This window comes from Pseudomonas sp. NPDC089396, assembly GCF_044749545.1.
In the GTDB taxonomy this organism is placed as follows: domain Bacteria; phylum Pseudomonadota; class Gammaproteobacteria; order Pseudomonadales; family Pseudomonadaceae; genus Aquipseudomonas.
Genome location: NZ_JBIVIC010000005.1, coordinates 1 through 55966 on the forward strand (window position 1 = coordinate 1; position 55966 = coordinate 55966).

At 63.1% G+C, this 55966-nt stretch carries 51 protein-coding genes (1 of these 51 cut by a window edge); 41 read left to right on the plus strand and 10 right to left on the minus strand.

Annotation, left to right across the window (positions count from 1 at the left end; genetic code table 11):
* Positions 1 to 277: 277 nt before the first annotated feature.
* Complete coding sequence (locus tag ACIPZB_RS10340) at positions 278 to 1654, minus strand: glutamine synthetase family protein (protein WP_008099349.1); 1377 nt, start codon at positions 1652 to 1654, stop codon at positions 278 to 280.
* A 574-nt stretch (positions 1655 to 2228) separates the two neighbouring features.
* Between ACIPZB_RS10340 and ACIPZB_RS10345 the strand changes: the two genes are divergently transcribed.
* From ACIPZB_RS10345 to ACIPZB_RS10445, 21 genes are all read left to right on the plus strand, one after another.
* The gene (locus ACIPZB_RS10345; protein ID WP_008099348.1) at positions 2229 to 3587 is read left to right on the plus strand and encodes a glutamine synthetase family protein; all 1359 of its coding nucleotides are present in this window, start codon (positions 2229 to 2231) and stop codon (positions 3585 to 3587) included.
* 50 nt (positions 3588 to 3637) lie between these two features.
* A complete protein-coding gene (locus ACIPZB_RS10350; RefSeq protein WP_400640141.1) occupies positions 3638 to 4999 on the plus strand; it encodes an aspartate aminotransferase family protein in 1362 nt (453 codons plus the stop codon).
* Positions 5000 to 5168: 169 nt separating this feature from the next.
* Complete coding sequence (locus tag ACIPZB_RS10355; RefSeq protein ID WP_008099346.1) at positions 5169 to 6266, plus strand: polyamine ABC transporter substrate-binding protein; 1098 nt, start codon at positions 5169 to 5171, stop codon at positions 6264 to 6266.
* 160 nt (positions 6267 to 6426) lie between these two features.
* A complete protein-coding gene (locus tag ACIPZB_RS10360; protein WP_008099344.1) occupies positions 6427 to 7521 on the plus strand; it encodes a polyamine ABC transporter substrate-binding protein in 1095 nt (364 codons plus the stop codon).
* Positions 7522 to 7580: 59 nt separating this feature from the next.
* Positions 7581 to 8723: a polyamine ABC transporter ATP-binding protein gene (gene potA, locus ACIPZB_RS10365; protein WP_400640142.1), complete on the plus strand. Its 1143-nt coding sequence runs from the start codon at positions 7581 to 7583 to the stop codon at positions 8721 to 8723.
* Complete coding sequence (locus tag ACIPZB_RS10370) at positions 8720 to 9640, plus strand: ABC transporter permease subunit (protein ID WP_008099341.1); 921 nt, start codon at positions 8720 to 8722, stop codon at positions 9638 to 9640. The genes potA and ACIPZB_RS10370 overlap by 4 nt, the downstream gene beginning before the upstream one ends.
* Positions 9637 to 10530 (plus strand): ABC transporter permease subunit, encoded by an 894-nt coding sequence (locus ACIPZB_RS10375; protein ID WP_008099340.1) that lies wholly within the window; start codon positions 9637 to 9639, stop codon positions 10528 to 10530. Before ACIPZB_RS10370 ends, ACIPZB_RS10375 begins: the two co-directional genes overlap by 4 nt.
* 268 nt (positions 10531 to 10798) lie before the next feature.
* A complete protein-coding gene (locus ACIPZB_RS10380) occupies positions 10799 to 11887 on the plus strand; it encodes an efflux RND transporter periplasmic adaptor subunit (RefSeq protein WP_400640143.1) in 1089 nt (362 codons plus the stop codon).
* Positions 11884 to 12951 carry an efflux RND transporter periplasmic adaptor subunit gene (locus tag ACIPZB_RS10385; RefSeq protein WP_400640144.1) on the plus strand — a complete coding sequence of 356 codons (1068 nt, stop codon included), beginning with the start codon at positions 11884 to 11886 and terminating at the stop codon, positions 12949 to 12951. Before ACIPZB_RS10380 ends, ACIPZB_RS10385 begins: the two co-directional genes overlap by 4 nt.
* A complete protein-coding gene (locus ACIPZB_RS10390; protein WP_400640145.1) occupies positions 12948 to 16013 on the plus strand; it encodes an efflux RND transporter permease subunit in 3066 nt (1021 codons plus the stop codon). Before ACIPZB_RS10385 ends, ACIPZB_RS10390 begins: the two co-directional genes overlap by 4 nt.
* Before the next feature lie 184 nt (positions 16014 to 16197).
* Positions 16198 to 16380 (plus strand): sulfur starvation response protein OscA, encoded by a 183-nt coding sequence (gene oscA / locus ACIPZB_RS10395; RefSeq protein WP_003248957.1) that lies wholly within the window; start codon positions 16198 to 16200, stop codon positions 16378 to 16380.
* Positions 16381 to 16429: 49 nt separating this feature from the next.
* Entirely contained in the window at positions 16430 to 17437 is a 1008-nt protein-coding gene (locus ACIPZB_RS10400; RefSeq protein WP_400640146.1) for a sulfate ABC transporter substrate-binding protein, read from the plus strand.
* 178 nt (positions 17438 to 17615) lie between these two features.
* Positions 17616 to 18434 carry a sulfate ABC transporter permease subunit CysT gene (cysT, locus tag ACIPZB_RS10405; RefSeq protein ID WP_008093191.1) on the plus strand — a complete coding sequence of 273 codons (819 nt, stop codon included), beginning with the start codon at positions 17616 to 17618 and terminating at the stop codon, positions 18432 to 18434.
* A gap of 13 nt (positions 18435 to 18447) precedes the next feature.
* Positions 18448 to 19320 (plus strand): sulfate ABC transporter permease subunit CysW, encoded by an 873-nt coding sequence (gene cysW / locus ACIPZB_RS10410; protein ID WP_008093193.1) that lies wholly within the window; start codon positions 18448 to 18450, stop codon positions 19318 to 19320.
* A gap of 3 nt (positions 19321 to 19323) precedes the next feature.
* Positions 19324 to 20313 (plus strand): sulfate/molybdate ABC transporter ATP-binding protein, encoded by a 990-nt coding sequence (locus ACIPZB_RS10415; protein WP_008093195.1) that lies wholly within the window; start codon positions 19324 to 19326, stop codon positions 20311 to 20313.
* A gap of 384 nt (positions 20314 to 20697) precedes the next feature.
* Complete coding sequence (locus tag ACIPZB_RS10420; RefSeq protein WP_400640147.1) at positions 20698 to 21492, plus strand: energy transducer TonB; 795 nt, start codon at positions 20698 to 20700, stop codon at positions 21490 to 21492.
* 30 nt (positions 21493 to 21522) lie between these two features.
* Positions 21523 to 22242 (plus strand): MotA/TolQ/ExbB proton channel family protein, encoded by a 720-nt coding sequence (locus tag ACIPZB_RS10425; RefSeq protein WP_400640148.1) that lies wholly within the window; start codon positions 21523 to 21525, stop codon positions 22240 to 22242.
* A gap of 1 nt (position 22243) precedes the next feature.
* Positions 22244 to 22645: an ExbD/TolR family protein gene (locus ACIPZB_RS10430; RefSeq protein WP_400640149.1), complete on the plus strand. Its 402-nt coding sequence runs from the start codon at positions 22244 to 22246 to the stop codon at positions 22643 to 22645.
* Positions 22646 to 22831: 186 nt separating this feature from the next.
* On the plus strand, positions 22832 to 23413 hold the full coding sequence (locus ACIPZB_RS10435; protein WP_400640150.1) for an alpha/beta hydrolase: 582 nt from the start codon (positions 22832 to 22834) through the stop codon (positions 23411 to 23413).
* A 63-nt stretch (positions 23414 to 23476) separates the two neighbouring features.
* Entirely contained in the window at positions 23477 to 24307 is an 831-nt protein-coding gene (locus tag ACIPZB_RS10440; protein WP_008093205.1) for a sigma 54-interacting transcriptional regulator, read from the plus strand.
* Positions 24308 to 24482: 175 nt separating this feature from the next.
* Positions 24483 to 25268 carry a MetQ/NlpA family ABC transporter substrate-binding protein gene (locus ACIPZB_RS10445; protein WP_400640151.1) on the plus strand — a complete coding sequence of 262 codons (786 nt, stop codon included), beginning with the start codon at positions 24483 to 24485 and terminating at the stop codon, positions 25266 to 25268.
* A gap of 177 nt (positions 25269 to 25445) precedes the next feature.
* On the opposite strand, the gene ACIPZB_RS10450 is transcribed toward ACIPZB_RS10445, so the two are convergent.
* Together ACIPZB_RS10450 and ACIPZB_RS10455 are read right to left on the minus strand one after the other, a co-directional pair.
* Positions 25446 to 27809 (minus strand): penicillin acylase family protein, encoded by a 2364-nt coding sequence (locus tag ACIPZB_RS10450; RefSeq protein WP_400640152.1) that lies wholly within the window; start codon positions 27807 to 27809, stop codon positions 25446 to 25448.
* Positions 27810 to 27888: 79 nt separating this feature from the next.
* The gene (locus tag ACIPZB_RS10455) at positions 27889 to 28458 is read right to left on the minus strand and encodes a DUF6436 domain-containing protein (RefSeq protein ID WP_400640153.1); all 570 of its coding nucleotides are present in this window, start codon (positions 28456 to 28458) and stop codon (positions 27889 to 27891) included.
* Between the two features lie 217 nt (positions 28459 to 28675).
* Between ACIPZB_RS10455 and ACIPZB_RS10460 the strand changes: the two genes are divergently transcribed.
* Positions 28676 to 29602: an alpha/beta hydrolase gene (locus ACIPZB_RS10460; protein WP_400640154.1), complete on the plus strand. Its 927-nt coding sequence runs from the start codon at positions 28676 to 28678 to the stop codon at positions 29600 to 29602.
* On the opposite strand, the gene ACIPZB_RS10465 is transcribed toward ACIPZB_RS10460, so the two are convergent.
* Positions 29603 to 30355, minus strand: coding sequence for a DUF2059 domain-containing protein (locus tag ACIPZB_RS10465; protein ID WP_400640155.1), 753 nt, complete (start codon positions 30353 to 30355; stop codon positions 29603 to 29605).
* A gap of 113 nt (positions 30356 to 30468) precedes the next feature.
* On the opposite strand from ACIPZB_RS10465, the gene ACIPZB_RS10470 reads away from it, so the two are divergent.
* On the plus strand, positions 30469 to 31101 hold the full coding sequence (locus ACIPZB_RS10470) for a 2OG-Fe(II) oxygenase (RefSeq protein ID WP_400640414.1): 633 nt from the start codon (positions 30469 to 30471) through the stop codon (positions 31099 to 31101).
* Positions 31088 to 31585 carry a DUF523 domain-containing protein gene (locus ACIPZB_RS10475; RefSeq protein WP_400640156.1) on the plus strand — a complete coding sequence of 166 codons (498 nt, stop codon included), beginning with the start codon at positions 31088 to 31090 and terminating at the stop codon, positions 31583 to 31585. Before ACIPZB_RS10470 ends, ACIPZB_RS10475 begins: the two co-directional genes overlap by 14 nt.
* A 111-nt stretch (positions 31586 to 31696) precedes the next feature.
* Here ACIPZB_RS10475 and ACIPZB_RS10480 read toward each other — a convergent pair whose 3' ends face one another.
* Complete coding sequence (locus ACIPZB_RS10480; protein ID WP_400640157.1) at positions 31697 to 32185, minus strand: transporter substrate-binding domain-containing protein; 489 nt, start codon at positions 32183 to 32185, stop codon at positions 31697 to 31699.
* Positions 32186 to 32382: 197 nt separating this feature from the next.
* Between ACIPZB_RS10480 and ACIPZB_RS10485 the strand changes: the two genes are divergently transcribed.
* Positions 32383 to 32862 carry a DUF4399 domain-containing protein gene (locus ACIPZB_RS10485; protein ID WP_008093219.1) on the plus strand — a complete coding sequence of 160 codons (480 nt, stop codon included), beginning with the start codon at positions 32383 to 32385 and terminating at the stop codon, positions 32860 to 32862.
* Between the two features lie 55 nt (positions 32863 to 32917).
* On the opposite strand, the gene serA is transcribed toward ACIPZB_RS10485, so the two are convergent.
* Positions 32918 to 34147, minus strand: coding sequence for a phosphoglycerate dehydrogenase (gene serA, locus ACIPZB_RS10490; protein WP_008093221.1), 1230 nt, complete (start codon positions 34145 to 34147; stop codon positions 32918 to 32920).
* A 171-nt stretch (positions 34148 to 34318) separates the two neighbouring features.
* Here serA and ACIPZB_RS10495 point away from each other — a divergent pair, with 171 nt between their 5' ends.
* From ACIPZB_RS10495 to ACIPZB_RS10510, 4 genes are all read left to right on the plus strand, one after another.
* On the plus strand, positions 34319 to 35716 hold the full coding sequence (locus tag ACIPZB_RS10495; RefSeq protein ID WP_400640158.1) for an FAD-binding oxidoreductase: 1398 nt from the start codon (positions 34319 to 34321) through the stop codon (positions 35714 to 35716).
* A 25-nt stretch (positions 35717 to 35741) separates the two neighbouring features.
* Entirely contained in the window at positions 35742 to 36407 is a 666-nt protein-coding gene (locus ACIPZB_RS10500; RefSeq protein ID WP_400640159.1) for a fumarylacetoacetate hydrolase family protein, read from the plus strand.
* A gap of 222 nt (positions 36408 to 36629) precedes the next feature.
* Positions 36630 to 37556, plus strand: a complete 927-nt coding sequence (locus ACIPZB_RS10505) for an SdiA-regulated domain-containing protein (protein WP_400640160.1) — start codon at positions 36630 to 36632, stop codon at positions 37554 to 37556.
* Positions 37557 to 37647: 91 nt separating this feature from the next.
* The gene (locus tag ACIPZB_RS10510; RefSeq protein WP_400640161.1) at positions 37648 to 38550 is read left to right on the plus strand and encodes an SdiA-regulated domain-containing protein; all 903 of its coding nucleotides are present in this window, start codon (positions 37648 to 37650) and stop codon (positions 38548 to 38550) included.
* 86 nt (positions 38551 to 38636) lie between these two features.
* Here ACIPZB_RS10510 and rpiA read toward each other — a convergent pair whose 3' ends face one another.
* Positions 38637 to 39311: a ribose-5-phosphate isomerase RpiA gene (gene rpiA / locus ACIPZB_RS10515; protein WP_008093229.1), complete on the minus strand. Its 675-nt coding sequence runs from the start codon at positions 39309 to 39311 to the stop codon at positions 38637 to 38639.
* A gap of 132 nt (positions 39312 to 39443) precedes the next feature.
* Between rpiA and ilvA the strand changes: the two genes are divergently transcribed.
* Both ilvA and ACIPZB_RS10525 read left to right on the plus strand, forming a co-directional pair.
* The gene (gene ilvA, locus ACIPZB_RS10520; protein ID WP_008093230.1) at positions 39444 to 40958 is read left to right on the plus strand and encodes a threonine ammonia-lyase, biosynthetic; all 1515 of its coding nucleotides are present in this window, start codon (positions 39444 to 39446) and stop codon (positions 40956 to 40958) included.
* 39 nt (positions 40959 to 40997) lie between these two features.
* Complete coding sequence (locus ACIPZB_RS10525; protein WP_008093232.1) at positions 40998 to 41423, plus strand: DUF2269 domain-containing protein; 426 nt, start codon at positions 40998 to 41000, stop codon at positions 41421 to 41423.
* Positions 41424 to 41537: 114 nt separating this feature from the next.
* Here the strand turns inward: ACIPZB_RS10525 and ACIPZB_RS10530 are convergent, their stop codons facing one another.
* The gene (locus ACIPZB_RS10530) at positions 41538 to 42194 is read right to left on the minus strand and encodes an HAD family hydrolase (RefSeq protein WP_400640162.1); all 657 of its coding nucleotides are present in this window, start codon (positions 42192 to 42194) and stop codon (positions 41538 to 41540) included.
* A 141-nt stretch (positions 42195 to 42335) separates the two neighbouring features.
* On the opposite strand from ACIPZB_RS10530, the gene ACIPZB_RS10535 reads away from it, so the two are divergent.
* Entirely contained in the window at positions 42336 to 42815 is a 480-nt protein-coding gene (locus tag ACIPZB_RS10535; RefSeq protein ID WP_110747162.1) for an RNA pyrophosphohydrolase, read from the plus strand.
* A gap of 22 nt (positions 42816 to 42837) precedes the next feature.
* Positions 42838 to 45117 (plus strand): phosphoenolpyruvate--protein phosphotransferase, encoded by a 2280-nt coding sequence (gene ptsP / locus ACIPZB_RS10540; RefSeq protein ID WP_400640163.1) that lies wholly within the window; start codon positions 42838 to 42840, stop codon positions 45115 to 45117.
* 96 nt (positions 45118 to 45213) lie between these two features.
* On the opposite strand, the gene ACIPZB_RS10545 is transcribed toward ptsP, so the two are convergent.
* Positions 45214 to 45960, minus strand: a complete 747-nt coding sequence (locus tag ACIPZB_RS10545; RefSeq protein WP_400640164.1) for an NRDE family protein — start codon at positions 45958 to 45960, stop codon at positions 45214 to 45216.
* A 130-nt stretch (positions 45961 to 46090) separates the two neighbouring features.
* Here ACIPZB_RS10545 and ACIPZB_RS10550 point away from each other — a divergent pair, with 130 nt between their 5' ends.
* From ACIPZB_RS10550 to ACIPZB_RS10560, 3 genes are read left to right on the plus strand one after another with little or no spacing between them, the layout of a single operon-like run.
* A complete protein-coding gene (locus ACIPZB_RS10550; protein WP_400640165.1) occupies positions 46091 to 46873 on the plus strand; it encodes a sulfite exporter TauE/SafE family protein in 783 nt (260 codons plus the stop codon).
* Between the two features lie 16 nt (positions 46874 to 46889).
* Entirely contained in the window at positions 46890 to 47699 is an 810-nt protein-coding gene (gene lgt, locus ACIPZB_RS10555; RefSeq protein WP_400640166.1) for a prolipoprotein diacylglyceryl transferase, read from the plus strand.
* 48 nt (positions 47700 to 47747) lie between these two features.
* On the plus strand, positions 47748 to 48719 hold the full coding sequence (locus ACIPZB_RS10560) for a thymidylate synthase (RefSeq protein ID WP_400640167.1): 972 nt from the start codon (positions 47748 to 47750) through the stop codon (positions 48717 to 48719).
* Between the two features lie 90 nt (positions 48720 to 48809).
* Here ACIPZB_RS10560 and cadR read toward each other — a convergent pair whose 3' ends face one another.
* Entirely contained in the window at positions 48810 to 49253 is a 444-nt protein-coding gene (gene cadR / locus ACIPZB_RS10565; RefSeq protein ID WP_008093256.1) for a cadmium resistance transcriptional regulator CadR, read from the minus strand.
* Between the two features lie 83 nt (positions 49254 to 49336).
* Between cadR and ACIPZB_RS10570 the strand changes: the two genes are divergently transcribed.
* The 5 genes from ACIPZB_RS10570 to ACIPZB_RS10590 all read left to right on the plus strand — a co-directional run.
* A complete protein-coding gene (locus ACIPZB_RS10570; protein ID WP_400640168.1) occupies positions 49337 to 51547 on the plus strand; it encodes a heavy metal translocating P-type ATPase in 2211 nt (736 codons plus the stop codon).
* Positions 51548 to 51576: 29 nt separating this feature from the next.
* Positions 51577 to 52446: a LysR substrate-binding domain-containing protein gene (locus tag ACIPZB_RS10575; protein ID WP_400640169.1), complete on the plus strand. Its 870-nt coding sequence runs from the start codon at positions 51577 to 51579 to the stop codon at positions 52444 to 52446.
* A gap of 198 nt (positions 52447 to 52644) precedes the next feature.
* Positions 52645 to 53703, plus strand: a complete 1059-nt coding sequence (locus ACIPZB_RS10580) for a putative 2-aminoethylphosphonate ABC transporter ATP-binding protein (RefSeq protein WP_400640170.1) — start codon at positions 52645 to 52647, stop codon at positions 53701 to 53703.
* A 1-nt stretch (position 53704) separates the two neighbouring features.
* Complete coding sequence (locus ACIPZB_RS10585; protein ID WP_400640171.1) at positions 53705 to 55429, plus strand: putative 2-aminoethylphosphonate ABC transporter permease subunit; 1725 nt, start codon at positions 53705 to 53707, stop codon at positions 55427 to 55429.
* A 30-nt stretch (positions 55430 to 55459) separates the two neighbouring features.
* Positions 55460 to 55966: the start of a putative 2-aminoethylphosphonate ABC transporter substrate-binding protein gene (locus ACIPZB_RS10590; RefSeq protein WP_400640172.1), read on the plus strand. Its footprint extends 519 nt past the window's final position; the window shows 507 of its 1026 coding nt (coding positions 1-507); the start codon lies at positions 55460 to 55462; the stop codon falls past the right edge of the window.

Genomic DNA, 55966 nt, shown 5'->3' on the forward strand with positions numbered 1-55966 from the left:
GCGGCGATTGAAGAAGCTAGGCAGGATATGACCAGCTTCTTCATGCGATACAACCGAATCAGGCTCCACAGCTATAACAACTACCTGTCGCCAATAGCTATGGAGCAACAGGCAGCGTGATCACCGTAATCGGTGTCCGGCAAAACTTGACCAGAACAAGGCCGCTCCTACAGGTTGATTGCGGACTTCTGTAGGAGCGGCCTTGTGTCGCGAAAGGGCTGCAAAGCAGCCCCAAGATCCCAATGAAAAACGCCGCCCTGATGGGCGGCGTTTTCATTTACACAGTGTGCAGATACCAGTTGTACTCGAGGTCGGAGATCGAGTGCTCGAACTCCTCCAGCTCGCTTTCCTTGCACGCGACGAAAATGTCGATGTACTTCGGATCGATGTACTTGTTGAGAATCTCGCTGTCGTCCAACTCGCGCAGGGCATCGCGCAGGTTGTTCGGCAGGCTCTGCTCCAGCTGCTCGTACGAGTTGCCTTCGATCGGCTCACCGGGCTCGACCTTGTTGGTCAGGCCATGGTGCACGCCGGCCAGCACGGCCGCCATCATCAGGTACGGGTTGGCGTCGGCGCCGGCCACGCGGTGTTCAAGGCGCACGGCATCCGGCGAACCGGTCGGCACGCGCAGGGCCACGGTGCGGTTGTCCAGGCCCCAGCTCGGCGCGTTCGGTACGTAGAACTGCGCGCCGAAACGGCGGTACGAGTTGACGTTCGGGCAAAGGAACGCCATGGACGCGGGCAGGGTCTCGAGCACACCGCCGACAGCGTGACGTAGCGCGGCGTTCTGCTCGGGATCCTCGCTGGTGAAGATGTTGTTGCCATCTTTGTCCAGCACGGAAATGTGTACATGCAGGCCGTTGCCTGCCTGGCCCGGGTAGGGCTTGGCCATGAAGGTGGTGTCCATTTCATGGTCGTAGGCGATGTTCTTGATCAACCGCTTGAGCAGCACCGCGTAGTCACAGGCCTTGAGCGGGTCGGCAACGTGGTGCAGGTTGACTTCGAACTGCGCCGGGGCGCTTTCCTTGACGATGGCATCGGCCGGAATGCCTTGCTCCTTGGCACCTTCGAGGATGTCCTGGAGGCAGTCGGCGTATTCGTCGAGGTCGTCGATCAGGTACACCTGGGTCGACTGCGGGCGCTTGCCCGAGATCGGCGAGCGTGGCGGCTGCGGGCGGCCATTCACGTTCTCCTGGTCGATCAGGTAGAACTCCAGCTCGAACGCGGCGCAGATGGTCAGGCCCATGTCGGTGAACTTGCTCACCACCTGGCGCAACACTTCACGCGGGTCGGCGAAGAACGGCTCGCCTTCGATTTCGTGCATGGTCATCAGCAGCTGCGCGGTAGGGCGCTTCTGCCAGGGTTCGTTGGAGAGGGTGCCGGGAATCGGGTAGCAGATGCGGTCGGCATCACCGATGTCCAGACCAAGCCCGGTGCTTTCGACGGTAGAACCGTTGATGTCCAGGGCGAAGAGGGAGGCAGGCAGGTTGATGCCTTTCTCGTAAACCTTGTGGAGGCTGGTGCGCTCTATGCGCTTGCCACGCACCACACCATTCATATCTGCAATCAGAAGGTCAACGTAGAGAACCTCAGGATGTTCCTTAAGGAACGCGTTCGCTTCGTTAAGCTGAACGGCACGCGGGGGTACCGACATGATGCAACACCTTTGTTGTTAAAAATATCAATCAAGGGGGGCTTGCAAGACCAGTCAATCGAAAAGCCCTACTGATGTCAAGCCAACCCCATGATGCCCTGAAATGGCACATCGACGGCAGATTTGCTGCATATCGGGGCGTGCCATTATCCGCTATTTCCGCCGCCAAGGGCTATCTCCGACACGCCGTGTTTTATTTTTTACGGAGGTGTTGTGTAAAAAAATGAACAAGGCTAAGCTCGGCCTCAACCCAGAACACAATAATACGAGGGTCACATGGTCCGCTTGTCGCGACCTGAAAGCGCTGCCTATGCAGTGCGCTCGGGTATCCCTGTCGTTCCTGCAAGCATCAACTGCGTTGTGGTCGCCCTGGCCGCAATAATTGACGGTTTGCGCGCCCGGACCTCACCTCGTAGCGTTATTTCGCTGCGCTTCTTGTCTTCGTGCCTTTCAAACTCATTACGGACACGCTCGTTTCCAGTGTATCCACTGTGCTTCTGCGTGAGTGTTTTTGCTTTAGCAATCCACTCCATCCAGAATCAATGCGCGGACCACATTACCTCCTGAGGTATCTATGAGTAACAACCTCGACCAGCTCACCGATTGGTTGAAAGAGCACAAGATCACCGAAGTCGAATGCCTGATCAGTGACCTGACCGGCATCACCCGCGGCAAGATCTCGCCGACCAACAAGTTCATCGCCGAAAAAGGCATGCGCCTGCCCGAGAGCGTGCTGCTGCAGACCGTGACCGGCGACTATGTCGACGACGACATCTACTACGAACTGCTCGATCCGGCCGACATCGACATGATCTGCCGGCCCGACGAAGACGCGGTGTTCCTCGTGCCCTGGGCCATCGAGCCGACCGCGCAAGTCATCCACGACACCTACGACAAGAAGGGCAACCCGGTCGAACTGTCGCCGCGCAACGTCCTCAAGAAAGTCCTCAAGCTCTATGCCGACAAGGGCTGGCAGCCGATCGTCGCGCCAGAGATGGAGTTCTACCTGACCAAGCGCAGCGAAGACCCGGACTTCCCGCTGCAACCACCGGTAGGCCGCTCGGGCCGCCCGGAAACAGGCCGCCAGTCGTTCTCCATCGAAGCGGCCAACGAATTCGACCCGCTGTTCGAAGATGTCTACGACTGGTGCGAACTGCAGCAGTTGGACCTCGACACGCTGATCCACGAAGACGGCACGGCGCAGATGGAGATCAACTTCCGTCACGGCAACGCCCTGCACCTGGCCGACCAGATCCTGGTGTTCAAGCGCACCATGCGCGAGGCGGCGCTCAAACACAACGTGGCCGCCACCTTCATGGCCAAGCCGATGACCGGCGAGCCGGGCAGTGCCATGCACCTGCACCAGAGCGTGGTCGACGCGACCACCGGCAAGAACATCTTCAGCAACGAAGACGGCAGCATGAGTGAACTGTTCCTGCACCACATCGGTGGCCTGCAGAAATTCATTCCCGAGGCGCTGCCGCTGTTCGCCCCCAACGTCAACTCGTTCCGCCGCTTCCTGCCCGACACGTCGGCGCCGGTGAACGTCGAGTGGGGCGAGGAGAACCGTACCGTCGGCCTGCGCGTACCGGATGCCGGCCCGCAGAACCGCCGTGTCGAGAACCGCCTGCCGGGCGCCGACGCCAACCCTTACCTGGCCATTGCCGCCAGCCTGCTGTGTGGCTACATCGGCATGGTCGAAGGCATTGCAGCCAGCGCTCCGGTCGTGGGGCGTGGCTACGAGCGGCGCAACCTGCGCCTGCCACTGACTATCGAAGATGCCCTGGAGCGCATGGAGATCAGCCGTGCGCTGACCCAGTACCTGGGCAAGAAATTCATCACCGGCTACGTCGCCACCAAGCGCGCCGAGCATGAGAACTTCAAGCGTGTCATCAGCTCCTGGGAGCGTGAGTTCCTGCTGTTTGCTGTGTGATCAACCCCCTGAGGCCGCCCTCCGGCGGCCTGCGGACCCTGGAGAAGCACATGAGCGTCAAAAACCCGCAAACCCGTGAATGGCAAACCCTGAGCGGCGAGCACCACCTTGCACCCTTCAGTGACTACAAGCAGCTGAAGGAGAAGGGGCCGCGCATCATTACCAAGGCCCAGGGTGTGCATTTGTGGGACAGCGAGGGGAACAAGATCCTCGATGGCATGGCCGGCCTGTGGTGCGTGGCAGTCGGCTATGGCCGCGAAGAACTGGTGCAGGCTGCCGAGAAGCAGATGCGCGAGCTGCCTTACTACAACCTGTTCTTCCAGACCGCGCACCCGCCGGCACTGGAGTTGGCCAAGGCCATCTCCGACGTCGCCCCCGAGGGCATGACCCACGTGTTCTTCACCGGTTCCGGGTCCGAAGGCAACGACACCGTGCTGCGCATGGTCCGTCATTACTGGGCGCTCAAGGGCAAGCCGCAGAAACAGACCATCATCGGCCGCATCAACGGCTATCACGGCTCCACCGTCGCCGGCGCGAGCCTGGGCGGCATGAGCGGCATGCATGAGCAGGGCGGCTTGCCGATCCCGGGCATCGTGCACATCCCGCAGCCGTACTGGTTCGGCGAAGGCGGCGACATGACCCCGGACGAATTCGGGGTGTGGGCAGCCGAGCAGCTGGAGAAGAAGATCCTGGAAGTGGGCGAAGACAACGTCGCCGCCTTCATCGCCGAGCCGATCCAGGGTGCGGGCGGGGTGATCATCCCACCGGATACCTACTGGCCGAAGGTCAAGGAGATCCTGGCCAAGTACGACATCCTGTTCGTCGCCGACGAAGTGATCTGCGGCTTTGGCCGTACCGGCGAGTGGTTCGGCTCCGACTACTACGGCCTCAAGCCCGATCTGATGACCATTGCCAAGGGTCTTACCTCCGGTTACATCCCCATGGGCGGTGTGATCGTGCGTGACACGGTGGCCAAGGTGCTCAGCGAAGGCGGCGACTTCAACCACGGCTTCACCTACTCCGGGCACCCGGTGGCAGCGGCTGTGGGCCTGGAAAACCTGCGCATCCTGCGCGACGAGAAGATTGTCGAGCACGCACGCACGGAAGTGGCACCCTACTTGCAAAAACGTCTGCGGGAACTGCAGGACCACCCGCTGGTGGGAGAGGTTCGCGGCCTGGGCCTGCTCGGTGCGATCGAGCTGGTCGAGGACAAGGCCACCCGCAGCCGCTACGAAGGCAAGGGCGTGGGCATGGTGTGCCGCAACTTCTGCTTCGAAAACGGCCTGATCATGCGCGCGGTGGGCGACACCATGATCATTGCACCACCCCTGGTGATCAGCCATGCGGAGGTCGACGAGCTGGTGGAAAAGGCGCGCAAGTGCCTGGATCTGACCCTCGAAGCGATCCGTTGAGCCTTTGCTAGGCTAGCGTTGTGACATTAGTTGGTTACAAGGGGCTGCTTTCCTTGAAACAGCGCCTTGTAACTTGCCAGACTAGCGACTGTTTCAGTCGCCCAACGCGTGTACTGCGGGACCTGGCTGCTGAACGGATGGCTAATCAAAAAAATCTGGAGCATGACGCATGAATAAAATGGGCAAGACGTTGCTGGCCGCAGCCCTGATGGGTGCCATGGCTACTGCTGTTCAGGCTGAAGACAAAGTATTGAACGTCTACAACTGGTCGGACTACATCGCTCCGGACACCATCGCCAAGTTCGAGAAACAGACCGGTATCAAGGTCAAGTACGACGTTTTCGACAGCAACGAAACCCTGGAAGCCAAGCTGCTGGCGGGCAAGTCGGGTTATGACGTCGTCGTGCCGTCCAACAACTTCCTGGCCAAGCAGATCAAGGCCGGCGTCTACGAGGAGCTGGACCGCTCCAAGCTGCCGAACTGGAAGAACCTCGACGAAGACCTGCTCAAGGCCGTCGGTGACGCCAGCGACCAGGGCAACAAGCACGCCTTCCCGTACATGTGGGGCTCGATCGGCATCGGCTACAACCCGGAGAAGATCAAGGCCGTGCTGGGCGTGGACAAGATCGACTCGTGGGACGCCGTGTTCAAGCCTGAGAACATCGCCAAGCTCAAGAGCTGCGGCGTGAGCTTCCTGGATGCGCCGACCGAAATGATCCCGGCCGCGCTGCACTACCTGGGCAAGCCAACCAACAGCACCAAGAAAGAAGACCTGAAGGCGGCCGAAGACCTGTTCCTCAGCATCCGTCCTTCGATCACCTACTTCCACTCGTCCAAGTACATTGGCGACATGGCCAACGGCGACATCTGTGTAGCCGTCGGCTACTCGGGTGACCTGGAGCAGTCCAAGGCCCGCGCCCACGAAGCCGGCGACAAGGTCAAGGTCGACTACATCATTCCGAAAGAAGGTGCCGGTACCTTCTACGACATGGTCGCCATCCCCAAGGATGCCGAGCATAAAGAAGCTGCCTACAAGTTCATGGACTTCCTGATGCAGCCGGAAATCATGGCCGAGATCACCAACGCCGTGCGCTTCCCGAATGGCAACGCTGCTGCCACTCAGTTCGTCGACAAGGACATCACCAGCGACCCGAGCATCTATCCGCCAGCTGAAGTGAAGAAGCAGCTGTACGCGATCGCGGCTCCTGAAGCCAAGGCCCAGCGCGATATCACCCGCAGCTGGACCAAGATCAAGTCGGGCAAGTAAGCCTGATGCAACATCTCTGGGCCGGGGGTTGCCGGCCCAGAGCCAGTGAATGGCAATTGATGATTGCGGCATTGAAGCTGCGAAGGTAAGTTGCGCGCCGGTTTTTCCTGCGCGGCAGCACTGCGCCGTTACCAAGGCACTGATTGTGAGGACCACCCACTTGTCTATTTCTGTTTTACGCAAGGCCTTGATGGCTGGAGCGGGCCTGACGCTGGCATGCAGCGTCCAAGCGGCGCCTACGGTGCATTTGTACAACTGGTCCGATTACATCGGCCCGACCACACTCGCGGACTTCGAGAAAGCCACGGGCATCAAGCCTGTGCAGGACGTCTTCGATTCCAACGAAACCCTGGAAGGCAAACTGCTGGCCGGCAACACCGGCTATGACGTGGTGGTGCCGTCCAACCATTTCCTTGGCAAGCAGATCAAGGCGGGCGCGTTCCAGAAGCTCGACAAGAGCCTGCTGCCAAACTATTCCAACCTGGACCCGGCGCTGATGAAACGCCTGGAAAAGAACGATCCGGGTAACCAGTACGCTGTGCCGTACCTCTGGGGCACCAACGGCATCGGCTACAACGTCGACAAGGTGAAGGCCGCGCTGGGCGTGGACACCATCGACTCGTGGGCGGTGCTGTTCGAGCCCGAGAACATGAAGAAGCTCTCCAAGTGCGGCGTGGCCTTCCTCGACTCGGCCGACGAGATGCTGCCGGCGGTGCTCAACTACATGGGGCTGAACCCCAACAGCACCGACGCCAAGGACTATGAAAAGGCCGAGAAGAAGCTCCTGGCGGTTCGCCCCTACGTGACCTACTTCCACTCCTCCAAGTACATCACCGACCTGGCCAACGGCGACATCTGCGTCGCGGCAGGTTTCTCCGGCGATGTGTTCCAGGCCAAGGCCCGCGCTGAAGAAGCGAAGAAGGGCGTGAACCTGGCGTACGCGATTCCCAAGGAAGGCGGCAACCTCTGGTTCGACGTGCTGGCGATTCCCAAGGACGCCAAGAACGTCAAGGAGGCCCACGCCTTCATCAACTATTTGCTGAAGCCTGAGGTTATCGCCCAGGTCAGTGATTACGTCGGTTACGCCAACCCGAACCCCAAGGCTGGCGACCTGATGGACCAGGCCGTGAGGACTGACGCCGCGGTATACCCACCGCAGGAAGTGCTGGACAAGATGTTCGTCAACAGTGAGTTGCCACCCAAGGTGCAACGTTTGATGACCCGCAGCTGGACCAAGGTCAAGTCGGGCAAGTAACAATCCAGGCCCGCCACTCAAGCGCGGCGGGCAACAAAATCTTGTTGGGAGTTTCACTCATGGCAGTTGCCTCCGGTGCCTATAAGAAAGCCCTCGAGGGTGGCCAGCAACCCAAGCAGGTGCTGGTCAAAATCGACCGGGTCACAAAAAAGTTCGACGAAACGGTAGCCGTGGACGATGTGTCCCTGGAAATCCGCAAAGGCGAGATTTTCGCCCTGCTGGGTGGCTCCGGTTCCGGCAAATCGACCTTGCTGCGGATGCTGGCCGGTTTCGAGCGCCCGACTGAAGGGCGGATCATGCTCGATGGCGTCGACATCACCGACATGCCGCCCTACGAGCGGCCGATCAACATGATGTTCCAGTCCTACGCGCTGTTCCCGCACATGACCGTGGCGCAGAACATTGCCTTCGGCCTGCAGCAGGACCGGATGCCCAAGGCCGAGATCGACGCCCGCGTGGCCGAGATGCTCAAGCTGGTGCACATGACCCAGTACGCCAAGCGCAAGCCGCACCAGCTCTCCGGTGGCCAGCGCCAGCGCGTGGCCCTGGCCCGTTCGCTGGCCAAACGCCCGAAACTGCTGCTGCTCGATGAGCCGATGGGCGCCCTGGACAAGAAACTGCGCTCGCAGATGCAACTGGAGCTGGTGGAGATCATCGAGCGCGTGGGCGTGACCTGCGTGATGGTTACCCACGACCAGGAAGAGGCCATGACCATGGCCCAGCGCATCGCCATCATGCACCTGGGCTGGATCGCCCAGATCGGCTCGCCGGTGGACATCTACGAGACCCCCACCAGCCGTCTGGTGTGCGAGTTCATCGGTAACGTCAACCTGTTCGAAGGTGAAGTGGTCGACGACGCCGAAGGCCACGCGATCATTGCCAGCCCGGAGCTGGAGCGCAAGATCTACGTCGGCCACGGCATCACCACGTCGGTGGAAGACAAGCACATCACCTACGCCCTGCGCCCGGAGAAGATGCTGGTCACCACCCAGCAACCGACCTGCGAGCACAACTGGTCGCGCGGCAAGGTCCACGACATCGCCTACCTCGGTGGCCACTCGGTGTTCTACGTCGAGCTGCCAAGCGGCAAGGTGGTCCAGTCGTTCGTCGCCAACGCCGAGCGCCAGGGCACCCGGCCAACCTGGGGCGATGAAGTGTACGTGTGGTGGGAAGACGACAGCGGCGTGGTACTGCGGTCATGAAACTTCGCAAGCTCAAGCGAGCGTTCCAGCGCCTTACCCCGGAGGGGCGGCACCTGGTGATCGGCGTGCCGTTCATCTGGCTGTTCCTGTTCTTCATGCTGCCGTTCTTCATCGTCTTGAAGATCAGCTTTGCCGAAGCCGACGTGGCGATCCCGCCCTACACCGAGATCTACAGCTACGTCGAGGACAAGATCCAGCTGGTGCTGAACCTGGCCAACTATGGCCTGTTGACCGAAGACGAACTGTACATCTCGGCCTACCTGGGCTCGTTGAAGATGGCGTTCATCAGCACCCTTCTTTGCCTGTTGATCGGCTACCCGATGGCCTACGCCATTGCCAACGCCAAGAAGGAAACCCAGACGGTCCTGCTGCTGCTGATCATGATGCCGACCTGGACCGCGATCCTGATCCGCGTCTATGCCTGGATGGGTATCCTCAGCAACAACGGCCTGCTCAACGGCTTCCTGATGTGGATTGGGCTGATCGACCAGCCGTTGCAGATCCTCAACACCAACCTGGCGGTGTACATCGGCGTGGTCTATTCGTACCTGCCGTTCATGATCCTGCCGCTGTTCGCCAACCTGGTGAAGCACGACCAGAGCCTGCTCGAAGCCGCATCGGACCTGGGTTCGAGCACCTTCAACAGCTTCTGGAAAATCACCGTGCCGCTGTCGAAGAACGGCATCATCGCCGGCTGCATGCTGGTGTTCATCCCGGTGGTGGGCGAGTTCGTGATTCCTGAACTGCTCGGCGGCCCGGAAACCCTGATGATCGGTAAGGTGCTGTGGCAAGAGTTCTTCAACAACCGTGACTGGCCGGTGGCTTCGGCCCTGGCAGTGGTGATGCTGGCGATCCTGATCGTGCCGATCCTGCTGTTCAACCGCAGCCAGGCCAAAGAAATGGAGGGCAGGGCATGAAGCGCTTCAGTTTTTCCAAGCTGATGCTGGTGCTCGGCTTGCTGTTCATCTACCTGCCGATGCTGATCCTGGTGATCTACTCGTTCAACGCCTCGAAACTGGTGACGGTATGGGGCGGCTGGTCGATCAAGTGGTACGTCGGCCTGCTCGACAACACCCAGCTGATGGGTTCGGTGATGCGCTCGCTGGAGATCGCCTGCTACACGGCGGTGGCCGCAGTGGCGCTGGGCACCCTGGCGGCCTTCGTGCTGACCCGGGTCACCCGCTTCAAGGGCCGCACGCTGTTCGGTGGCCTGGTCACCGCGCCGCTGGTGATGCCCGAGGTGATTACCGGTCTGTCGCTGTTGCTGCTGTTCGTGGCCATGGCGCAGATGATCGGCTGGCCGCAGGAGCGTGGCATCGTCACCATCTGGATCGCCCACACCACGTTCTGCGCGGCCTACGTGGCGGTGGTGGTGTCGGCACGCCTGCGTGAGCTGGACCTGTCGATCGAGGAAGCGGCCATGGACCTGGGTGCCAAGCCGTGGAAGGTGTTCTTCCTGATCACCATCCCGATGATCGCGCCGTCGCTGGCGGCGGGCGGCATGATGTCGTTCGCCCTGTCGCTGGATGACCTGGTACTGGCCAGCTTCGTGTCCGGGCCGGGCTCGACCACCTTGCCGATGGAAGTATTCTCCGCTGTACGCCTGGGCGTGAAGCCGGAGATCAACGCCGTGGCCAGCTTGATCCTGCTGTCGGTGTCGTTGGTGACCTTCTTTGTCTGGTTCTTCAGCCGCCGGGCCGAAGAGCGTCGTCGCAAGGCGATCCAGCAGGCCATCGAGGAAGGTGCTGCAGCCAACGTGTCGCAACCCCAGATCAAGCGCCCAGCGCCCGCTGCTGCGTCGGCCTGATCGGCTGCTCCCACAGGTACATCAAAGGCTTTGAAAGCGATGATGTACCTTGTGGGAGCCGGCTTGCCGGCGATAGGGCCAACACTATCTTTCGCCTGCCCCGGCCTCATCGCCGGCAAGCCGGCTCCCACAGCGATCGCGCTGTCCTACAATCTCCTGCTCTCCATCGAAGACCAACTGATCCCAGTCAGTGCCGTTTGTGGAACCCTGATCTACGCTAACAGTCGCAACTTTTCGAATTGTTTTGCGCGCAAGCTTAGGAGCCTGCATGAGGGTGACGCTTTCATTGTTACTGGCAGGCATGGGTCTGCTGTACTTGCTCACGGGGTGTAGCAAGGAACATCCACCGGAGCCCAAGCCCCGGGTCGGTGTGCTTCAAGTTCAACCTACTGATTTTGCGGCCAGGGTCACCCTTACCGGCGACGTGCAGGCGCGGGTGCAAACCGACCTGTCATTCCGCGTGGGTGGCAAGATCATCTCGCGCAGCGTCGATGTGGGCGATCACGTCAAGGCCAACCAGGTGCTGGCCCGACTCGACCCGAAAGACCTGCAGAACAACGTCGACTCGGCCAAGGCCGAGGTCTTCGCCGCCCAGGCACGGGTGACCCAGTCCAGCGCGGCGTTCGTGCGGCAACAGAAACTCCTGCCCAAGGGCTACACCAGCCAAAGCGAATACGACTCCGCCGAGGCGGCGCTGCGCAGCAATCAGAGCGCACTCAAGGCCGCCCAGGCGCAACTGGCCAATGCCAACGAGCAACTGAGCTACACCGCGTTGGTGTCTGAAGCCGATGGTGTGATCACCGAGCGCCAGGCCGAGGTCGGCCAAGTGGTCCAGGCGACCATGCCGATCTTCAGCCTGGCCCGCGATGGCGACCGCGACGCCGTGTTCAACGTCTATGAGTCGCTACTGGTAGCGCCGCCCAGCGACGCTGGGGTAATCGTCAGCCTGTTGGACAACCCCAAGGTCCAGGCCCAGGGCTTCGTTCGTGAAATCACGCCGACCGTGTCGGCGCAAAGCGGCACGGTGCAGGTCAAGGTTTCCTTGCGCAACGTACCCCCGGCCATGCAGCTTGGCTCACCCGTGACCGCCACGGCCAATGCCCAGGGGCGGCCGAGCATCGAGCTGCCTTGGTCGGCGCTGACCAAGGACGTGCACGAGCCTGGCGTTTGGGTAGTGGGTGAGGACGACAAGGTCGAATTGCGCAAGGTTCAGGTCGCCCGCTACCTCACCGGCAAGGTCGTCATCGCCCAAGGCATCAAAGGGGGTGAAACCGTCGTGGTCAGTGGCGGCCAGCTGTTGCATCCGGGCATGCAGGTGCAAATGGTCGATGCCAAGGATGGAGGAGCCGCACCATGAAGCGGATGCTGTTCGTGCTTGCGTCCGGCCTGCTGCTGACGGCCTGTGGCAAAGAACAAGCACCCGCCGAAGCCGTACGACCGGTGCTTTCGACCCTGGTCGAAGCTCAGGACCAGTCGCATCTGGGGCGCTTCGCCGGGACCATCCAGGCGCGCTTTGAAAGCACCCTGGGTTTTCGTGTATCAGGGCGCATCGCCCGCCGCTGGCTCGACGTGGGCGCCCAGGTAAAACCTGGCGATACGTTGGCCACACTCGACCCGACCGATCAACAGAACCAGCTGCGTGCCGCCGAGGGCGACCTGGCCAAGATCCAGGCGCAATGGATCAACGCCCAGGCCAATGCCCGTCGTCAGCAACAGCTGTATGACCGCGGCGTCGGCGCCCAGGCACAGCTGGACATCGCCCAGACTGACCTGAAAACCACCAGCGCCAGCCTGGAGCAGGCCCGCTCGGCCGTCAGCCAGGCCCGCGACCAGCTCGACTACAGCACGCTGCGCACCGACCATGCGGCGGTCATCACCAACTGGCAGGCCGAGGCCGGGCAGACGGTGACAGCGGGCCAGCCCGTGGTCACCCTGGCCCGCCCAGACGTCAAGGAAGCGGTGATCGACCTGCCGATCGGCATTGCCGAAGCGCTGACCAAGGACCTCACCTTTACCGTCGCCTCGCAGCTGGACAACAGCATCAATACCACCGCCACCCTGCGCGAACTGGGGCCCCAGGCCGATGCTGCCACCCGTACCCGGCGCGCCCGCCTGACCCTGGCCAGCACGCCGAGTGCCTTCCACCTGGGGACCGCGATCAGCGTCACCCTGACTTCGGCGATTACCCCGCGCAGCGAGCTGCCCCGCAGTGCGCTGCTGGAGCACGACGGCAAGACTCAAGTGTGGGTGATCGACCCGCAGCAGAACACGGTTGCCACGCGTGACGTGAAGTTGATCGAGCGTACGGACGACAGCATCGTGCTGGCCTCCGGCGTGCAACCCGGCGAACGTGTTGTCACCGCCGGCGTAAACAGTCTCAAGCCTGGCCAGAAGGTCACATTCGCCGAGGATTCACAATGAAAGGAAGCTTCAACCTCTCCGAATGGGCGCTGCGTCACCAGTCGTTCGTCTGGTACCTGATGTTCGTCGGCCTGCTGATGGGCATTTTTTCCTACTTCAACCTGGGACGCGAGGAGGACCCGTCGTTCACCATCAAGACCATGGTGATCCAGACCCGCTGGCCAGGTGCGACCCAGGACGAAACGCTCTACCAGATCACCGACCGCATCGAGAAGAAGCTCGAGGAACTCGACTCCCTCGATTACACCAAGAGCTACACCCGCCCCGGCGAGTCCACCGTCTACGTCTACTTGCGCGACACCACCAAGGCGCCCGACATCCCGGAAATCTGGTATCAGGTGCGCAAGAAGATCCAGGATATCCGCGGCCAGTTCCCGCAAGGGATCCAGGGGCCGGCGTTCAACGACGAGTTCGGTGACGTGTACGGCTCGATCTACGCCTTTACCGCGGACGGCCTGACCCATCGTCAGTTGCGCGACTACGTGGAACAAACCCGCGCCCAGGTGCGCGAGGTGCCCAACATCGGCAAGATCGAGCTGATCGGCACCCAGGACGAAGTGCTCTATCTGAAGTTCTCCACGCGCAAGCTGGCGGCCCTGGGCATCGACCAGCGCCAGGTCATGCAGGCCCTGCAACAGCAGAACGCGGTGACCCCGGCCGGGGTGATCGAGGCTGGACCTGAGCGCATTTCGGTACGTACCACCGGGCAGTTCGCCTCGGAGAAAGACCTGCAGACGGTCAACCTGCGCATCAACGACCGCTTCTTCCGCCTGAGTGATATTGCCGATATCGAGCGCGGCTACGTCGACCCGCCGTCGCCGATGTTCCGCTACAACGGCCAGCCCGCCATTGGCCTTGCGATCGGCATGAAGGCGGGCGGCAACATGCAGGTGTTTGGGGCTGCGCTGAAGAAGAAGATGGACAGCGTGATCAACGACTTGCCAGTGGGCGTCGGCGTGCACACCGTGTCTGACCAGGCGGTGGTGGTGAAGGAGGCCGTGGGTGGCTTCACCAGCGCCCTGTTCGAGGCGGTGGTGATCGTCCTGGCGGTGAGTTTCGTAAGCCTGGGGATTCGCGCCGGGCTGGTGGTGGCCTGTTCGATCCCGCTGGTGCTGGCCATGGTCTTTGTGTTCATGGAGTACAGCGGCATCACCATGCAGCGGATCTCCTTGGGCGCACTGATCATTGCCCTGGGCTTGCTGGTGGACGATGCGATGATCACCGTGGAGGTGATGGTCACGCGGCTGGAGCTGGGCGATACCAAGGAGCAGGCGGCGACGTTCGCCTACACCTCGACGGCATTCCCCATGCTCACCGGCACCTTGGTGACCGTGGCCGGCTTCGTGCCGATCGGCCTCAATGGCAGTTCGGCCGGTGAGTACACCTACACCTTGTTCGCGGTGATTGCCGTGGCCCTGATCGTATCCTGGGTGGTGGCGGTGTTCTTTGCGCCGGTGCTTGGCGTGCATATTCTCAAGGCTGACAAGCTCAAGGCGCATGAGGCCGAGCCTGGCCGGGTCGGGCGGGCGTTCGAAGGTGGGCTGGTGTGGTGCATGCGCCATCGCTGGCTGACCATCATTGGCACGGTGCTGCTATTCGCCCTGTCGCTGTTCTGCCTGCGGTTCGTGCAAAACCAGTTCTTCCCGTCCTCGGACCGTCCGGAAATCCTGGTCGACCTCAACCTGCCGCAAAACGCCTCGATCGAAGAGACACGCAAGGTGGTCGATCGCTTCGAGGCGCGCATCAAGGACGACCCGGACCTGGTGCACTGGAGCACCTACATCGGCGAGGGCGCCATTCGCTTCTACCTGCCACTGGACCAGCAGCTGCAGAACCCCTACTACGCCCAGTTGGTGATCGTCAGCAAAGGCTTCAAGGAGCGCGCGGGGATGATGGCGCGCTTGCAGAAGATTCTGCACGAAGAGTTCGTCGGCATCGGCACCAACGTCCAGTCACTGGAAATGGGCCCGCCGGTGGGACGGCCGATGCAGTACCGGGTCAGTGGCCCGGACATCGACCTGGTGCGCAAGCATGCCATCGACCTGGCCACCTTGCTCGACAGCAACGAGCACATCGGCGAGATGATCTTCGACTGGAACGAGCCCGGCAAGGTGCTGCGGGTGGAAATCGCCCAGGACAAGGCGCGCCAGTTGGGCCTGTCTTCCGAGGACGTGGCCAATGTGATGAACAGCATCGTCAGCGGTGCACCGGTGACGCAGGTGAACGACAACATCTACCTGGTGAATGTCATCGCTCGCGCCGTGGACAGTGAGCGGGGCTCGCCGGACACGTTGCAAAACCTGCAGATCGTTACCCCAAGCGGCACCTCGATTCCGCTGCTGGCGTTCGCCACGGTACGCTACGAGTTGGAGCAACCGCTGGTGTGGCGTCGCGACCGGAAACCGACCATCACCATCAAGTCTTCGGTCAATGGCGATATACAGCCCACCGACCTGGTGGCCCAGCTCAAACCGAGCATCGACGAGTTCGCCAGCAAGTTGCCGGTCGGCTATCAAGTGGAAACCGGCGGTACGGTGGAGGAGAGTGCCAAGGCCCAGGGTCCGATTCGCAAGGTCATCCCGTTGATGCTGTTCCTCATGGCGACCTTCCTGATGATCCAGTTGCACAGCACGCAGAAGCTGTTCCTGGTGGTCAGCGTGGCGCCGCTCGGGGTGATCGGTGTGGTCCTGGCGCTGGTGCCCACGGGGACGCCCATGGGCTTCGTGGCGATCCTCGGTATTCTGGCGCTGGCGGGCATCATCATCCGTAACTCGGTGATCCTGGTGACCCAGATCGATGAGTTCGAGGCCCAGGGCTATTCGCCGTGGGACGCGGTGATGGAAGCCACCAACCACCGTCGCCGGCCGATCCTGCTGACCGCGGCGGCCGCCAGCCTGGGCATGATCCCGATTGCCCGTGAGGTGTTCTGGGGGCCGATGGCCTACGCCATGATCGGCGGCATCATCAGTGCAACGCTGCTGACGCTGTTGTTCCTGCCGGCGCTGTATGTGGCCTGGTACAAGATCAAGGAACCTGAACACAGCGAAAAACCTGCCCATTGACCTCTGTGGGAGCGGGGCAAGCCCGCTCCCCCAATGGCTTCCTGCCAATCCCTAAAAACAGTTATATAAAAATTCTTAAACAGTATTTTTAAGAATATCCGCGCCTCACTACTATTGCTCTCAAGCCAGGCGCAAATCCCCTTCAAAACCTCTGCCCGGCACCCTTGTTCACAGGAGAACGAGCATGAGCGCATCGCTGCGAAGCATCGACGGTCAGGACGAAGCCACCATTCTGCGTGAGATCCAGAGCGCCTTGCGCGACCTGCGTTTCGGCGCAGTGGAGATTACCGTGCACAACGCGCAGGTCGTGCAGATCGAGCGCAAGGAGAAGTTCCGCCTGCAGCAGCCCGGCAACAAGCCAGGCTGATACCGCCCCCACTTCCAAAACTAGAAAAATGCCAATCGGGAGCTTCACCATGTCCATCCGCCGTTATGCGCTCGCCACTCTGGCCAGTGCCGTTTTTGCCGGTTCCGCCATCGCCAAGGACTACGAACTGCTGAACGTGTCCTATGACCCGACCCGTGAGCTGTATCAGCAGTACAACGCCGAATTCATCAAGCACTGGCAGCAGGCTCACCCGGATGACAAAGTGAAGATCCAGCAGTCCCATGGCGGCTCGGGCAAGCAAGGCCGTGCGGTGATCGATGGCCTGCGCGCTGACGTGGTGACCCTGGCCCTGGCCGGCGACATCGATGAAATCGCCAAGCTCGGCAAGACCCTGCCGGCGGATTGGCAGAAGCGTCTGCCGGACGCCAGCACGCCGTACACCTCGACCATCGTGTTCCTGGTGCGCAAGGGCAACCCGAAAGGCATCAAGGATTGGGGCGACCTGATCAAGAAAGACGTCTCGGTCATCACCCCCAACCCGAAAACCTCCGGCGGCGCCCGCTGGAACTTCCTGGCCGCCTGGGCCTATGGCCTGAAGCAGGGTGGCAGCGAAGACAAGGCCAAGGCCTACGTGCAGGAGCTGTTCAAGCACGTACCGGTGCTGGATACCGGCGCCCGTGGTTCGACCATCACCTTCGTCAACAACGGCCAGGGCGATGTACTGCTGGCCTGGGAAAACGAAGCCTTCCTGGCGCTCAAGGAAGACGGTGGCAGTGACAAGTTCGAAATCGTCGTGCCGTCGCTGTCGATCCTCGCCGAGCCGCCAGTGGCCGTGGTCGACAAGAACGCCGAGAAAAAGGGTAACGAGAAGATCGCCGAGGAATACCTCAAGCACCTGTACAGCCCGGCTGGCCAGAAAATCGCTGCCGAGAACTTCTACCGCCCACGGGACGAGAAAGTCGCTGCCGAATTCGGCAAGCAATTCCCGAAACTGGACCTGGTAACCATCGACAAGGACTTCGGTGGCTGGAAGACTGCACAACCCAAGTTCTTCAACGATGGCGGGGTGTTCGACCAGATTTATCAGGCGCAGTGAAAAAACGGGGGCCGCTTTGCGGCCCTTTCGCGACACAAGGCCGCTCCTACAGGCCAACCGCGAACCTTTGTAGGAGCGGCCTTGTGTCGCGAAAGGGCTGCACAGCAGCCCCAGGATTCAGAAGCCTGCACCGGCCCGGCATAACCGCCGGGCTTCGTGCGTTCAACCAGGGATATTTATGTCACGTCGCATTTCCCCCGTCATACCCGGCTTCGGGCTGACGCTGGGCTACACCTTGGTGTACCTCAGCCTGATCGTGCTGATACCGCTGGCCGCCATGTTCGTGCATGCCGCGCAGCTCACCTGGGAGCAGTTCTGGAACATCATCAGTGCCCCGCGGGTGATCGCCGCGCTGCAACTGAGTTTCGGCACCGCCCTGTTCGCCGCCATCATCAACGGTGTGATCGGTACCCTGCTGGCCTGGGTGCTGGTGCGCTACACCTTCCCCGGGCGCAAGATCATCGATGCGATGATCGACCTGCCGTTCGCTCTGCCCACTGCTGTCGCCGGTATCGCCTTGACCGCCCTGTACGCGCCGTCAGGCTGGGTCGGCCAGTTCGCCACCGACCTGGGCTTCAAGATCGCCTATACGCCGTTGGGCATCACCCTGGCGCTGACCTTCGTCACCTTGCCGTTCGTGGTGCGCACGGTGCAGCCGGTGCTCGCCGACATCCCCCGTGAGGTCGAGGAAGCCGCCGCCTGCCTGGGCGCCAAACCGTTGCAGGTGTTTCGCCACATACTGGCTCCGGCGCTTTTGCCGGCCTGGCTCACCGGCTTCGCCCTGGCCTTTGCCCGTGGCGTGGGTGAGTATGGTTCGGTGATCTTCATTGCCGGCAACATGCCGATGAAGACCGAGATCCTGCCGCTGCTGATCATGGTCAAGCTCGACCAGTACGACTACACCGGCGCGACCGCCATCGGCGTATTGATGCTGGTGGTTTCCTTCATCCTGCTGCTGCTGATCAACCTGCTGCAGCGCCGTATCGAAACCCCTTGAAGGAGGCCCGGCTATGTCCAGTTCATCCCTGAGCGCCAGCGCCGCCGCCAATGCCGCCCGGCGTGGCAGCGCCACCTCGCGGCGCATCCTGATCGGCCTTGGTTGGCTGGTGTTCGCGCTGTTCCTGCTGCTGCCACTGGTGATCGTGGTGTCGCAGGCATTGAAGAGCGGTTTCGGCACGTTCTTCGAGGCGATCTTCGAACCCGATGCCTTGTCGGCGCTGAAGCTGACCCTGCTGGCAGTGTTCATTTCGGTGCCGCTGAACCTGGTGTTCGGCGTCAGCGCCGCCTGGTGCGTGAGCAAGTACACGTTCCGCGGCAAAAGCGTGCTGGTCACCCTGATCGACCTGCCGTTCTCGGTGTCCCCGGTAATCGCCGGCCTGGTCTACGTGCTGATGTTCGGCGCCCAGGGCCTGTTCGGCCCCTGGCTGCAGGACCACGACATCCAGATCGTGTTCGCACTGCCGGGCATCGTGCTGGCGACCATCTTCGTCACTGTGCCCTTCGTCGCCCGTGAACTGATCCCGCTGATGCAGGAACAGGGCACGCAAGAGGAGGAGGCCGCGCGCCTGCTGGGCGCCAACGGCTGGCAGATGTTCTGGCACGTGACCTTGCCCAACATCAAATGGGGCCTGATCTACGGCGTGGTGCTGTGTACCGCGCGGGCGATGGGCGAGTTTGGCGCGGTGTCGGTGGTATCCGGCCACATTCGCGGCGTGACCAACACCTTGCCGCTGCACGTGGAGATCCTCTACAACGAGTACAACCACGTCGCAGCCTTCAGCGTGGCCAGCCTGCTGCTGATCCTGGCGCTCTTCATCCTGCTGCTCAAGCAGTGGAGCGAGAACCGTATTAACCGCCTGCGCCATAGCGCCGCGGAGGAATGATTCATGTCGATCGAAGTTCGTAACGTCAGCAAGCGCTTCAACAGCTTCCAGGCTCTGGACAACATCAACCTGGATATCCACAGCGGTGAGCTGGTGGCCCTGCTTGGCCCGTCCGGCTGCGGCAAGACCACCCTGCTGCGCATCATCGCCGGCCTGGAAACGCCGGATGACGGCAGCATCGTGTTCCATGGCGAGGATGTGTCCGGCCATGATGTGCGTGATCGCAACGTCGGTTTCGTGTTCCAGCACTACGCGCTGTTCCGTCACATGAGCGTGTTCGACAACGTCGCCTTCGGCTTGCGCATGAAGCCCAAGGGCGAACGCCCGAGCGAGAGCAAGATCGCCGAGAAGGTCCATGAGCTGTTGAACATGGTGCAGCTGGACTGGCTGTCCGACCGCTACCCTGAGCAGCTCTCCGGTGGCCAGCGTCAACGTATCGCCCTGGCCCGCGCCCTGGCGGTGGAGCCCAAGGTGTTGCTGCTCGACGAGCCGTTCGGCGCCCTCGATGCCAAGGTGCGTAAAGAGCTGCGCCGCTGGCTGGCGCGGTTGCACGAGGACATCAACCTGACGTCGGTATTCGTGACCCACGACCAGGAAGAGGCCATGGAAGTGGCAGATCGCATCGTGGTGATGAACAAGGGCGTGATCGAGCAGATCGGCTCGCCTGGCGAGGTCTACGAGAAGCCGGCCAACGACTTCGTCTACCACTTCCTGGGCGATTCCAACCGCCTGGCCTTGAGCGAAGGGCATCACGTGTTGTTCCGCCCGCATGAAGTGTCGCTGTCGCGCCATGAGACCGAGGGGCACCATGCCGCCGAGGTGCGGGATATTCGTCCGCTCGGTGCGACTACCCGGGTGACCTTGAAGGTGGAAGGGCAGAGCGAGCTGATCGAGGCTGAAGTGGTCAAGGATCACGACAGCCTGACGGGGCTGGCGCGGGGCGAGACGCTGTTCTTCCGGCCGAAGGTGTGGCAGAAGGTGGCGGATATCTGAGTCGTTTTTGAGCGTGAGAAACCCGGGCATGGTCCCGGGTTTTTTATTGCCTGGCAGATTGTTGGGGCTGCTTTGCAGCCCATCGCGACGCAAGGCCGCTCCTACAGAGGAACGCGGTCTCCTGTAGGAGCGGCCTTGTGTCGCGATCGAGGGCGAAGCCCTCGCAGCAACCCCATGCCTTGCACGAATATTTCAGATGCCTTCAAAGCATGCTGTTTTGGCCATTCGCCTACGCCCCGCGAACGGCGTGGCTTTGCAACATCTCTCAAAAAAACATATACCCAAACGATCTAGCTTTAACTTTAAACATTACTTTAAGAGATAAGCCCCTGGCCCCGATGATTCAGCCACACACCTGAATCAAGAACCCCAGGAGTTTGATCAATGGGTAATGTCCAGACGGCCGTCAGGGCCTACGACCAGCCATGGCGCCCGGCCCCGGGTGACCTGGTCGAGCTCGGACGGACGCTACGCCTGCCATTGGGCCAACTGCGCCTGCAACGCACCCCGGTCAGTGGCCTCAAGCGCCGTGACAAGCTGGCGCTGGCCCTGCTGGTGCTGGCCTTGCACAGTGCCGCAGCCTACTGGGTCAGCCAGGCTCCGACCCCCGAGCTGCCAGTGGTGCCGCCACAGATTCCACCCATGACCATCGAGTTCGCCGCCCCTGCGCCGCCTGTGGTCGAGCCGCCTCCACCGGCTCCGGCACCGCCTGTGGTGGAGCCACCGCCACCGCTGGTCGACGAACTGGCCGCCAAGCCCAAGCCCAAGCCCAAGCCAAAACCGCTGCCCAAGCCCGTGGCAAAGCAACCGCCCAAACCACAGCCCAAGCCGGTCGAGGCGCCGCCACCTGCTCCGGTAGCGGCCCCGGCACCGCCCGCGCCACCCGCGCCAGCGCCGGTCACGCCACCCTCGGCCAACGCCGCGTACCTGAAGAACCCGGCGCCGGAATACCCGCAGATGGCCCTGCGCCGTGGCTGGGAAGGCACCGTGCTGCTGCGCGTCGAGGTGCTGGCCAGCGGCAAGCCAGGCCAGATCCAGATCCAGAAAAGCAGTGGCCGCGACGCCCTCGACGCCGCCGCCCTGGCCGCGGTCAAGCGCTGGAGCTTCGTCCCCGCCAAGCAGGGCGATGTGGCCCAGGCAGGCTGGGTCAGCGTGCCAATCGATTTCAAGCTTCGTTAACTTTTTCGCAGAACACAGGAAGACATCATCATGAGCCTGCTGGCATCCCCCCTCGAGTCCGTTGAAAGCGCAGTCATCTGGTTGTTGGTCGGTTTCTCCGTCGTCACCTGGGGCCTGGCCCTGGTCAAGGTCGTGCAGTTCGTGCGGCTCAAGCACCAGGACAAGCGCTTCCACCAGCAGTTCTGGGCGGCTTCAAGCCTGGATTCGGCTGCCGAAATCAGCCATGGGTCACCCGGCCCTGCGGCCCGTGTCGCCCAATCCGGTTACGCCGCGATCGCCGTCGGCGATACCCAGGCCAACGACCTGAGCCACGCCATCAACCACCAGGACCGCCTCGAACGTGCCCTGCGCCAGCAGATCGTGCGTGAGCGTCGCTCGCTGGAAACCGGCCTGGCGGTGGTGGCCAGTATCGGCAGCACCTCGCCCTTCATCGGCCTGTTCGGCACGGTGTGGGGCATCATGGAAGCGCTCAAGGGCATCAGCGCGGCCGGCTCGGCCAGCCTGGAAACCGTGGCCGGCCCGATCGGCGCGGCGTTGGTGGCCACCGGCGTGGGTATCGCCGTCGCAGTGCCGGCGGTGCTGGTCTACAACTACTTCCTCCGCCGCCTCAAGCTGACCGCCGCCGACCTGGATGACTTCGCCCACGACTTCTACAGCCTGGCGCAGAAGAGTGCCTTCCGCGTACTGGTGCATCCGGCGGCGCACAAGGCCCCTGTCGGGTTTACCCAGCCGGTGAAGGAGGCGTCCTGATATGGCCTTTTCGACCCAGGACAGCGACGAAGTCCTCAGTGAGATCAACGTCACACCCTTGGTGGACGTCATGCTGGTACTGCTGGTGGTGTTCATCGTCACCGCGCCGCTGCTGACCAACGCCATTCCCATCAACCTGCCCAAGACCGAGGCGGTGGCCCCGGTAGAGCAGAAGGACCCGCTGGTGGTGAGCATCGACGGTGACGGCAAGCTGTTCATCAACAAGGACGAGATCCAGCCGCAGCTGCTGGAAACCAACCTCAAGGCGGCCAAGGACAAGGATGCGCAAGTGCGTGTGCAGCTTCAGGCCGACGACGGGGTGAACTATGGCGAAGTGGCCCGCGCGATGGCGGCCATCGAACGTGCCGGAATCAGCAAGCTGGCGGTGATCACCGCCCGCTGACCGGCGAACCCTCTTCAGGCAAGTGCTTAGGGCCATATCTCTTGGCAGGGGATGGCCCTTTTTTTATTGATGCGGGTCATTGATTTTGCATTTTTAGTTATTAATAAATAGCTTCTTATTCCTTTACTGATATAACTCCAGCCCTATACTGACCTGCAAGCACGCAAACTTACTGGAGGCGTCCCCATGCGCAATGAGTCGATTCGTTACCTGATTGTGCCGGGCTGGCAAGGATCGCCAGACAACCATTGGCAAAGCCACTGGCAGCGCAGCCTGCCCAACAGCGCCCGGGTCGAGCAGCATGACTGGTTGACCCCGCAGCGCCAGGACTGGGTGCAAGCGCTGGAACGGGCCATCGCGGCCGAACCCTCGCCGGTGATTCTCATCGCCCACAGCCTGGGCTGCATCACGGTCGCCCATTGGGCGGCGCAGGCCAGCCCGGCGCTGCTGGGGCGTGTACGCGGTGCACTGTTGGTGGCGCCGGCGGACGTCGAGCGCCCGACCTGCGCACCGGCTTTGCGCAACTTCGCGCCGATCCCGTTGCAGGCATTGCCGTTCCCCAGCCAGGTGGTCAGCTCGGACAACGACCCTGCGGTCAGCGTGCCGCGTGCGCTGTCCCTGGCCCAGGCCTGGGGCGCTGAAGCCGGCCTGCTGAGCAATGCCGGGCACATCAACGTCAAGTCCGGGCATGAGCGCTGGGAACAGGGCTTCGCCTACCTGTATCGCCTGCAAAGCCGGGTTGAGCAGCGCGCGCTGCGTCGCGCCTGATCCACCTTGTCGATCACCTTTGCCTGACGCCCGGCCACCCTCGACCCGGGGCGGGAGTTCTGCATGACTTTTCAAAACCCCTTTGGCCAGCCGTTGCTGACCTTTCCTGAACTGGACAAGAGCCCACTGAGCATCCGTGCCAAGGCGCTGGTGTTCATCGACCCACGCTCGCAGCAGCTGCGCCAGGCGCTGGAGCACCTGGCGCCGCAAGCGCTGCCGGTGTTGATCCGTGGCGAAACCGGTACCGGCAAGGAGTTGCTGGCGCGGCAGATCCACCGCGCCAGCGACCGCGCCGGCTTGTTCGTGTCGGTCAACTGCGCCGCCATCAGCCCGACCTACGCGGATGCCGAGTTGTTCGGCTACAGCGCCGGGACCCTGGGAGGCACTGCCAGCAGCCGCGCCGGTTGGTTCGGCTCGGCCAACGGCGGCACCTTGTACCTGGACGAAATCGCCGATTTGCCACTGGAGATCCAGGGCAAGTTGCTGGCGGCGCTGGAAAACCGTGAGGTTACCCGGGTTGGCGCGCAGCAGCCGCAAGCGGTGGATGTGCGCCTGGTGGCCGCGACCAGCATCGACCTGGCGCGCGTGGTGCGCGCCGGCCGGTTCAACGAGCGGTTGTACCAATACCTGCTCGAAGGTGCGCTGGAGCTGCCGCCCTTGCGTGAGCGGCGTGGCGATATCCTGCCGCTGGCCGAGTACTTCGTGGGTATCTATTGCGTGCGCCTGCAACGCCCGCTGCCGCTGATCAGCGAAGCGGCGCAACGCCTGCTGGAGGCCCATGCCTGGCCGGGCAATACCCGCGAGCTGGAGAACGTCATCCACTTCGCGCTGCTGGTCAATGACGGTGACGAGATCCTGCCAGAGGACCTCGATTTGCCGGACACCGCACGCTAGACAGCCCTCATGAACAAATACCGTGATGGCTATTTGTTTTCGATATAAGCAGCTAATTAAAAGATATTGTTCTGGAATAAAAAATCTCGGTATTGTCGCCTCACGCTCCCGGGTGAACCGGTTGGGCAACCGACTTTGCCATCGCCGATGGCCCAGAATCAGAACAAGGACCACCATGAAGAAGACCCTGCTGACCACGGCCCTGGCCGCCGCCCTGTCGTTCTCCGGCCTGGCCGCCGCTGCCGAGAAACTGGTGGTTGCCGCCACTCCGGTTCCTCACGCCGAGATCCTCGAACTGATCAAGCCAACCCTGGCCAAGGAAGGCGTGGACCTGCAGATCAAGGTCTTCACCGATTACGTGCAACCTAACGTTCAGGTCGACCAGAAGCGTCTGGACGCCAACTATTTCCAGACCCTGCCATACCTGCAGAACTTCAACGAAGGCAAGGGCACTCACCTGGAAACCGTGGTCGGCGTGCACGTCGAGCCCTTCGGTGGCTACTCGAAGAAGGTCAAGAGCCTGAGCGAGCTGAAAGACGGCGCCACCGTTGCCATCCCTAACGAGGGCAGCAACAGCGGCCGCGCCCTGCTGCTGCTGCAGAAGGCTGGCCTGATCACCCTGAAAGACCCGAAAAACGCTTTGGCCACGCCGAAAGACATCGCCGAGAACCCGAAGCAGCTGAAGTTCCGTGAGCTGGAATCGGCCATGCTGCCGCGTGTGCTGGACCAGGTCGACCTGGACATGATCAACACCAACTACGCGCTGGAAGCGGGCCTGAACCCGGCCAAGGATGCGCTGGTGATCGAAGGCAGCGACTCGCCTTACGTGAACTTCCTGGTGGCGCGCCCGGATAACAAGGACAGCGATGCGATCCAGAAGCTGGCCAAGGCCCTTACCAGCCCTGAAGTGAAGGCATTCATCGCCAAGAAGTACAGCGGCGCGGTGCTGCCGGCGTTCTGATTCGCCTGCCTGGCCCTTGCATGAAAAACGCCGACGCATTTGCGTCGGCGTTTTCGTTTATGGCTGGCGGCCCTATCGCCGGCAAGCCGGCTCCCACCGGGACGGCGCTGCTCTTGAACCTTGCACCATTCTCATGTGGGAGCCGGCTTGCCGGCGATTGGGCTGCAGAGCAGCCCCTCACTGAGCAGGCATCAACCTCAAGTTACTCCGCGCCGGAATCGCCCCCATCTGAGCCGGCTGATACCGCCCTTCGATATACCCCTCTGCCTGGTCCGAATAGTGTGCATCGAACGGCACGCCACTTTGCCCGACGGGGTTGCTGGTCAACGCCTGCCCGGCATCGGCAAAGTCGATCAGCCGCCGTGTCGAAGGCCCGTAAGTCACCGGCCAGGGTGCCGGTCCGATCTTCGCCGAGAGGTTGTTCGGCACCTCATGGGTGCCGGGCGCCGCGAACGGACCAACGTTGAACAGCAGGTTCAGCGGCTTCTTCACCCCCAGCGGATGATTGTGCGTGAGGGTATGCGCCTTGCCCCACTGCCAGCTGGCCGGGTCGTTGCCGAAGGTATCGCGCAGGTGCTTGAGGCTCTGCTGCCAGGCGATGCGCACGACGCTGGTGCGATCAGTGCGCTGGTTGGCACCACGGGTATTCCACCAGGGCGAATCGGCGTCGGCCGCCAGGCGCGGCAGGGCAGCATCGATGGCGCGGGTGCCGATCAGCACCGGGAACCAGGTGTCACCCAATTCGTCGTGCAGCGCGGCATAGGCCAATTCGTAGAGGAACTGGTTGAACAGCGTGGCGCTGGTGGATTCCAGCGGATAATCGCCGGTCCAGGCCGCCAGTTGCTCGACCAGCTCCTTTTCTTCGTCGCCCTGGGCCACATTACGCAGGGTCGCCAGCAGCGGCGCCAGGGTTCGCGGACCGTAATCGCTGGCTGTATCCAGCTGCAGGGCCTGGCTGTTCTGGGTGTCCCATTTCACCTCAGGGTTGGCCAGGTGGCGGTCAAGTTGGCGACCGCGGTCAGGCAGGTTGTAGTAACCGGGAATCGCCATCGCGGCAGGCGGCTGGACGTTGGCCGAGACGATGTAGCCACTGGCCGGGTTCTCCTGTTGTGGGTTGGCGCTGAACGGGTAGAAGCCCAGCTTGTCCGCCTGGGCACTCGCCCCGTCGAGGATGAACGCCGGGTTGACCCCATCCGGGCGGATCGGCAACTGCGCGGCAGCCCACCAGCCGATGTCGCCACTGGCATTGGCCCAGACGAAGTTGAGCCCCGGTGCCTGCACCTTGGCCGTGGCCTCGCGCATCTTGGCCAGGGTGTCGGCGCGGTTGAGCTGGTAGAAACCTTCGAGGACAGGGTTTTCGGTTTCCAGGAACGCCCACCACATGGCGATCGGCGTGGTGCCGGCGGTGGCGCCGAGCACCTCGTTGACGATCGGCCCGTGGGGTGAGCGGCGCAGGCTGATGGTTACAGGCGGTTCACCCTTGACCGCGATCTGCTGTTCGGTCTTCTCCAGCGTTCGCCACTGGCCATCGACCATGACCTGTTCGTTGTTCTCAGGGTTGGTCTTTTCCGCGATCAAGTCGACGTCGTCGTTCTGGAACATGGTCAGGCTCCAGCCGAAGTCGCGGTTGTGCCCAAGCAGCGCGAACGGGTTCAGCGCCTGGAAATAACCGTACAGGTTGAAGCCCGGTGCCGACAGCTCGGCTTCGTACCACACGGCCGGCACCGCGAAGCTGATGTGCGGGTCGCCAGCCAGCAATGGCTTGCCGCTGCGGGTGCGGCTGCCGGCGATGGCCCAGGCATTGCTGCCCTCGAACTGCGGGATGCCAGCTTCGCTCAATGCGTCGTGGCTGAGGCGGGCCAGTGCTTCCAGGCTCTGCCAGTCGACCGTCGCCAGCGGAGTGGCCAGCGCGCCTTCGGGCTGCCAGCCGAGGTCGAAAATCTCCAGGTACTGCGGACCGAACTGGTCGCGAATGTAGGTGAGGGCGGGCTCGGTGCGAAACGCGGCGGCGAAGCTGTAGGCCAGGTAGCCGGCGATGCTCAGGGTGTCTTCAGCGGTGAACGGTCTGGGGGTGATGCCGAGCAGGTCGAACTCCATGGGTTTGGGGTGGCCGTCCTGCCAACTGTTGATACCGTCGAGGTAGGCTTGCAGGGCTTTCCAGGCGGGCGACTGGTGGTCCAGGCGCTGCACCATGAGCGCAGCCTGCTCGCGGATGCGCAGGCTGCGGAACAGCTTGTCGGTGGGCAGCAGCTTGTCGCCCAGCACTTCGGCCAGCTCGCCACGGGACAGGCGGCGCATGATTTCCATCTGGAACAATCGGTCCTGGGCGTGCACGTAGCCGAGGGCACGGTACAGGTCGGCTTCGTTCTCGGCCTGCAGGTGCGGGACGCCGCGGGCGTCGTAGCGCACGCTGACGGGCGCCTGCAGCCCGGCGAGGGTGGCCTCGCCCTGGCGCTGCGGCAGCTTGCCCTGCACGTACCAATAGCCGGCACCGGCGGCCACGGCCACCACCACGGCCAACAGGGTGAGGCTGCGTTTCATCGAGACTCCTTGTGCATTCGTGTGAACCACTCGCGAACAGAGCATAGCCCCCGACAGGCGTTTCTACGCCGTGGTGGGGTCAGCCCGCCCAGGGGCAGTAGCAGCCCACCGCCAGGGTGTTGGTCGCGCTGACCTGGCGGCCGTCGAGCAATGCCTTGAGGATCGGCTCGATGAAGCTGTTGCTGGCATTGCACACCGCGCCTTCGCTGTAGGGCCCGAAATAGGCGAGGTGGCCCTGCTGATCCCAGATCGCCACGGCGGGAGACGCGGGCAGGTGTTCGCTGCCGGGCAGGTGGGCGATGGGCTGCAGGCTGACGAGGTTGGCGGGCAACTGGCCGTGGCTGCCCGGTTTTTGCACGACGTGGAAGGTGACGCCCTGGCCGGCGAAGTGGCTGACGAGCTCACCCAGGTGTTGCTGGTTGCCGACGTTGCACGGGCAGGCCGGGTCCCAGAAGTGCACCACGCGGATGGGGCCGGGACCGGCGAGCTCGGCGGGCAGGCGCAGTTGGCTGCCGTCGAAGAAGGTGGTCTGGTTGTCGAAGGGGCGAAGGTAGCGGGATTGGAAGCTGGAGTACGCCTGCCAGAGGACGGCGGCGCCGAGCAGCAGTGCGAGCGTGGTCAGGATGGGTTTGAGGAGGCGGGTCTGCATGAGTGTGCGCGTGGGCCTTGTGGTGGATTCACGGGTCCTATCGCCGGCAAGCCGGCTCCCACAGGGGTATCACCAGGTCAGGAAGGGGTGATATCCCTGTGGGAGCCGGCTTGCCGGCGATAGGGCCGGTGCAGGTGACACATGTCCCAAGCTTGCCACGGCGAAGCGCAGAGCTGAATATCCCAGATCAATACTCGCTTCGCTGTGGATGTACCTGATGCCTGCTGCCTTTGACCCCGACCGCCTGCGCGCCAGCCTCGCGCCCCTTGGCGCACGCCAGCCCTTGTCTGCGCAGGCGCAGGAGTACCAGCGCTTTTACCGCCTGAACCTGCCGGCGCAGAGCTGGTTGGGCGGTTTCCAGGCGGCGGGGTTCGATCTGGTCGGGCAGGTGTGGGAGCCGCAGCGGCCTGTGGCGACCCTGTTTCTGCTGCACGGCTACTACGACCACATGGGCCTTTATCGGCATGTGATCGAATGGGCGTTGAAGCTTGGCTATACGGTCATCAGCTGCGACCTGCCGGGCCATGGCCTGTCCAGTGGCGAGCGTGCCAGCATCAGCGATTTCGCGTTGTACCAGCAGGTGCTGGATGCACTGTTCGAGCAGGCGCAACAGCTTGCATTGCCACGCCCATGGCATCTCTGCGGGCAGAGCACGGGCGGCGCCATTGCTGTCGATCACTTGCTGCACAAGGGCGCAGAGAGCCCCATCGATGGCCAGGTGATCCTCCTGGCGCCGCTGGTACGGCCCCGTGCCTGGCGGTGGTCGAAGTTCAGCTACCGGGTGCTGCGCCACTTCGTCAACGGCATCGAGCGGCGCTTCAGCGAGAACACCAACGACCCGACCTTCCTCCCATTCCTCGAAGCCGACCCACTGCAACCCCGGCGTCTGCCGACGGCCTGGGTCGGCGCGCTGATGGCGTGGGTCAAGCGTATCGAGGCTGCGCCACGCAGCACGCGGCAGCCATTGATCGTACAGGGGGAGGCCGATGGCACGGTGGATTGGCCGCATAACCTCGAAGTGCTCAAGGCCAAGTTCGCCGAACCGCAGATTCTGATGCTGCCCGAGGCTCGCCACCACTTGGCCAACGAGCTGCCGGGCATTCGCCAGCGCTACTTCGACTTCATCGACCAGCGCCTGGGCTGATCACTTAAGGTCCGCGCCGTTCTGGCCGACCGCCAGGCCCGCACGCACCGCGGCCACCGCAGCCTGGTAGTAGGCCTTGCCTTGCGGCGACTCGGCGAAGGTGGCGAACTGTTCGAGTTCGGCGTCGGACAGGTCACGGTAGACGTACAGCAAGGTATTGTTGAGGTCTTCGCCAATCTGGTTCATCAGCCGTTGACGTTGGCCATCGAGCAGGCCCTGGGCCTGACCACCGCCGAACAGGCCGGGGATCATCGAACTCAGGCTGTCGGCGGCCACCCCGGCAATCGCCAGGCTGACTTCGGCACCGGCCTCACGAGCGGGCAGGGCCTGGGCCAGGTGGCCGATGATCAGGATGCGGTTGTCGCTGGCCTGAATCTTTGGCAGGCCCTTGGCGTTCTTCGCCAGTTGGTCCTTGCGCGTGGCCAACAGCTCGGCGGCGACGATCTTGCGTCCCAGCGGGGACTGGAAAAAGGCCAGCGCCGGCGCTGGGTCAGGCAGGGCGGCGCGCAGTTGTGCCTGGGCCCGCCGGTCCATGGCCTGGGCCTGGAAGCGTTGGTTGCTGTTGTTCACCAGCGCCTGGTAAACCGCAGGCGGCAGGCTGTTGCGGTAGCGCAACTGGGCAGCGCTCACGGCATCGTTGAAGTGGGCGCGCTGGTCGGGCCAGCCGGCGGCCTTGTACAGTTGATCGAGGCTGTCTGCCCAGACAGGCATGGTGCAGATCATCAGAAAAAACAGAGAAAACAGACGGCGCATTCAGGACTCCTGTCGGCAGGTGGCTATTGTCCTTGGCCGAACGCCGGTTTGTCGAGACAGGCGCGAGTTTCTCGGCCAAGTGGCGCTGTGCGAGTGCAGGGCTTATGGATATGATGCGCGCCATGCACATTTCCCCTGAACACCCGATGCTTGCGGCCGTCGTCGACGATCTGGCCACCCATGGCTGGTCCCAGCAAGCGCTGTTTCTGCCTGCCGACCTGGTGCGCGCGCTGGCGGCTGAGTGTCGGCGCCGCGATGCCGAAGGCGAACTCAATCCTGCCGGGGTTGGACGCGGGGTTTCCCAGGAGGTGCGCGAGACCATTCGCGGTGATCAGATCCAGTGGATCGACCCAGGCCAGGCCCAAGCCTGTGATCAATACCTGGACGCCATGGACCACTTGCGCCTGGCCATCAACCAGGGCCTGTTCCTGGGCCTTGAAGACTTCGAATGCCACTTCGCCCTGTATCCGCCAGGGGCGTTCTACCGCCGGCATCTGGACCGCTTTCGCGACGATGACCGGCGCATGGTTTCGGCGGTGCTCTACCTCAATGAAGACTGGCAGCCACAGGACGGCGGCCAGCTGCGCATGTTCCTGGCGGATGGTGTAGAGCACGATGTGCAGCCGCTGGCCGGGAACCTGGTGGTGTTTCTGTCGGGCGAGGTGCCCCATGAAGTGCTGCCCGCCACGCGTGAGCGGTTGTCGTTGACCGGCTGGTTTCGGCGCCGTGGCAATGACCTGTTCTGACCTGCCCAAGGTGCTGGTCAGCGCCTGTCTGCTGGGGCAGCCGGTGCGTTACGACGGGCGGGCCAGTGGGCATCCTGATCTTTTGCAGCGTTGGCAGGCCGAGGGCCGCGTGGTGCCGTTGTGCCCGGAAGTGGCTGGCGGATTGCCGACGCCACGGCCGCCGGCGGAGATTCCAGGTGGCCAGGGTGGCGACGTGCTCGATGGCGGCGCGCAGGTGCTGACGGTGGAGGGCGAGGATGTCAGTGCGGCCTTTCTTGCTGGTGCGCAGCAAGCCCTGGCACTGGTGCGCCGGCATGGCATCCGGGTCGCGGTGCTCAAGGCCGGCAGCCCTTCGTGTGGTAACCGGCTGACCTACGATGGCACGTTCACTGGGGTGAAGGTGCCGGGGGAGGGGGTGACCACGGCGTTGCTGCGGCGCGAGGGGGTGCAGGTGTTCAGCGAGCTGGAGCTGGAAGAGGCGCAGCGGGCGTTGGCTGAAGTTTGATGTCGACTGTGCTGGCCCTATCGCCGGCAAGCCGGCTCCCACAGGGGGCCCCATTGCTCTTGTGTGGGAGCCGGCTTGCCGGCGATAGGGCCAGTGGCCACTCCAGCAGACTTATTGCCCCGCCGCAGTCTCCTGCTCACCCTTGAACCACTTCTGCTCAAGCTCCGACGTACGCCCACGGTCCTTGAGCCGCTGCAGGGCATTGTTCAGCGCGCTTTCGAAGGCCGGGTTGTCCTTCTGGAACGGAATCACGAACTTCTTCTCGCCGAACGGCTGGCTGACATCGAACGGGCCTTTCGCTTCGGGTGTGTTGCCCGCAGGGGTCAAGGCAACATCGTACTTGCCGCTTTCGACACCCGGCAGCACCTCTGCCTCCGGTGCCTCGATGAATTCGGCGCGCAGGTCCAGCTCCTTGGCCAATTCCTGGCCGAACTCGATCTCGAAACCGGTCAGGTGGTCATTTTCCTTGAATGCGTAAGGTGGACTGTCGGCCTGCACGGCAATACGCAGTTCGCCCCGGTCGGCTATTTCGTCTATCAGCTCGGCTTGAGCCAATGGCGTGATCAGTACTGCTAGCAGTACGCCCATGGTCGAACGCATGTAATGCCCCTTTTTCGGCAGTTGAATAACTATCGCCGCAACTTTGTTCCTTCGTCGCGGTCGAGCGCAGCCTATGACCTTGAAGCCTTGGCGAGGTTTAACCCTAACTGAAATATTTCTCTTTGTGGGCTATGGTGAAACACCGCTGCCGTTAGTTTTTCCGGCTGCGGTCTTTAAGTGAATCACAGGAGAAGTGAATGAACAGCCTATTTTCGCGTGCTGCCGTCGCCGGATTGCTCATGGGAGCCGCAGTCGTGGCCAGCGCCGCCGATACCGCGCTGAAGAGCCAAGAGCCACCCAAGGATGCCAAGGTCTTCATCGTTTCCCCCGCCGACGGCGCCACGGTCGACAAGACCTTCACCGTCAAGTTCGGCATCGAGGGCATCGCGCTCAAGCCGGCGGGTGACCAGACGGAGCACTCGGGCCATCATCACCTGCTGGTGGATGTGGACAAGGAGCCTGTCGCCGACCAGCCTCTGCCGACCAGCCTGATGCCTGAGAGCGGTGTAGCGCTGCCGGCCGGCCCGCAAGTACTGCACTTTGGCAAGGCACAGACCGAGGCCACCATTACCCTGACCCCGGGCAAGCACACCTTGCAACTGGTGTTGGGCGACAAGTACCACGTACCGTTCAAGCCGAGCGTCGAGTCGAAGAAGATCACCGTCGAGGTGAAGTAAGCACAACGAAAAAGGGAGGCCGCCAGGGCCTCCCTTTTTCATGCAGCGATCACACTCAGAACAGTACGCGCGAGCGGATGGTGCCCTTGACCTGTTGCAACTTCTCTTGCGCAAGGTCCGAGTACTCGGCGTCCACGTCGATTACCACGTAGCCCACTTTCTCGTTGGTCTGCAGGAACTGACCGGAGATGTTGATGCCGTTCTCGGCGAAGACCTTGTTGATCTCGCTGAGTACGCCTGGGATGTTTTCGTGAATGTGCAGCAGGCGGTGCTTGCCCGGGTGCGCCGGCAGGGCCACTTCCGGGAAGTTGACCGAGGATACCGAAGTACCGTTGTCGCTGTACTTGACCAGCTTCTCGGCCACTTCCAGACCGATGTTGGCCTGTGCTTCGGCGGTCGAACCACCGATGTGCGGGGTCAGGATCACGTTGTCCAGGCCGCGCAGCGGGCTTTCGAACTCTTCGTCGTTGGAGCGCGGCTCGACCGGGAACACGTCGATGGCGGCGCCGATCAGGTGCTTGTCCTTGATCGCGGCGGCCAGGTGGTCCAGTTCGACCACGGTGCCACGGGCGGCGTTGATCAGGATCGAGCCCTTCTTCATCGCGCGGATTTCCTTCTCGCCGATCATCCACTGGGTGGACGGCAGCTCAGGCACGTGCAGCGAGACGATATCGGCCAGGCCCAGCAGTTCGTGCAGGCTGGTGACCTGAACGGCGTTGCCCAGTGGCAGCTTGGTCAGCGGGTCGAAGAAGTAGACCTGCATGCCGAGGCTCTCGGCCAGCACCGACAGTTGAGTGCCGATCGAGCCGTAGCCGACGATGCCCAGCTTCTTGCCGCGGATCTCGAAGGAGTTGGCCGCGCTCTTGATCCAGCCACCACGGTGGCAGGAAGCGTTTTTCTCGGGGATGCCGCGCAGCAGCAGGATGGCTTCGGCCAGCACCAGCTCGGCGACCGAACGGGTGTTGGAGTACGGCGCGTTGAATACGGCGATACCGCGCTCGCGGGCAGCTGCCAGGTCGACCTGGTTGGTGCCGATGCAGAAGCAGCCGACGGCGACCAGCTTCTTGGCGCAGTCGAAGATCTCTTCAGTCAGTTGGGTGCGCGAGCGGATACCGATGAAGTGGGCATCGGCGATCTTTTCCTTCAGCTCGGCTTCCGGCAACGAACCAGTGAGGTATTCGATGTTGGTGTAGCCGGCAGCCTTGAGGGTATCGACCGCGTTCTGGTGCACACCTTCAAGAAGAAGGAACCTGATCTTGCTCTTGTCGAGAGAAGTCTTGCTCATCTGCGTAAACCTGTATCCCGGAGAAAAAATGGCGAGGGGTGATGCTAGGCGCGGCATCGGCCTTAGCATGAACAGCGGGAGGGCTATGCTAGCATACGCGACACAATCTGAGCTTATCCCGACAGGTGAAGAGTGCTCAGGGTGACTATGAATAAGTCGAGAGTTCCAGCGATGACCCAGTCTGCGGTAATTGATGAACTGATGACCCTTGTCGACCCGGGCAAGGTCCTGACCGACCCGGCTTCGCTGGAGGCCTTTGGCAAGGACTGGACCAAGCATTTCCCCCCGGCGCCCACGGCCATCGTGTTCCCCAAGACTGTAGAACAGGTGCAGGCCATCGTCGGCTGGGCCAATCGCCATCAGGTCGCGCTGGTGCCCTCTGGCGGGCGTACCGGGTTGTCGGCCGGGGCCGTGGCGGCCAATGGCGAGGTGGTGGTCGCCTTCGACTACATGAATCAGATTCTCGACTTCAATGCCTTCGACCGCACCGTGGTCTGCCAGCCAGGTGTCATCACTCGGCAGTTGCAGACGTTTGCCCAAGAGCATGGCCTTTATTACCCGGTGGACTTCGCCTCCAGCGGTTCCAGCCAGATTGGCGGCAATATCGGCACCAATGCCGGCGGCATCAAGGTGATTCGCTACGGCATGACCCGCAACTGGGTGGCCGGCCTGAAGGTGGTCACGGGCAAGGGCGAGTTGCTGGAGCTGAACAAGGATCTGATCAAGAACGCCACGGGCTACGACCTGCGCCAGCTGTTCATCGGCGCCGAAGGTACGCTGGGCTTCGTGGTCGAGGCGACCATGCGCCTGGACCGTGCCCCGCGCAACCTCACCGCCATGGTGCTGGGTACGCCGGACTTCGACTCGATCATGCCGGTGCTGCATGCCTTTCAGGGCAAGCTCGACCTGACCGCGTTCGAGTTCTTCTCCGATAAGGGCCTGGCCAAGATCATGGCCCGGGGCGATGTGCCGGCGCCGTTCGCCACCGACTGCCCGTTCTATGCCTTGCTGGAGTTCGAAGCCAGCACCGAGGCGGTGGCCAACGAGGCGCTGGCCACGTTCGAGCACTGTGTCGAACAGGGCTGGGTGCTGGACGGGGTGATGAGCCAGAGCGAATCCCAGCTGAAGAACCTGTGGAAGCTGCGCGAGTACCTGTCGGAAACCATCTCCCAGTGGACGCCGTACAAGAACGATATTTCCGTGACCGTTTCCAAGGTGCCGGCCTTTCTGCGCGACATCGATGCCATCGTCAGCGAGCACTATCCGGATTACGAAGTGGTCTGGTACGGCCATATCGGCGACGGCAACCTGCACCTGAACATCCTCAAACCCGACCACATGAGCAAGGATGACTTCTTCGCCTCGTGCGCCAAGGTCAACAAGTGGGTGTTCGAGATCGTCCAGCGCTACAACGGCTCGATCTCCGCCGAGCACGGCGTGGGCATGACCAAGCGCGACTACCTGGGTTACACCCGCTCACCTGAAGAAATTGCCTGCATGAAGGCGATTAAGGCCGTCTTCGACCCTAACGGCATCATGAATCCGGGTAAGATCTTCGCTCCTGAATAAAAAGCAGCAAGCCTAGGAGTCGGCCATGAGTTACCAGCACCAGTACGTAGACGGCACGCGTATCCACTTCCCGCTGGGCAAGGTGGTGTGCATCGGCCGCAACTATGCCGAGCATGCCAAGGAACTGGACAACCCCATCCCCAGCGAACCGCTGCTATTCATCAAGCCGGGTAGCTGCGTGGTGCCGCTGGAAGGTGGTTTCAAGATTCCGACCGACCGTGGCTCGGTGCATTACGAGGCCGAGATTGCGGTACTGCTGGGCAAGTCGCTGTCCAGCCATGCGTCCGAGGAAGAAGTGCTCGACGCCATTTCCGGCTATGCGCCGGCGCTCGACCTGACCCTGCGCGACGTGCAGGCCAAGCTCAAGGAGAAGGGCCTGCCGTGGGAGCTGGCCAAGAGCTTCGACGGTGCGTGCGTGCTGCCGCCCTTCGTCTCGGCCGCCGCCTTTGACGATGTCACCGATATCCCGGTACGCCTGACCGTCAACGGCGAAGTGCGCCAGGATGGCAACAGCGCGATGATGCTCAACCCGATCGTGCCGATCATTCAGTACATGGCGCGGCATTTCTCGCTGCAGGCGGGTGATGTAATTCTGACCGGCACGCCGGCTGGCGTGGGCCCGTTCAATGTGGGCGATGAGCTGGTACTGGAACTGCCGGGCGCGAGCCGCTTCGAAAGCCGCGTGCTCTGATCCAGGACTGAGCCATGCTTCTGTGGGAGCCGGCTTGCCGGCGATAGGGCCCGAACAGGCTGTTCAAGGCCGCAGTATCGTAGCTGCCCGGCTTCTGCCTGTTCCGGCCTCATCGCCGGCAAGCCGGCTCCCACAGGGACCGCGCAAGCTTTTGGGTTTTTACCGTTTTTTCACAATTCACCCGGATAATGCGCCAATCCCTTTTCCCCAGGACCACTTCGCATGGCATCTCCTTCCAGCGCCCCTGCTTCCTCCAGGCCCAAGCGCCGCTTCTACCTGCGCTGGCCCTTCGGCCTGGCTGTTATCGCGGTGATTGGCTACGGCCTGGCGATTGCCATGCACTGGGATGACCGTGGTCTGTTGTGGGTCAAGGAAGGCTTCGAGAGCAGCGCCGAGCGCAGCGAAAGCGTCTGGCTGCCGGACTACCAGGTCGATATCGGTGCCAAGCCACTGCCCGGCATGGACGATGACGAAGCCTCGGACGTGGCGTTCAACCCGCAGACCCGGACCCTGTTCGTGGTGATGGGCAAGAACCCGTTCCTGGTCGAGCTCAGCCTCGAAGGCGATGTACTGCGGCAAATCCCTCTGGTGGGCTGGAGCAACCCGGAAGGCCTCACAGTGCTCGAAGATGGTCAGCTGGCCATCACCGATGAGCGCCTGCACGACCTGACGGTGGTCAAGGTGGACGCGCAGACGCGCACGCTGAACCATGCGGACTTCCACAGCTACGACCTGGGCAAGTCGGTCAAGAGCAACAAGGGCTTCGAGGCCGTGGCCTGGGACCCGATGCGCCAGCGCCTGGTGATTGGCGAAGAGCGGCCACCGAAGCTGTACACCTGGGCCACCGACGGTCGCAACCCGCTCCAGGGTGACAAGCAGCTGCTGGCCAGTGACGAGCTCGACGTGCGCAACCTCTCGGCCCTGAGCGTCGACCCGCGTACCGGTCACCTGCTGGTCTTGTCGGCCGACTCCAACATGCTGCTGGAGCTCGATGAGCAGGGCCAGCAAGTCAGCTTCATGACCCTGTTGGGCGGGTTCAACGGCCTTGAGCACACCATTCCGCGTGCCGAAGGCGTGGCCATGGATGACCAGGGCAACCTGTACATGGTCAGCGAGCCTGCGCTCTTTTATCGCTTCAAGAAGAACTGATGGCATTTTCGGATCATTCTGACGCCGAGATTAAGCTTTACTTCAGTAACCCATGGTTAGATTCGCCACCCCCTGAGTCGAGTCTGCCGTCATGCGTCGTTTTCTTCGTTTGCCTTTGCTGTTCGTGCTTGCCGGGCTGCTGGTACTGGGCCTGGCCGGGCAGGAGTTTCGCCTGTACGAGCGGGCCTGGTTCAACGTCAAGGCCTGGTGGCAACCGGCCGAGCAGAGCATGGGCCTGGACCGCTACCAGGTGGTTATCGAGGCTCAGCCGGTGGACGGGCTGGATGACGACCTGTCAGCGCTGACCTACGATCCCGACCGCAAGACCCTGTTCACCGTCACCAACGCCCGTTCGGAGTTGATCGAGCTGTCGCTCGACGGTCGTATTCTGCGCCGCATTCCGCTGACCGGCTTCGGCGACCCGGAAGCCGTGGAATATGTGGGCCCCCACAGCTATGTGATTACCGATGAGCGTCAGCAGCGGCTGATCCGCGTGCGTGTCGACGACGACACGTTGTTCCTCGATGCCGGGGACGCCGAGCAACTGTCCCTGGGCATCGGCCTGAACGGCAACAAGGGTTTCGAGGGGCTGGCCTACGACTCTGCGGGCAAGCGTCTGTTCGTGGCCAAGGAGCGCGACCCGATGCTGATCTACGAAGTGCATGGCTTCCCCCACGAAAACCCCGATCAGCCCTATGCGGTGCATGTGCTGCAGGATCGCAAGCGCGATTCGGGTTTGTTCGTGCGCGATCTCTCCAGCCTGCAGTTCGATGAGCGCAGTGGGCATTTGCTGGCGTTGTCGGATGAGTCGCGGCTGGTGTTGGAGCTGGATGTCGAGGGCAGGCCGCTGAGCACCTTGTCATTGCGCAAGGGGTTTCAGGGGCTCAAGCAGACAGTGCCGCAGGCGGAGGGAATTGCGATGGATGAAGCGGGGACCATCTATCTGGTCAGTGAGCCGAACCTGTTCTATGTGTTCAAGCAGCCGGCTGATTGAGTGTTCTTTTGGGCCTTATCGCCGGCAAGCCGGCTCCCACAGGGTTCTACACCACACTTGTGGGAGCCGGCTTGCCGGCGATGGCATCACTCGGCCTTGAGGCTCTTCACACCTTCCGAGGTGCCCAGCAGCAGCAAGTCCGCCGGCCGCGCCGCGAACAGGCCGTTGGTCACCACGCCGACGATGGCATTGATCTGCGCTTCCAGCTCCACCGGGTTGGTGATTTGCAGGTTGTAGACGTCGAGGATCACGTTGCCGTTATCGGTCACCACGCCTTCACGGTACACCGGGTCGCCGCCCAGCTTGACCAGCTGGCGGGCCACATGGCTACGGGCCATCGGGATGACCTCGACCGGCAGCGGGAAGGCGCCCAGCACCGGTACCAGCTTGCTGGCATCGGCGATGCAGATGAAGGTCTTGGCCACGGCCGCGACGATTTTCTCGCGGGTCAGTGCCGCGCCACCGCCTTTGATCAGGTTCAGGTGCGCGTCGCTTTCGTCGGCGCCGTCGACGTAGAACTCCAGCTCGCTGACGCTGTTCAGCTCGTAGACCGGAATGCCATGGCCCTTCAGGCGCTGGGCAGTGGCCTCGGAGCTGGCGACCGCGCCGTCGAAGGCTGTCTTGTGCTGGGCCAGGGCGTCAATGAAGAAGTTGGCAGTCGAACCCGTACCGACGCCGACGACGCTCTTTTCATCCAGCTTCGGCAGAATGAAGTCGACAGCGGCCTGGGCGACGGCCTGTTTGAGTTGGTCCTGGGTCATGCGGGCTCCGAAAGGGGCAGGGCGGTTTCAAAGTTGCCTAGTATAACGGCTTGGGCGGCTTTGCTGTGGTCGCCCGACGTAGCGCTGGGGTAGACTCGCAGCCCTTGTCCCGCGGCCAGTGATGCTTTCCCGATGCTCGAACAGTACGTCAAGAAGATCCTCACCTCGCGCGTCTACGACGTCGCCGTCGAAACCCCGTTGCAGAGTGCTCCACAGCTGAGCAAGCGCCTGGGCAACCAGATTCTGCTCAAGCGCGAAGACCTGCAGCCGGTGTTCTCCTTCAAGATCCGTGGGGCGTACAACAAGCTGGCACAACTGAGCCCTGAAGAGCTGGCCCGTGGCGTGGTCACCGCCTCGGCGGGCAACCATGCCCAGGGCGTGGCCCTGGCGGCCCGGGAGCTGGGTATCAAAGCCACCATCGTGATGCCCAAGACCACCCCGGAGATCAAGGTCGAGGGCGTGCGTTCGCGGGGCGGCAAGGTGGTGCTGCATGGCGACTCGTTCCCTGAAGCGCTGGCCTATTCGCTGAAGCTGGTGGACGAGAAGGGCTTCGTCTACATCCATCCCTATGACGACCCGCACACCATCGCCGGCCAGGGCACCGTGGCCATGGAAATCCTGCGTCAACACCCCGGTCAGCTGGACGCGATCTTCGTGCCGGTCGGCGGCGGTGGCCTGATCGCCGGTATTGCCGCCTACGTGAAGTACTTGCGCCCGGAAATCAAGGTGATCGGCGTCGAGCCGGACGACTCCAATTGCCTGCAGGCGGCGATGGCTGCGGGCGAGCGCGTTGTGCTGCCGCAGGTCGGGCTGTTTGCCGATGGCGTGGCGGTGGCGCAGATCGGCCAGCACACCTTCGATATCTGCCGCTTGCATGTGGATGAAGTGGTCACGGTGAGCACCGACGAGATCTGTGCGGCAATCAAGGATATCTACGACGATACCCGCTCGATCACTGAACCTGCTGGCGCCTTGGGTGTCGCCGGGATCAAGAAGTACGTCGAGCTCAAAGGCGTGACCGGGCAGACCCTGGTGGCCATCGACTCGGGCGCCAATGTCAATTTCGACCGCCTGCGCCACGTTGCCGAGCGTGCCGAGCTGGGTGAAAAGCGCGAAGCGATCATCGCCGTGACCATTCCCGAGCGCCCGGGCAGCTTCAAAGCCTTCTGCGAGGCTATTGGCAAGCGCCAGATCACCGAATTCAACTACCGCAAGCACACCTCCGACGAGGCGCATATCTTCGTCGGCGTGCAGACGCACCCGGAAAACGACCCACGGGCCGCACTGGTGCAGCAGTTAATCGAGCAGGGCTTCCCGGTGACCGACCTGACCGACAACGAACTGGCCAAGCTGCATATCCGCCACATGGTCGGTGGCCACTCGGCCGGTGCCAGCGACGAAATCGTGCTGCGCTTCGAGTTTCCCGAGCGGCCGGGGGCGTTGTTCAACTTCCTCACCAAGCTGGGCGGGCGTTGGAATATCTCGATGTTCCACTACCGCAACCACGGCGCAGCCGACGGGCGTGTGGTGGCAGGGCTGCAGGTGCCGGAGGATGAGCGCCACCTGGTGCCGGCGGCGCTGGCCAAGATCGGTTACCCGTACTGGGACGAGACCGACAACCCGGCTTACCGGCTGTTCCTGGGCTAAGCGGCTAAGCTTGGCTTACTGCTCAAGGATGCGAAGCTCATGGAACATCTGACAACCCTCAAGGCGTTGCACATCATTGCTACTGCATTGCTCCTGCTGGGTGCGCTGGGCCTGGCGATCTGGACGGTGCGCGCCCGTCGACAGGGGGACGCCGAGGCTTATGGCAAGCTGCTGCGCCGGCCGCTGGTATTCGTCTGGTTGCTGATGGGCGTGTGCCTGGTGAGCATGCCGTTCACTGGCTGGTGGCTGGTGCATCTGGTCGGCTGGCCGTTGGGGCAGACCTGGGTGCTGGCCTCCAGCGTCATCTATACGCTTGGCGCGTTTGCCGTGTGGTGGTTGCTGGTGCGCCTGAACCGGCTGCGCAAGGCCGAGGTGGTGGGGTTGCGGTTTACCCTGGCCTTGGCGGTGTTCAGCGGGGTGTGCTTCCTGTCGATTGCCGGGTTGATGGGCGCCAAGCCGGTTTGAGGCGTGGGAGGGCTTCGCCCTCCATCGCGACACAAGGCCGCTCCTACAGAGAACCGCGCCCCCTGTAGGAGCGGCCTTGTGTCGCGAAAGGGCCGCAAAGCGGCCCCAGCAATCTCAATCCCTCAACGAAATAACCGGCCACCCCCGCCGCTCAGCCTCCGCCTGCAGGTTAGGATCCGGATCCACCGCCACCGCATGCGTCACCCGCTCCAGCAACGGCAAGTCATTCATCGAGTCGCTATAGAAATAGCTGTCCTCCAGATCGAACCCGTTCTCCAGCATCCACCGTTCAAGCCTCGTCACCTTGCCTTCACGGAAGCACGGTATATCGGTACTACGCCCGGTGTAGCGGCCATCGCGCATCTCGCACTCGGTGGCCAGGAGCACCCGCACACCCAGACGGCGAGCAATCGGTGCGGTCACGAAGCGATTGGTGGCGGTGATGATCACCAGCTGGTCGCCCGCCTCGCGGTGCTGCTGCAGCAAGGCCAAGGCCTTGGGCAGGATGATCGGCTCGATGCAGTCACGCATGAATTCACGGTGCCACTGGTCGAGTTGCGCAGGCTCGGTGGCCGCGAGGATTTCCATGGAAAAGGCCAGGTAGGCCTGCAGGTCCAAGGTGCCCTTCAGGTAATCCTGATAGAAGGCATCGTTGCGTTGCTTGTAGGCGACCGGGTCGAGAATGCCCCGCTCGCACAGGTAGTCACCCCAGGCATGGTCGCTGTCGCCACCGAGGAGGGTATTGTCCAGGTCGAATAAAGCCAGGCGCATCGCGGTCACTCGCATCAGCTACAGGGTAGGCCCGCAGAATACGGAGTTTTCACCTCGCTGCACATAAGCTTGGCGGGCGCGTTGCTGCGCTCGCAGGCTTTGTGGAACAATGCGGTGACATGCGTTTGCGAGGTTGCTGCCGTGATCGACCCGGATGGTTTTCGCCCCAATGTCGGGATCATTCTCACGAATGATTCCGGGCAGGTGCTATGGGCTCGGCGGATCAACCAGGATGCCTGGCAATTCCCGCAGGGTGGTATCAACCCTGACGAGACGCCGGAAGATGCCCTGTACCGCGAGCTGAACGAAGAAGTTGGCCTTGAACGCGACGATGTGGAAATTCTTGCCTGCACCCGCGGCTGGTTGCGTTATCGTTTACCCCAGCGACTGGTCCGTACCCACAGCCAGCCGCTGTGCATCGGCCAGAAGCAGAAGTGGTTCCTGCTGCGCCTGGTGAGCAATGAGCAACGGGTGCGGATGGACCTTACCGGCAAACCGGAATTCGATGGCTGGCGCTGGGTCAGCTATTGGTATCCGCTGGGCCAGGTGGTGACATTCAAGCGCGAGGTTTACCGCCGCGCCCTGAAAGAGCTAGCACCGCGTCTGCTGACGCGCGACTGACGACGGAGTTCGACCCCGAGCCATGCTCAATACGCTGCGCAAGATCGTCCAGGAAGTGAACTCCGCCAAAGATCTCAAGACGGCGTTGGGGATCATTGTCTTGCGCGTGAAGGAGGCCATGGGCAGCCAGGTCTGCTCGGTCTACCTGCTCGACCCGGAAACCAACCGCTTCGTGCTGATGGCTACCGAAGGCCTGAACAAGCGCTCGATCGGCAAGGTCAGCATGGCCCCCAACGAGGGCCTGGTCGGCCTGGTCGGTACCCGGGAAGAGCCGCTGAACCTGGAAAACGCCGCCGATCACCCGCGTTACCGCTACTTCGCCGAAACCGGCGAAGAGAAATTCGCCTCGTTCCTCGGCGCGCCGATCATTCACCACCGTCGGGTGGTTGGCGTACTGGTCATTCAGCAAAAAGAACGCCGTCAGTTCGACGAGGGCGAAGAGGCCTTCCTGGTCACCATGAGCGCCCAGCTCGCCGGGGTTATCGCCCATGCCGAGGCCACCGGCTCCATCCGTGGCCTGGGCCGCCAGGGCAAGGGCATCCAGGAAGCGCGCTTCGTTGGCGTGCCTGGCTCGCCGGGTGCCGCGGTCGGGCGGGCGGTGGTCATGCTGCCGCCGGCCGACCTGGAAGTGGTGCCGGACAAGACCGTCGAAGACATCGACGCCGAACTCAAACTGTTCAACAACGCCCTCGAAGGCGTGCGCGAAGACATGCGCAAGCTGTCGGCCAAGCTGGCCACCCAGCTGCGCCCAGAAGAGCGCGCGCTGTTCGATGTGTACCTGATGATGCTCGAAGATGCCGCGCTCGGCGGCGAGGTGGCGGAAGTCATCAAGACCGGACAATGGGCGCAGGGCGCCCTGCGCCAGGTGGTTGGCGAGCACGTCAACCGCTTCGAGCTGATGGACGACGACTACCTGCGCGAGCGCGCCTCGGACGTCAAGGACCTTGGCCGGCGCCTGCTGGCCTACCTGCAGGAAGCCCGCTCGCAATCGCTGGTCTATGCCGACAACACCATCCTGGTCAGCGAAGAGCTGACCCCGGCGATGCTGGGCGAGGTGCCGGAAGGCAAGCTGGTCGGCCTGGTTTCGGTGCTGGGCTCGGGTAACTCGCATGTGGCCATCCTGGCCCGGGCCATGGGCATTCCCACGGTGATGGGCCTGGTCGACCTGCCGTACTCCAAGGTCGACGGCATCGAGATGATCGTCGACGGCTACAAGGGTGAGGTGTTCACCAACCCCAGCGACGTGCTGCGCAAGCAGTACAGCGAAGTGGTCGAAGAAGAACGCCAGCTGGCCCAGGGCCTCGACGCCCTGCGCGAATTGCCGTGCATCACCCCGGACGGCCATCGCATGCCGCTGTGGGTCAATACCGGCCTGCTCGCCGACGTGGCCCGTGCCCAGCAGCGTGGCGCCGAAGGTGTCGGCCTGTACCGCACCGAAGTCCCCTTCATGATCCAGCAGCGCTTTCCCAGCGAGAAGGAGCAGTTGGCGATCTACCGCGAGCAGCTGCAGTCGTTCCATCCGCTGCCGGTGACCATGCGTACCCTCGACATCGGCGGTGACAAGTCGCTGTCGTACTTCCCGATCAAGGAAGAAAACCCGTTCCTGGGCTGGCGCGGCATTCGCGTGACCCTCGACCACCCGGAAATCTTCCTGGTTCAGACCCGCGCCATGCTCAAGGCCAGCGAGGGCCTGAACAACCTGCGCATCCTGCTGCCGATGATCTCCGGCGTCCACGAGCTGGAAGAGGCACTGCACCTGATCCACCGCGCCTGGGGCGAGGTACGCGACGAGGGCACCGATGTGCCGATGCCGCCCGTGGGTGTGATGGTGGAAATTCCGGCGGCGGTGTACCAGACCAAGGAATTGGCCCGGCAAGTGGACTTCCTGTCGGTCGGCTCCAACGACCTGACCCAGTATCTGCTGGCGGTCGACCGCAACAACCCGCGGGTCGCCGATTTGTACGACTACCTGCACCCGGCAGTGCTGCAGGCCTTGAATACCGTGGTGCGCGACGCCCATGGCGAAGGCAAGCCGGTGAGCATCTGCGGCGAGATGGCCGGTGACCCGGCGGCGGCGATCCTGTTGATGGCCATGGGCTTCGACAGCCTGTCGATGAACGCCACCAACCTGCCGAAAGTGAAGTGGATGCTGCGCCAGATGAACATGAGCAAGGCCAAGGAGCTGCTGGCCGAGGCCATGAGCCATGACAACCCGCAGGTTATCCACAGCTCGTTGCAGCTGGCGCTGAAGAACCTGGGGCTGGCGCGGATGATCGGGCCTGGGGCCAACAAGACGCTCTGAGGTCTGCACCGGCCCAATCGCCGGCAAGCCGGCTCCCACGAGGTTCACCGCTGACCTCCTGTGGGAGCCGGCTTGCCGGCGATAGGGCCGGAACTGTCAGGCGATGATCTCAACCTCTCCCAAGTGCCCACCAAAAGGCCCGAAACTGCGCTCGATCAGCCGCCTTTTCCCTTGATCATCCACAATCAGTACCGTACTGGCCCGTGTCCCATAATTCTGGCTGGCAATGAACACACTCGACAGCAGCTTCTCGGTAACCAGGCCCACACCGGTCTCCGGCAACTCACTATCCGCCGCCGGCTCAGCATCGGCCAGCAAAGCCAGTAACCGCTGCGGATCCGCAGACCCCAGCAAGCCCGCCAGCCCTTTGCGCGCCTTCACAAGCTTCGGCCACGGCGTATCCAGCCCGGCATTGGAAAGTCCGTACACCCCAGCCTGGAGCAGTCGTGGTGTCGCTTCACGGCCATTCAGGTAGCCCAGCTGACGCCCATCCCCCACCAGCAGGTTGAACCCCGAATACAGCGCACTGCGGCTAGCGACGTGGTCGAGATAGCTCTCGACCCCAAGTTCCCCCTGCAGGAACCCCGCCACCAGCTCACCGCGGCTGCGCGGTCCAAGCGGCTGCCCAGGGTCACGGATGTTGGTCAACGCCGCGAACCGCCCTTGCGGCCCCACGCCCAGCCAGGTACCGCCTGCCTCCAGGTCACGCCCGGCATGCACGCCAGGCGCATCCTCCCACGCTGTCAGGGCCTGGGTCGGCCGGGCATAGAACTCGTCGCGGTTGGCCGCGACGATCAGCGGCAGGGCATGCCCCGGCCGCCAGGCGAATACGATCAGGCACATAGGTTGAGCCTCTGTGTTTTTCGCCACTCTACCCACTGTGGCGCAGGCGTTCCATCCTGACGCAGAGTTCACTAGAGCCCCGAGGCCGGCTTCCGTTACCATGCCGGATTGTTTTTCTCGGGGACGACGAATGGAGTTCGCACTCTATCTGCTGCTGGGCGCCTGTGCGGGCGTGCTGGCCGGGCTGTTCGGTGTGGGCGGCGGCATCATCATCGTGCCGGTGCTGGTGTTCAGTTTCACCTTGCAGGGCTTCGACGCATCGGTACTGACCCACCTGGCAGTGGGTACCTCGCTGGCGACCATCGTCTTCACCTCGATCAACGCCGTGCTCGAGCACAACCGCAAGGGCGCGGTGCAGTGGCCGATCTTCGCCTGGATGACCGTCGGCATCCTGCTCGGCGCCGGTATCGGCGCCAAGACCGCCTCGCTGATCCAGGGGCCGCAGCTGCAAAAGATCATCGGTGTATTCGCCCTGATCGTTGCCGCGCAGATGGCCCTGGATCTCAAGCCCAAGGCCAGCCACGGCGTTCCCGGCAAACCCGCGCTGGTCGGCGCGGGTGGCGTGATCGGCTGGGCCTCGGCGATCTTCGGTATCGGCGGTGGCTCGCTGACCGTGCCGTTCCTGACCTGGCGCAGCCTGCCCATGCAGCAGGCGGTGGCGACATCGTCGGCCTGCGGGCTGCCGATCGCCGTGGCGAGCGCCCTCAGTTTCATGTGGCTGGGCTGGGGCGAAACGCACCTGCCCGCCCACAGCGTGGGTTATGTCTACCTGCCGGCGCTGGTCGGCATCGCCGTGACCAGCATGTTTTTCGCCCGCTTCGGCGCGCGCCTGGCACACAAGCTGTCGCCGCGCCTGCTCAAGCGCCTGTTCGCCGCGCTGCTGTTCTGCGTCGGGCTGAGCTTCCTGATTTGAACCAAGAGGAATATCCATGCTGCCTTACCCGCAGATAGATCCCGTGGCCGTGGCCATCGGGCCGCTGAAAATCCACTGGTACGGCCTGATGTACCTGATCGGCATCGGTGGCGCCTGGCTGCTTGCCTCGCGCCGGCTCAACCGTTTCGACCCTACCTGGTCGCGCGAGAAACTCTCCGACCTGGTGTTCTGGTTGTCGATGGGGGTGATCGTCGGTGGACGCCTGGGTTACGTGCTGTTCTACGACCTGCACGCCTACCTGGCCAACCCGACGCTGATCTTCGAAGTGTGGAAAGGCGGCATGTCGTTCCATGGCGGCTTCATTGGCGTGATGCTGGCGGCCTTGTGGTTCGGCAAGCGCAACAACAAGTCGTTCTTCGAACTGATGGACTTCGTCGCGCCGCTGGTGCCGATCGGCCTGGGTGCCGGGCGTATCGGCAACTTCATCAACGCCGAACTGTGGGGCAAGGCTACCGATGTGCCTTGGGCAATGGTCTTCCCACCGTTCAGCGACCCGGCCCAGCTGCCGCGTCATCCGTCGCAGCTGTACCAGTTCGCCCTGGAAGGTGTGGCATTATTCGTGATTCTTTGGTTGTACTCGCGCAAACCGCGCCCGACCATGGCCGTTTCCGGCATGTTCGCGCTGTTCTACGGTATTTTCCGCTTCATCGTAGAGTTCGTGCGGGTGCCCGATGCCCAACTCGGCTACATCGCCTTCGGCTGGTTGACCATGGGTCAGTTGCTCTGCGTGCCGATGATCGTCGGTGGCATCTTCCTGATCTGGTTGGCCTACAACCGTAAACCCACGGCAAAACCCGCCGTATGATTCTCACGGCAGGGGCGATCCCCCTGCCGTTCTTGTTACAGGTAAGCCATGAAACAGTATCTAGATCTGGTCCGTGACGTCATCGAAAACGGCACGCTGCAAGGCAATCGCACCGGCATCCGCACCATCAGCCTGCCAGGTGCCATGCTGCGCTTCGACCTGCAAAAAGGCTTCCCGGCCATCACCACGCGCAAGCTGGCGTTCAAGTCGGCGATCGGCGAGATGGTCGGCTTCCTGCGAGGCGTGAAGAACGCCGGAGAGTTCCGCGAGCTGGGCTGCAAGGTGTGGGACCAGAACGCCAACGAGAACGCCCAGTGGCTGGCCAACCCGTTCCGCCAGGGGCATGACGACCTGGGCGAGATCTACGGTGTGCAGTGGCGCCAGTGGCCAGGTTACAAGCGCATCCCGCTGAGCAACCCGGCGGCCATCGAGATGGCCGAGAAAGCAGGCTTTCGCAAGATCGCCCAGGACGAGGAAGACGGCCAGGCGTTCGTCATCCTGTACAAGGCCATCGACCAGGTGCGCCAGTGCCTGGACACCATCGCCAACGACCCGGGCAGCCGGCGCATCCTGTTCCACGGCTGGAACTGCGCCCAGCTGGACGAAATGGCCCTGCCGCCGTGCCACCTGCTGTACCAGTTCCACCCGAATGTCGAGACCAGGGAAATTTCCCTGACCCTCTACATCCGCTCCAACGACCTGGGCCTGGGCACGCCGTTCAACCTCACCGAAGGCGCGGCGCTGCTGTCGCTGTTCGGCCGCCTCACCGGTTACACCCCGCGCTGGTTCACCTACTTCATCGGTGATGCCCATGTGTATGAAAACCACCTGGACATGCTCAATGAGCAGCTCAAGCGCGAACCGTTGGAAGCGCCGAAACTGGTGATCAGTGACCGCGTGCCGGACTTCGCCAAGACTGGCAAGTACGAGCCGGAGTGGCTGGAGAAGATCGAACCAAGCGATTTCAGCCTGGAAGGTTACGAGCACCATGCGCCGATGACGGCGCCCATGGCGGTCTGACTTCACCGGCCTCATCGCCGGCAAGCCGGCTCCCACACGGTCAGCCGCAGACCCTGTGGGAGCCGGCTTGCCGGCGATAGGGCCGCTGGATCAATGCCCGTGACTACGCCCCACATGTGAATGCTCGGTATCGGGCACCGACACCGCCCCGTTCACCTCAAGCTGCTGCAAGATCGCGCATTCCGCCCCCTGCGCATTGCAACGCTGACGCAGCTCCACCAGCTGCGCCTGCAGCGCCACCAGCCCATCGATCCGCGCCTGTACATGCTCGATATGCTCATCGATCAGCGCATTGACGCTGCCGCACGACCCTTCAGGGCTGTCGCGCAGGCGTAACAGGCTGCGGATTTCATCGAGGGTCATGTCCAGCGTGCGGCAGTTGCGAATGAAGGTCAGCCGCTCGACATGGGCCTGGGTATAGAGCCGATAGTTGCCGTCGGTACGTGCCGGTTCCGGCAACAGTTGCTCACGCTCGTAGTAGCGGATGGTCTCCACGGCGCAGTCGGTGGCCTTGGCCAGCTCTCCGATCTTCATGGCACATTCTCCAGCAGGTGGCTTGACCCTATAGTGGCTACAGGGTGTTCACTTGGCAACAGGCGCACATTAAGGATGACCCCATGAACCAGCCTGTCAGCCACGAACACAAGCACGCGCATGACCACGCCCACAGCTGCTGCGGCGCCAAAGCCGCGCCCGCCCTGGTGCAACTGACCGAAAAGGCCAGTGGCAAGGCGCAGCTCAGCCGCTTTCGCATTCAAGCCATGGACTGCCCCACCGAGCAGACCCTGATCCAGGACAAGCTCGGCAAGCTGGCCGGCATCGAGCAGCTGGAGTTCAACCTGATCAACCGTGTGCTGGGCGTGCACCATACCTTTGCGGGCACCGTCGAGATCGAGCGGGCCATCGAAAGCCTTGGCATGAAGGCCGAGCCCTTGACTGCAGAGGACGGGGACAAGGCTGCCGAGCCGAGCAAGACCCGTTGGTGGCCCTTGGCGTTGTCCGGCCTTGCCGCGGTTGCGGCGGAGGTGGTGCACTTCAGCGCGCTGGCACCCGAATGGCTGGTCGCCGCGCTGGCGCTGGCGGCGATCCTCGGCTGCGGCCTGGGTACCTACAAGAAGGGCTGGATTGCCCTGAAGAACCGCAACCTCAACATCAACGCGCTGATGAGCATTGCGGTGACCGGCGCGGTGCTGATCGGCCAGTGGCCGGAAGCGGCCATGGTCATGGTGCTGTTCACCCTCGCCGAACTGATCGAAGCGCGCTCCCTCGACCGTGCGCGTAATGCCATCGGCGGCCTGATGCAGCTGACCCCGGACATGGCCACGGTGCAGCAGGCGGATGGCCAATGGCAGGACGTGGAGGTGCGCGACGTCGCCATCGGTGCTCGCGTGCGGGTCCGTCCGGGGGAACGCATCGGCCTCGATGGCGAGGTGGTCAGTGGGCAATCCAGCGTCGATCAGGCGCCGATCACCGGCGAAAGCCTGCCTGTCGAGAAGGGCGTTGGCGACAAACTGTTCGCTGGCACCATCAACCAGGCCGGCGCCCTGGAGTACCGGGTGACGGCCGGCGCCGGGCAATCCACCCTGGCGCGCATCATCAAAGCCGTCGAGGAGGCCCAAGGCGCGCGTGCGCCCACCCAGCGCTTCGTCGATACCTTTTCGCGCATCTACACCCCGGTGGTGTTCGCGCTGGCCCTGGCCGTGGCGATCATCCCCCCGCTGTTCATGGCCGGCGCCTGGTTCGACTGGATCTACCGCGCCCTTGTGCTGCTGGTGGTGGCCTGCCCGTGCGCACTGGTGATCTCGACCCCGGTGACCATCGTCAGCGGTCTGGCCGCCGCGGCGCGCAAGGGTATCCTGATCAAGGGCGGCGTCTACCTGGAGGGCGGGCGCAAGCTCGATTACCTGGCCCTGGACAAGACCGGCACCATCACCCACGGCAAACCGGTGCAAACCGACGCCAAGGTGTTGGAGCCGTTGTTCGAAGGCCGTGCCCAAGCCCTGGCGGCAAGCCTGGCCGCACGCTCCGACCACCCGGTGTCGGGCGCCATTGCCCAGTTCGCCAAGGCGCAGAACCTGCCGCTGAGCGAAGTCAGCGCGTTTGCCGCCCTGGCCGGCCGCGGCGTGCGCGGTGATATCGACGGCGAAACCTATCACCTGGGTAACCACCGCCTGGTCGAAGAGCTTGGCCTGTGCTCACCCCAGCTCGAAGCGCAGCTCGATGTGCTGGAGCGCCAGGGCAAGACCGTGGTGCTGCTGCTCGACCGTTCCGGCCCGTTGGCGCTGTTCGCCGTGGCCGACACGGTCAAGGACAGCAGCCGCCAGGCCATCGCCGAGTTGCACGCGCTGGGTATCAAGACGGTCATGCTCACTGGCGACAATCCCCACACCGCCGAGGCCATCGCCGCCCAGGTCGGCATCGACCGTGCCGAAGGCAACCTGCTGCCCGCCGACAAGCTGGCCACCATCGAGCAGTTGTATGCCCAGGGCCACCGCGTCGGCATGGTCGGTGATGGCATCAACGACGCGCCGGCCCTGGCCCGCGCCGAAATCGGCTTTGCCATGGCCGCTGCCGGGACCGACACCGCGATCGAAACGGCCGACGTGGCGCTGATGGATGACGACTTGCGCAAAATCCCGGCGTTCGTCAGGCTGTCGCGCCAAAGTGCGGCGATCCTGACGCAGAACATCGTTCTGGCGTTGGGCATCAAGGCGCTGTTCCTGGCGATCACCTTTGCCGGCATGGCGACCCTGTGGATGGCGGTGTTCGCCGACATGGGCGTGAGTCTGCTGGTGGTATTCAACGGTCTGCGGCTGTTGCGCAAGTAGCGCAGGCTGCGCGCAACAGAGGTCCTGCAATGCTGAGTGCCGAGCTCAAAGCCTTCTACATGGTGGCCCGCCTGGGCAGCATCACCCTGGCGGCCAAGAAGCTCGGGCTCAGCCAGCCCACGGTGACCACCCAGATTCGCAACCTGGAGAGCCAGTACGCCGTCGAGCTGTTCTACCGTGGCGGCCGGCGCCTGGTGCTGAGCGAAGAAGGCGTGCGCCTGTTGCCGATGGTCAAGGCACTGCTGCTGCAGGAGGCCGATATCGAGTTCGAGCTGCGCAACAGCGGCCATGCCCAGGGCAGCCTGCGTATCGCAGCCACCGCGCCGTACTACGTGCTCGATCTGGTGAAGATCTTCCGCGAGCGCCTGCCGCAGGTGGAAGTGGCGGTGGAGATCGGCAATTCCCAGCAGGTGCTGGAGATGCTTGAAGACTACCGCGTCGATATCGCCGCCTCGTCCCAGCTGCTCGAAGATGCCCGCCTGGTGCGGCGGGTGCTGGGCACCGACCCGCTGGTGGTGGCGGTGCACCGCAATCACCCGCTGGCGCACCGCCAGGCAGTGTCCATCGACGTGGTGGCAGGGCATTGCCTGCTGATGCGGGAAAAGGGCTCGACCACCCGCAAGCTGACCGAGCAGATGCTGCAGGAAGCCGGGGTGAAGGCCGGGGCCTTGCTGGAAATCGGCAGCCGCGAGTCGATCCGCGAGGCGGTGCTGCGCAATATCGGCATCAGTGTGATTGCCCGGCATGAGGTGCCGCACAACTCCGAACTGCGGGTGCTGACGCTGGAGAATGCGCCGGTGATGCATGAATACCTGTATTGCTTGAAGGAGCGGCGCCAGGCGCGCTTGCCGGCGGCGTTTCTTGGGGTGGCGCAGGAGGTGGTGGGGTCGCAGTTCTGACAGTACCGGCCCTCTCGCCGGCAAGCCGGCTCCCACACCGATCCTTGCCGACCTTGTGGGAGCCGGCTTGCCGGCGAGAGGGCCCTCCAGGCCAATACAAAATCTGCCTATACCACTATCACCCGCTTTTGCCCTAAAGCCACAGAACCTTCGCACAGCCTTCCTAGCATGGCCCCATCTCTTCGATGAGGCCTTGCCATGAACCACGCCACCCCAGGCGCACAAATGAAAGTGCGCGATATCCACAAGCGTTTCGGCGCCTTCACCGCGCTGAACGATGTCTCCCTGGACATCGCCGCCGGCGAGCTGGTGTGCCTGCTCGGCCCTTCTGGCTGCGGCAAGACCACCCTGCTGCGCTGCATCGCCGGCCTCGAACGCCAGGACCGTGGCACGCTGTACATCGGCGAGCGCGATATCTCCGAACTGCCGCCCCAGGCCCGTGACTACGGCATCCTGTTCCAGTCCTATGCGCTGTTCCCCAACCTCACCGTTGAAGCCAACATCGCCTATGGCCTGACCGGCAGCAGCCGTGAGCAGAGCCGCCAGCGCGTGGCCGAGATGCTTGAACTGGTGGGCCTGGCCGGCAGCGAAAAGAAATACCCCGGCCAACTCTCCGGCGGCCAGCAGCAGCGTGTGGCCCTGGCCCGTGCGCTGGCCCCGGCGCCGTCGCTGTTGCTGTTGGATGAGCCAATGTCGGCGCTCGATGCCCGTGTGCGAGAGCACCTGTGCACCGAGCTGCGCCAGCTGCAACGCCAGCTGGGCATCACCACGCTGATGGTGACCCACAACCAGGATGAAGCCATGCTCATGGCCGACCGCATCGCCGTGATGAACAACGGCCGGGTCGAGCAATACGCCACCCCGCAGGAAATCTACGATCAGCCGGCCACACCGTTCGTGGCCGAGTTCGTCGGCCAAGGCAACTGGCTGCCGTTCCAGCGCAATGGCGACAGCCACGCCCAGGTCGGCGCCATGAACATGCGCCTGGCCGCCGGCGCGCCACGGGCCAGCAGTGGCCGGCTGTTCTGCCGCCCTGAGGCGATCACGGTCAACCCGGTCGTGCACGAGGAAAACCTGTTCCCGGCGAAAGTGCGCGAGATCACCTTCCTCGGCAACCGCTGCCGCATGAGCTTCGAGCTGCAGGCCCTGCCGGGCCACGCCCTGCTCGCCGAGCTGGCGCCAGAAGCCATGCCGCGCCTGGGCTCGCAGGATATCTGGGTGGCGCTGCCGCCGCAGAGCCTGCAGGTGTTTGCCTGAGATGGCCGCGCCAATGTCCCTGCCGCTCCCCGAGGCCAAGCGCGCATCGCGCAGTGATGTCGCGCTGGGTGATCGCCTGTTCGTCGTCGGTGGCAAGAGCCTGCTGCTGATCCTGCTTCTGTTGGCGGTGCTGATGCCGCTGCTGGCGATCTTCTGGCGCGGATTCAGTGGTGATGCCGGCCAGGGTGGTGGCCTGCTCGCGGCCCGTGAGCTGTTCGCCAGCGACAACTTCCACTGGCTGCTCGGCAACAGCCTCAGCGTGGCCTTCAGCGTCGCTGCCATCGTGGTTCCGCTGGCCTACCTGTTCGCCTATGCCCTGCAGCGCACGCTGATCCCGGCCAAGGGCCTGTGGCGGGGCATCTCGCTGCTGCCGTTGCTGGCGCCGTCGATGCTGCCGGCCATCGCTCTGGTCTACCTGTTCGGCAACCAAGGGCTGTTGCGCGGGCTGCTGCACGACAACATCTACGGCTTCTGGGGCATTGTCCTGGGCGAGGCCATCTACACCTTCCCCCATGCGCTGATGATCCTGCTCTCGGCCCTGTCGCTGGCCGATGGGCGGCTGTTCGATGCAGCGTCGAGCATGGGCGCCGGGCCTTGGCGAGCGTTTCGCAGCATCACCTGGCCGGCCACGCGCCAGGCCGTTTTCGCCGCGTTCTGCCTGGTGTTCACCCTGACCATCACCGACTTCGGCGTGCCGGTCGTGGTCGGCGGCGACTACCAGGTATTGGCGCTGGAAGCATACAAGGCGGTGGTGGGGCAGCAGCAGTTCGGCCGTGGTGCATTGATCGGCATGGTACTGCTGGTGCCCGCGCTGCTGAGCTTTGCCGTCGATGCCTGGTTGCGCCGGCGCCAGGGCGATGCCATGAGCGGCCGTGCCCAGGTGTTCGAGCCCAAGCCATCGCGCGGCCGTGATGCCTGCTTCCTGGCGATCGTGCTGCTGGTATGTGCGGCGCTGCTGACGGTGATCGGCATGGCGGTGTACTCGTCGCTGGTCACCTTCTGGCCCTACAACCTGACCTTGTCGTTCAAGCACTACATGTTCGAAGACACGGCGGGCGGCGGCTGGCTGGCCTACCGCAACAGCGTGACCATGGCCATCGCCACCGCGCTGATCGGCAGCCTGGTGATCTTCACGGGTGCCTACCTGATGGAGAAAACCCAAGGCCAGCGCCTGCTCAACCAGGCACTGCGTCTGCTCAGCTTCATCCCCATGGCGGTGCCGGGGCTGGTGCTGGGCCTGGGCTATGTCTTCTTCTTCAACCTCACCGGCAACCCGCTGCATGTGTTCTACGGCAGCATGGCGCTGCTGGTGGTGTGCACCATCGCCCATTACCTGACCACCGCGCAGATGACCGCGACCACCGCGCTGCGCCAGCTCGATGGCGAGTTCGAGGCGGCCGCGCTGTCGCTCAAGGCGCCGCTGTACAAGCACTTCGTACGGGTCACCGTGCCCATCTGCCTGCCGGCGCTGCTGGACATCATCCGCTACCTGTTCGTCTCGGCGATGACCACCGTCTCGGCGGCCATCTTCCTGTACAGCCCCGACACCATCCTCGCCGCCGTCGCCGTGCTGAACATGGACGATGCCGGCAACGTTGGCGGCGCTGCTGCCATGTCCACCCTGATCCTGCTGACCAGCGCCGCCGCCTCCTTGCTGCTGGCCGCCGCTTCACGCGGCCTGTTGCGCCGCTCCCAGGCCTGGCGCCAGCGCGCTGCCGGCCATTGACCGACTGCCCTCACTGATAGGAAACGCATCATGTTCAAGCCCCTTGCACTTGCCGCTGCCGTATCCGCCGTTTTCAGCCTGCAGGCCTCGGCCGCCGGCACCCAGCTGACCGTGTACACCGCCCTGGAAGCCGAGCAGCTCAAGAGCTACAAGCAGGCGTTCGAAAAGGCCAACCCTGATATCGAGATCAAGTGGGTGCGGGATTCCACCGGCATCATCACCGCCAAACTGCTGGCCGAAAAAGAGCGTCCGCAGGCCGATGCGGTCTGGGGCCTGGCCGCTTCCAGCCTGGCTATCCTCGACCAGAACGGCATGCTCGAAGCCTATGCACCGAAGGACCTGGGCAAGATTTCCGCCAACTACCGTGACCCTGCCAACCCGCCTGCATGGGTGGGGATGGACGTGTGGGCCGCGACCATCTGCTTCAACACCATCGAGGCCGAGAAGCAGGGCCTGAGCAAGCCGGTGAGCTGGCAGGACCTGACCAAGCCGGAGTACAAGGGCAAGATCGTCATGCCCAACCCGGCCTCGTCCGGC

What these genes read in the sequence shown, in the direction of transcription:
- ACIPZB_RS10340 (WP_008099349.1), bottom strand. Translation starts at nt 1,654, where the DNA reads ATGTCGGTACCCCCGCGTGCCGTTCAGCTTAACGAAGCGAACGCGTTC.
- ACIPZB_RS10345 (WP_008099348.1), top strand. Translation starts at nt 2,229, where the DNA reads ATGAGTAACAACCTCGACCAGCTCACCGATTGGTTGAAAGAGCACAAG.
- ACIPZB_RS10350 (WP_400640141.1), top strand. Translation starts at nt 3,638, where the DNA reads ATGAGCGTCAAAAACCCGCAAACCCGTGAATGGCAAACCCTGAGCGGC.
- ACIPZB_RS10355 (WP_008099346.1), top strand. Translation starts at nt 5,169, where the DNA reads ATGAATAAAATGGGCAAGACGTTGCTGGCCGCAGCCCTGATGGGTGCC.
- potA (WP_400640142.1), top strand. Translation starts at nt 7,581, where the DNA reads ATGGCAGTTGCCTCCGGTGCCTATAAGAAAGCCCTCGAGGGTGGCCAG.
- ACIPZB_RS10370 (WP_008099341.1), top strand. Translation starts at nt 8,720, where the DNA reads ATGAAACTTCGCAAGCTCAAGCGAGCGTTCCAGCGCCTTACCCCGGAG.
- ACIPZB_RS10375 (WP_008099340.1), top strand. Translation starts at nt 9,637, where the DNA reads ATGAAGCGCTTCAGTTTTTCCAAGCTGATGCTGGTGCTCGGCTTGCTG.
- ACIPZB_RS10380 (WP_400640143.1), top strand. Translation starts at nt 10,799, where the DNA reads ATGAGGGTGACGCTTTCATTGTTACTGGCAGGCATGGGTCTGCTGTAC.
- ACIPZB_RS10385 (WP_400640144.1), top strand. Translation starts at nt 11,884, where the DNA reads ATGAAGCGGATGCTGTTCGTGCTTGCGTCCGGCCTGCTGCTGACGGCC.
- ACIPZB_RS10390 (WP_400640145.1), top strand. Translation starts at nt 12,948, where the DNA reads ATGAAAGGAAGCTTCAACCTCTCCGAATGGGCGCTGCGTCACCAGTCG.
- oscA (WP_003248957.1), top strand. Translation starts at nt 16,198, where the DNA reads ATGAGCGCATCGCTGCGAAGCATCGACGGTCAGGACGAAGCCACCATT.
- ACIPZB_RS10400 (WP_400640146.1), top strand. Translation starts at nt 16,430, where the DNA reads ATGTCCATCCGCCGTTATGCGCTCGCCACTCTGGCCAGTGCCGTTTTT.
- cysT (WP_008093191.1), top strand. Translation starts at nt 17,616, where the DNA reads ATGTCACGTCGCATTTCCCCCGTCATACCCGGCTTCGGGCTGACGCTG.
- cysW (WP_008093193.1), top strand. Translation starts at nt 18,448, where the DNA reads ATGTCCAGTTCATCCCTGAGCGCCAGCGCCGCCGCCAATGCCGCCCGG.
- ACIPZB_RS10415 (WP_008093195.1), top strand. Translation starts at nt 19,324, where the DNA reads ATGTCGATCGAAGTTCGTAACGTCAGCAAGCGCTTCAACAGCTTCCAG.
- ACIPZB_RS10420 (WP_400640147.1), top strand. Translation starts at nt 20,698, where the DNA reads ATGGGTAATGTCCAGACGGCCGTCAGGGCCTACGACCAGCCATGGCGC.
- ACIPZB_RS10425 (WP_400640148.1), top strand. Translation starts at nt 21,523, where the DNA reads ATGAGCCTGCTGGCATCCCCCCTCGAGTCCGTTGAAAGCGCAGTCATC.
- ACIPZB_RS10430 (WP_400640149.1), top strand. Translation starts at nt 22,244, where the DNA reads ATGGCCTTTTCGACCCAGGACAGCGACGAAGTCCTCAGTGAGATCAAC.
- ACIPZB_RS10435 (WP_400640150.1), top strand. Translation starts at nt 22,832, where the DNA reads ATGCGCAATGAGTCGATTCGTTACCTGATTGTGCCGGGCTGGCAAGGA.
- ACIPZB_RS10440 (WP_008093205.1), top strand. Translation starts at nt 23,477, where the DNA reads ATGACTTTTCAAAACCCCTTTGGCCAGCCGTTGCTGACCTTTCCTGAA.
- ACIPZB_RS10445 (WP_400640151.1), top strand. Translation starts at nt 24,483, where the DNA reads ATGAAGAAGACCCTGCTGACCACGGCCCTGGCCGCCGCCCTGTCGTTC.
- ACIPZB_RS10450 (WP_400640152.1), bottom strand. Translation starts at nt 27,809, where the DNA reads ATGAAACGCAGCCTCACCCTGTTGGCCGTGGTGGTGGCCGTGGCCGCC.
- ACIPZB_RS10455 (WP_400640153.1), bottom strand. Translation starts at nt 28,458, where the DNA reads ATGCAGACCCGCCTCCTCAAACCCATCCTGACCACGCTCGCACTGCTG.
- ACIPZB_RS10460 (WP_400640154.1), top strand. Translation starts at nt 28,676, where the DNA reads ATGCCTGCTGCCTTTGACCCCGACCGCCTGCGCGCCAGCCTCGCGCCC.
- ACIPZB_RS10465 (WP_400640155.1), bottom strand. Translation starts at nt 30,355, where the DNA reads ATGCGCCGTCTGTTTTCTCTGTTTTTTCTGATGATCTGCACCATGCCT.
- ACIPZB_RS10470 (WP_400640414.1), top strand. Translation starts at nt 30,469, where the DNA reads ATGCGCGCCATGCACATTTCCCCTGAACACCCGATGCTTGCGGCCGTC.
- ACIPZB_RS10475 (WP_400640156.1), top strand. Translation starts at nt 31,088, where the DNA reads ATGACCTGTTCTGACCTGCCCAAGGTGCTGGTCAGCGCCTGTCTGCTG.
- ACIPZB_RS10480 (WP_400640157.1), bottom strand. Translation starts at nt 32,185, where the DNA reads ATGCGTTCGACCATGGGCGTACTGCTAGCAGTACTGATCACGCCATTG.
- ACIPZB_RS10485 (WP_008093219.1), top strand. Translation starts at nt 32,383, where the DNA reads ATGAACAGCCTATTTTCGCGTGCTGCCGTCGCCGGATTGCTCATGGGA.
- serA (WP_008093221.1), bottom strand. Translation starts at nt 34,147, where the DNA reads ATGAGCAAGACTTCTCTCGACAAGAGCAAGATCAGGTTCCTTCTTCTT.
- ACIPZB_RS10495 (WP_400640158.1), top strand. Translation starts at nt 34,319, where the DNA reads ATGACCCAGTCTGCGGTAATTGATGAACTGATGACCCTTGTCGACCCG.
- ACIPZB_RS10500 (WP_400640159.1), top strand. Translation starts at nt 35,742, where the DNA reads ATGAGTTACCAGCACCAGTACGTAGACGGCACGCGTATCCACTTCCCG.
- ACIPZB_RS10505 (WP_400640160.1), top strand. Translation starts at nt 36,630, where the DNA reads ATGGCATCTCCTTCCAGCGCCCCTGCTTCCTCCAGGCCCAAGCGCCGC.
- ACIPZB_RS10510 (WP_400640161.1), top strand. Translation starts at nt 37,648, where the DNA reads ATGCGTCGTTTTCTTCGTTTGCCTTTGCTGTTCGTGCTTGCCGGGCTG.
- rpiA (WP_008093229.1), bottom strand. Translation starts at nt 39,311, where the DNA reads ATGACCCAGGACCAACTCAAACAGGCCGTCGCCCAGGCCGCTGTCGAC.
- ilvA (WP_008093230.1), top strand. Translation starts at nt 39,444, where the DNA reads ATGCTCGAACAGTACGTCAAGAAGATCCTCACCTCGCGCGTCTACGAC.
- ACIPZB_RS10525 (WP_008093232.1), top strand. Translation starts at nt 40,998, where the DNA reads ATGGAACATCTGACAACCCTCAAGGCGTTGCACATCATTGCTACTGCA.
- ACIPZB_RS10530 (WP_400640162.1), bottom strand. Translation starts at nt 42,194, where the DNA reads ATGCGCCTGGCTTTATTCGACCTGGACAATACCCTCCTCGGTGGCGAC.
- ptsP (WP_400640163.1), top strand. Translation starts at nt 42,838, where the DNA reads ATGCTCAATACGCTGCGCAAGATCGTCCAGGAAGTGAACTCCGCCAAA.
- ACIPZB_RS10545 (WP_400640164.1), bottom strand. Translation starts at nt 45,960, where the DNA reads ATGTGCCTGATCGTATTCGCCTGGCGGCCGGGGCATGCCCTGCCGCTG.
- ACIPZB_RS10550 (WP_400640165.1), top strand. Translation starts at nt 46,091, where the DNA reads ATGGAGTTCGCACTCTATCTGCTGCTGGGCGCCTGTGCGGGCGTGCTG.
- lgt (WP_400640166.1), top strand. Translation starts at nt 46,890, where the DNA reads ATGCTGCCTTACCCGCAGATAGATCCCGTGGCCGTGGCCATCGGGCCG.
- ACIPZB_RS10560 (WP_400640167.1), top strand. Translation starts at nt 47,748, where the DNA reads ATGAAACAGTATCTAGATCTGGTCCGTGACGTCATCGAAAACGGCACG.
- cadR (WP_008093256.1), bottom strand. Translation starts at nt 49,253, where the DNA reads ATGAAGATCGGAGAGCTGGCCAAGGCCACCGACTGCGCCGTGGAGACC.
- ACIPZB_RS10570 (WP_400640168.1), top strand. Translation starts at nt 49,337, where the DNA reads ATGAACCAGCCTGTCAGCCACGAACACAAGCACGCGCATGACCACGCC.
- ACIPZB_RS10575 (WP_400640169.1), top strand. Translation starts at nt 51,577, where the DNA reads ATGCTGAGTGCCGAGCTCAAAGCCTTCTACATGGTGGCCCGCCTGGGC.
- ACIPZB_RS10580 (WP_400640170.1), top strand. Translation starts at nt 52,645, where the DNA reads ATGAACCACGCCACCCCAGGCGCACAAATGAAAGTGCGCGATATCCAC.
- ACIPZB_RS10585 (WP_400640171.1), top strand. Translation starts at nt 53,705, where the DNA reads ATGGCCGCGCCAATGTCCCTGCCGCTCCCCGAGGCCAAGCGCGCATCG.